Source organism: Paenibacillus sp. J22P165 (genome assembly GCF_059692015.1).
Genome location: NZ_JCAUAP010000016.1, coordinates 1 through 57,671, shown reverse-complemented (window position 1 = coordinate 57,671; position 57,671 = coordinate 1). Strand labels below are relative to the sequence as shown.

Sequence of the window (57,671 nt, the reverse complement as noted above, 5' to 3'; positions counted from 1 at the left end):
ACCAAATACCTTTTCATTGAATATAACTGGAAAATATGAATAATTGGAAGAAACACCTGGTTGTGGCTGAAGTAATGTCAACCCTTTAACACTTTTCAATCGATCTATATAACGCTCAAAGACAATTTTTCTATTTGCAATATTTCCATCGATATATCGAATATTACAAAGCCCCATCGCGGCTGAAAATTCATTCATTTTACCATTACTTCCCGCGAAGATTACACTTTCTGGAGATGCAATACCAAAATTTTTGATTTGATACAGTCTTTCTTTATACTTTTCTTCTGAAAATGTTAAGGCTCCACCCTCAATAGAATTAAAGACCTTAGTAGCATGAAAACTAAACATCGAAATATCGCCAAAGTTCCCAATACCCACACCATTAACCTTGACACCAAAAGCATGTGCGGCATCGTATATAACTTTTAAATTATGTATTCTGGCAATTCGATCGATCTCCTGAACGTTACAAACGTTCCCATAAACATGAACCGGGATAATGGCAGTTGTCTTCTCTGTAATTAAAGATTCAATCCTGTCGACATCCAATGTATAATCATCGGGTGAAATGTCGCAAAATACCGGCGTTAACCCGTGTCTTGTAATAGCATGAGTTGTTGAGGCAAAAGTAAAGGGAGTTGTAATGACTTCACCTGTCAATTCCAGCGCTTCTATAGCCATTTCAAGTGCTAAATGACCATTTGTAAAAAGAGAAACCAGCGGAACATCCATATAAGTTTCTAATGCTTTTTCTAACTGACTATGTTTCTCGCCCATATTGGTAAGCCATTTCGTTTCCCATATAGATCGTATCTCTTCTATATATTCTTCAAAAGGAGGCAATGAGGATCTAGTTACATTTATAGTCATAAGTCACCTCATTTAAGTAATTGAATTACCGCCCTTTTCACATACGAAGAAAATGCTAGAACATAAGTCAGGGTATTGTTGACCTAACTCATAACAGCCGTCTAAGTATTCTTTCGAGATAATATCGGTCTTAAGCAATTGATCCCACTGAAAATTAGCAAGTGCCTTAAAAAAAATTCCGGAACGATGTGTAATTTGGAGGCCTGATAGCTTAATATCTCTTTCTAGAGTATCTAACGAGTACGTAATTCTATGTCCATGGGCTGCTTCTGCATCGGTAACTGCACTGTTATGACTAATAAGCCCCATTTTAACAGCAATTTGCCTTGATGGCGCATTAGCGTTAGGACACACTATAAAGAACTTTCCTTGATCAGATAGCCATTCATCATTTACTTTTTTGAGCAAGGCAACAGGGTCATCGATATGCTCAAGTACATGAGTCAAAACAATGTTATCGTACTTGGTTGGTAATATAGCTTCTTCAAACAGTGCATTTACAAGCTTGACTTGATTACCAAATTGCTTTATCGCAAAGTTGCAAGCCTCGTCAGAAGCTTCTACACAAGTTATATCATCAAAATAATCAAAAAACCTTTTTGTGAACTGCCCTTTATGACTACCAAGTTCAAGTAAATTACCCTTCACAAAAAAAGGTGAGAATGATTTTAACATATAAGGATGCATCACATCTAAATCAAAACCATATGCATATTTATGATTATTTGTATCTTTCAATTCCTCATTGTAATCTCTTTTAATGTCCATCTTCTCTCTACCTTTCATTAATTCAAATATCTATAAAACTTATTCTTCCAGCTGAGCTAATCCAAACCCGAATTTCCCAAATTGGTTACCGTTATATAACATATACACTTTTCCATCACAGCTGAAAACATGAGGATAACAAAGCATATCGGAGTCCCACTCGCCTTCTGTAACATCAATTCCAACCTTCGTATCATCTCTCATCCAATTAATCATATCATCCGAATACGCATAACCAATTTTATAACCTCTATCTTTATTTTTCCTGAAATCAAATGATTCTCTGTAACAAAAAAACATGTGAAATTTATTATTGATCTCAATAATTGTGGGAAGCGCCTGACACTCATCCTCATATTTATCAGTAATGATCTGCCTTCCTTCTTTAACCCATGTGATACCATCTTTTGATGTAGCGTGACCTATTTTATAAGTTCGATCAGCAGGAACCCCTTCAGAAAAGGACTTCCATTTCACACCGTATATATACCACATATGAAAAACATCATTAAATACTCTTACAAAAGGATCCGCAACTAAAAAAGGTTCAAACAACGACGACGTCAGTACAGGGCCATCACCTAGCTTTTCAAAAGAAAGTCCATCATCATGACTAACAGCGTATCCAATGCCAGAATCCGCGGGAACGGATACTCTTCTTGTCCAACCACTTGTATAAGCCATAATTTTATCTTCATGCCTTACAACATTCATTGGAAATATGCCATGTTCATCAAAACAACCTAGTTTACCTAACTCAATTACTGTATCAGAAGATTTGTTGATTATTTTTTTAAACTCTTTATCTATATCAATAAACTGAATATAGCTTATATACTTGCCATCTTCCGTTTTTTTTCTTGTTGAAAAGTAGATCCTCACAAAATCATCGAAAACTAATGTTTGAGGAGATTGAGCAAATTCAACACAATCATTAGTTAATTTATAATTTGTTGGATCAAAAATTTTACCCAACTTTCTCCACTTCACTAATAGGCACCCTTTCTCGGTTAAATTAACTCTCCTTCTAGCTGCGCTAGACCGAAACCATATCTACCCACCTGGTTACCGAGATAAAACATGAGGATTTTACCATCCAATTCAAAAACATGAGGATAAGAAATCATCTCAGAATCCCAACCTGTTTCCGAGACATCAATCCCAGCTTTAGAGTCATCACGAATCCAATTAATCATATCTGTAGAATAGGCATACCCTATCCTGTAGCTTCTCTCTTTATTGTTTCTGAAATCCGTCGCTTGTTTATAACAAAAAAACATATGGTATTTACCATCCTTAAAAAATACATCCGGACTTGCTTGGGTTTCTTCTTCCCCTAACTTATCATCAATCATATTTTTGTTATGTTTTGTCCAATTGAGCCCATCGTTTGAATAAGCCATTCTAATTTTGTAAATGACTTCCGGTTTGCCCTCAGTTGATATCCATTTGGTTCCTGATATATACCATAAGTACCAGATGTCATTCATTTTTTTAATTTTAGGACCACTCAATACAAATGGCTCATCTGGTGAATAGGATAAAACAGGGCCATCACCTATTTTATCGAAAGTCTCTCCATTATTTCTACTAATAGCGACCCCAATTGCCGTGTTGAAGGGGACAGATTCACATCTTGTATGACCTGCATAGTAAGCATAAATATCGTCCCCGTTATCAATAACAGAAATGGGATAGGTTCCAAACTCATCGAACGTTCCTAGGTCACCCAACTTGAGTACAGGCTCTTCACTTATACTAATAATTTCAAATAAATCTGATCTATTTAAATCAACAAATGCTGAATAACTAACATACTGACCATTTACATCTGGCTTTGGACGGCAACTAAAGTAAACCCTTATAAAATCATCAAAAATTAAAACACTAGGGGCTTGAGCAAACTCATTGATCCAATATTTCTCTTCTACTTCTATTGGATTAAATACCCTACCAAGTTTATTCCATTTGAACATGGTTATCCTCCATCACAATTGCATAGATTACCTGTGTTTCTATGCTAACCTCTCTTCCTTGCTACAACAAAAAGGTTTGCACAATATTGTGGGATATCTTCTCCTAAAGCGTAAAAAGCATTAATTGCATCTAATCCAAGTTCCATCATTTGGGATTCAGCAAGAGGTTTTAAGAAAATCCCCTTCATAATATCAACTTCCAAATTAGCACTTTCAATGTGTTCTTTTAGCATTTCTACTGTGTATAGGCGTCTGTGTCCAAGCAAGTAATCTTTAGGTGCAAACTTATCATAGCTCTCCAGCAATCCCATCTCATATCCAGCTCGTCTATTTAAACTCATACAATTCGGGACAGAAATGAAAACTTGCCCCTCATCTGATAATAATGTTTCAATCTTCTTTAGAGACTCAATCGGATCAGCAACATGCTCCAATACATTCAAAAAGATAATATGATCAAACTTTTTACTTGAATGGAAATCCTCAAGCAATCCGTTGTACGAGTTAATTTCATTATTTAGCCTTGTTTTCATCAACGTTAGATTCTTTTGAGAAGGTTCAAGGACAGTCAAGTCATTAAATATGTTAATTAGCCGCTCTGTAGAATATCCATTACCACAACCGATTTCAATGGCACTACCAAAATTTCCGGAGCGCTCAATAATCTTCTTTATCAGAACTACCTCTCTTTCAACTAGTAGCTCGTCCATCAAATCTCCTTTTTTATAAAAATCACTAATATTTTCTAACATTTCAATTTCTTCATTCATAATTGTTCCTCCTTGATACCTATTTAGTAACCTAATTTTTTTGCTCCAGTCCGGAGACACCCATAGTAATAACCGTTAAAGCCTGCAAGGTCCATCAATTTACCTACTTTTTCAATATCATAACTAACTCTATGAAGATGGAAAGACTGGCCGTCCCAAGTTGCAAATGCTGCTCTAGGGTCACCGTCTCTAGGTTGACCAACTGAACCAGGATTGCAGTATATTTTATCGCCAAAAAATTTAATTTTTTGAACATGACTATGCCCGGAGACGAAGTATTTGCCTTCAATGTGATCAAAATAGTCTTCAGGCATTTCTTCTAAATATTCATCAATGGGGTTGCTCCATCCACCATGTACCATGCGAACATTATGAATATCCCTATATACTGGAAAGGAGGAAACCCATTCGAGGTTCTCATCACTTATCACTTTTCTTTGATATCTGAGACAGTCATTTACACTTTTCGACCGGAAACAGTGGCTTTTAGCAGCCATATACCAATCGTGATTTCCCATGACTGACTTAATATTCCTAGCACGAAGTTCATCACAGCACTCATTAACCTGCGAGTAATATCCAACAACATCCCCAAGACAGTAAATATTTTGGACATCCATATCATCCAAAACATTTAGCACTTCCTTTAATGCCTCATAATTTCCATGAATATCAGAAATTAGCCCGATCAAAAAAAACACACTCCTCTATATATCTAATCGCAACACCTGATTTTATAGAAGGCTGAGTAGGTAACTCTCCATTTAAAAAGTATTTAATACTCATTAACGATTCATTGTACCCGAATGCTGTCCTAATTGATGTAGATGATGATATTCTTGGATTTATCTCCAGTAGTTTAAGAGCACCATTCTGTTTTCTAAACTGAAAGTTTGTAGGTCCGATAGGCTTAAAAATACTAGCAAGACTTATAATGGCTTCCTCAGCGCCTTCAACATCTACAGCTTGAGCTTTTTCTGTGTATCCATCCTTAGCCAATTTCCTTCTCAAAGACATATAACAACATAAGTTGCTACATTTATCAAAAAATGCGGATATCGTATACTCTTCTTCGTCATCACCTATTATTGGCTGCGCCATAAGTTTATGACCAATATCTTGCTCGTGTTTCAAAAAAGTAGCATTTGAATCCACCCTAACTATACCTTTAGAAGCAAATCCCCTGCGAGGTTTTAATAAAAATGGCGTTCCAAACTCAGCTGACAGCCTTTTGAAATCACCAACAATCCTAGATTGAATGGCCAAATATGAATTGTTTTTCGTTAGAGTTTCATAAAAGCTCCATTTATCTCCACAAAGCTTAATAAGCTCAAGATTATTTAATAAAGGTATAGCGTTACTCTTACTTATCTCTTCATGCATTTCAGCCCATTTAAACATATCTACTTCTATGCTTGGGATAATCAAGTCAATATTATATTTTTTTATAATATCTAATAACCAATCTAAATAGTGACTGTCACTTGTCATTGGCGCTTTTTCAAAAATATTACAGAACGCCGGGGCGACTGAGTCCTCATATATGGAGGTACCAATAAGTCTATAATCCTTTCCGCATTCACGCAAAGATCGTAATATTCCGTACCCTACAATTCCGCTAGCTCCAGAAACAAGTATTGTTTTCATCGTGCATTCTTCTTTCTATGGCTGTGTATTTTCTCCATACCTTCGACAATATCAATAGTCGGATAAAACCTAATTTTCTCATACAATAACGTATCTTTTTTGAAAATATTATTAGGAATATCTTTTTTATCCTTTTGAAATATAACGCTGCCACCTTTTCTGAAGGCTGAAAACGCAGCTTGAGCAATATCCGACAATTTAACATCTTCTAGGTTTGAACAAGCAAACAACCCTAAACATTCTGTTTTAATAATACGATATATAATCTCAGTCAAATCATCTATATGGATATAGTTTCTTAAAGCATCATTAGTACCGTAAATATGAATATCTTTGCCAACCTCAGCGTGATCTGCCATGAGATATATCATTGGTTGATGTTTTCGAAACTCCCCATTGTCATCATATATTTGCGAAGGTCTGATGATAGTTAGTGGCAAACTTTTTATACCGGCATAGTAGGTTGCTAATTCCTCCGAGTGCTTCTTTGATAAGCTGTAAATATTGTAATATGGCGAACCTTCATCTAAAGTGGCATAAATGGAGGAAATAATAATTAGGTGCTTAACATTGGCCTTATGTGCTGCTACACACACTTTTAAAGTTCCAATTGCATTTACTTCTTCGGTCGTAACCATTTCTTGGTCTGTGCTACCATTAGAACTAGCCGCAACATGAATGACCACATGTGTATTATCTGGGAAATTAATCATTTCTTGATCATTAGATAAATCACAAAAAAGATTACAATTCTTCCTCCCCATTGTAACTACTTGATAATTTTCAGATAATTTAGGGATTAAGTGTTTTGCTAGTGATGCTGTACCACCTACTATAACGATCTTTTTCATCGTTTCCTCCTTGCAAAATGGAAGCTCCATTTAGGTTAGTATGTACTCTTCCATCATTGATCGAACTGTTTCAAGATCATTAAACATTATCATATCTATAATGGAAAGCCAGGGTACAAAATCATTATTAAACTGTTTATACAATATAGGTTTTGACTGTATAAAACGTAAATCAATACCATTTTCATGAAAAACCTCTTTTGAATAAAGTTCAACTCCACCAATGGTGTTTAAGTAGGTAGTAGCTTTAAGTTCGTTACATATGGCTACTACCTTGTCTTGTCCCTTTAGTGAATGATCGATATTAATTTCAGAGGAAACGACTATTTTGGTTAGAAGAGTAAATTTATACAAGATCTCCTCTAATGAATGAAAAATGTATTTAAATAAATTAATCTCATCGAATAGTATAGAATCCTCAACTAATTTAAAGTTCTGTGAAAAATAAGGTGCTTTTTGATAGGCACCTCGTAACTGATTAAGCAGTTTTTTCTTATTAAAATCTAATGCAATCTTTCGCTCCACAACATTTAAATAATCAGAATCATTTTTTAGCGGAATACTAAAATAGGAATCCGCACCATTTTGTAGAAAGCGATTGCGATTAAACCATCCTTTTTTCGTATATTGTATATTGTCATAAATAACAAAAGTATCAACTGCATTTATTAATTGAAAATATCCAATATAAGGCATAAAATATGGTTGCATAATGGCTATTTTCATACTTCCTCCGCTAATCAAGCCTTAACAACATATAATAAAGCATCAGAACCATATAAAACATGATGAGTATGGCTAATATCAACGTTAAGTAGTGCTGCCATCGACTTTACCATAGCAACTCTGGTTTCATTACTAACTGAACTAATACTAATTTTGTTAATTTCCCTATATCCTGATCCCGCGAGTAATTTTTCAATCGCTTCGTAAGATGCAAAGTTTTTGACTACTTGATTATTATCAAATATTGTATTATCTATGGATACTAAACTGATGATATTCGTTGCACTAAATGGATTACTCATTATAAAACGAAGCTCACCACCGTCAGATAGAAGCATTCTAATATTAGTAATCATTAATTCGGCCTTATCATAATCTTCGATTGGCTTACATACGAAAACATAGTCAAATGTCTTCTCACTATATACTTTAATGAGCTCTTCTGTATTTTCTGCTATGTGAATATTCTCAAATAATTTATTTGAAATTTCAATAAACTGTTTATCCGTGGAAAAATTATAAAGAGTTACATTGAGATTAGCCGTTTCTTGAAATTTGTTTTTGATGAGATAAGGCAGCATTCCAAAGCCAGGGTTAATACATAGCACATTGACCGTCTTATTTTCCATAAAGTCAAAATTAGCTAATAATTCTGTTTCATGATTTTGATAATCATTCCACGGATCTAGTTTATTCTTTTGCTTAAATATTTCTCTACTTATTTGAAGTGAATTACTTTCTTGTCTGGCTTCCCCTAAGGATATACTTCCAAAGTGGTGGCAAAATGTATCTTTTGCTAAGATTAACTTGTACCCGTTTACACGAAGTTGTAGTGAAATATCATCATCACAAAATTCACCATACTGATACAAACGATCATGGCATAGACCTTTTCCAAAAACCTCCATGCGAACTACATGTAAAAAAGGGCATAACCGCTCTCTTTCAAACCATTGATCTGGATTCGACACATTATAATCTATCGCGAATTCATGCATTTGTTGTATTGTTTTATATGTCACAGGAATTGCCTGATTGTTAGAAATAGCATTCGTTGTCGGTACTACCATTCCTATATTATCGTCAGAATCCACACATTTCAAAAGGTTATCCAGCCAATTTTCAGTTACAATTACATCATTAGAAACTGCTGCAAGAACCTGACCTTGGACTGCTCTTACCCCCATAAAATAAGCAAGCATCGCACCGGTATTTTTATGAAAATTAATTACTTTTTTATTCTCATGCTCAACACTCTCAAAATATGCTTTGGTGCCATCGCTTGAGCCATCATTAACTAATATAAGCTCATATTCAATGTTCTTAGTGTACTTTAAGATTGATTCAACACATTCGACTGTATATTCAAGCTTATTATATGCACATACCAATATGGATACAGGAACTTTATATTTCCCTGTCTCAAGAGACTTTTTTGCATAGAGATTGGCATTAGCAATAGTAAACTCATTCCTATAATACACATCCATCTTGTCTGTAGATGGATACACTAATCCAAAAAAGTATATCTCTTCTCTTAATTCTCTTATTAAAGAATACAATGTAAATTCAACTAGTATAGCTAGCTTCCCATCTGTATTCTGGTTATTTTCTTTAAAACAATCATCTATACATAACGATATATTCTCTATTAAATTTGCCATAAAACGTGATTGAACAATTGCTTTTAACTTTGCTATATTCCCAAGTAATACATTCATTGCATTTTGTACTTCCTCAAGTAAAGGGATACAAGTACTAAAATTACCTTCATTCGTACTTATAATTGAAGTTTCAACTTTGGATATCATGATATCCAAAAGTTGAACTATTCTTTCTAAATAGTTAACATCATTGAGGTCTGATATATCCTCGGAAATAGCATTTTGATGTAATTGTTTAACATGTTCTAGGTTGTTGATCGCAGCTTCATGATTAGGGTCTAACTCAAGGGCGTTAGAGAAACAAGATATTGAACTTTCAATCTCACTTGCATTAAAGCATAATGCACCCTTTAAATTCCAAAAATCTGCAGAATGCTCAAATTCCTTTTCATATGACAAAATTAATGAAAGAGCTTCTTCTAAATTATTTGAAGTAATATACTTTTCAATTTGAATTAAGACGCTATTACTCATTTGGATGTACCCTCTTTTCGCCGATATAAGTTCTATAATATATCCCACCATAATATCGACATTTGATTCTCAATTAATTAGAAAAAAAGACATAATTCTTATAATTCTGATATAATGTAAATAATTTCAACAATTTTCGCAGCTAGATTTAGCTTAATAAGTTATGTAAGACATAGGAGTGTTCTAATGCCTTTTTTAAGCTTGTGTATGATTGTTAAGAACGAGGAAAGCCATTTAGCTAGATGTTTAGAGAGTGTTACAGACATTGTTGATGAGATCATTATTATTGATACAGGTTCTACAGACGCTACTAAAGAGATTGCTTCTAAACATACTAACAAAATTATTGATTTTACGTGGGATAATGATTTTTCTAGTGCTCGTAATGCCTCTATCCAAACTGCTACAGGGACTTGGATTATATATCTAGATGCTGATGAATTTATTGATCCAACTTTAGCTCAGGAACTCAAGCTTTTCTTAAAAACCCAATCTACACACACTCCAACTGGAGTTATTGTTCCTGTTTATAATTATGTTGGCGAAAAAAATTCCGGTAAAATATCCGAATCTAAAGCTATGCGAATATTTACTAATAATCATAATATCCATTTTATTCGACCCATTCATGAGCAGCTTCACTGTTCAAAAACAGCTCTTCAAGTCAGGGAATACTCATTCCCAATTTATCATACAGGATATTTGCAAGAAATGATTGAGATCAAAGATAAATCATCAAGAAATTTAGCTATATTTGAGTCCATGTCTCAAAAAGGAAGTCTATCCTGCTACGACTGGTTCACTCTTGGCAATGAATATAACGCTCAGAACCAATCTCAGAAAGCTTTAGAATGTTACTTAAAAGCAAATGTTCCTTCCGAAAAACAAAAAAGTTGGATGCCGTTCTGTATTGGAAGTTTAATTAACTGTTACATTAACTTAGAAGAGTACTCAAAAGCTTATAACTATATCAAAACAGCGCAACAACAATGGCCAATTTCCTGTGATTTTCACTGGCTCGAAGGTTTTCTATTAGCTAAACTTGGCCTAGATTCTTTTGCAATTGACTCCATTAAAACTTGTCTTCATTTAGCTGATGATTCTAAATACCCTGAATCTGATAGAGTACTTATTAGTCCTAACCATGCAAGCTCACTACCTCTACAACAATTATCTGTTCTGTACATTCGTCACTTTGAGTTTAATGAAGCTATAGCTACATTATCCAAACTGATTTACGTAACTCCAAATAATAAAATGGTACTTAAACAATTTATTCAAATTTTGATTTCCTTTAATCAAATTGATGGTCTAGTACCACTCATACGCAACATCTATCCAACTCCTCAGCCATTTCAATTAATTATGATTTTTGAAGTATGTATTGAGCTAGGTCTGAAAGATATGTCAAAATCCTATTTGAAACTTATTAAAAATCAACTTATAGAATTACCTTTGAGATTGGAACTACTATATTCAATTCTTCATGAAGACAAAGCCCAATTTCATAAATGCTCTAATCTTCTATCGAAAAATCTACTTGATCCCGATATTAGTTATATGTCAGCTTTACTGTGGGAGGAAAATAATCACGCATTATTAATAAATTCGATGAATGAAGATGATCTTAGTCAAATTTATATGAGATTTTTCCATGCTCAACAATTTGAATGCTGTGACAAAATAGTTCAAGAGTCCAAAGATGAGTCCCTATTAAATAAGCTAGGAAATAATTTCTTTAGTAATCGCCAGTACGATTTAGCTATGGACTTTTATTCCACATTAATACATCAAGATGCTTTATTGTCTACTGGTTATGAAAATATAGGGCGTTTATACATTTCTCAAGGAGATTACGTGGAGGGGCTTGAATTTATTAATAAAGCTACTGAGCTAAGTCCTAGGAATGTTGCTATTCATACCTTTTTAATTAGCAATCTAACTGACAAAACACAACGGGAGCATACTTTACGTGCAATTCAGGAAAACTTTCCAGGACTGGACAATTTCCCGCTTCTATAGGGAGGACATATGGATAAATTGCTAACGCTTTGCATGATTGTAAGAGACGAAGAAAAAGTACTTAATAGATGTCTAAACAGTGTAAAAAGTTACGTAGATGAAATTGTTGTGGTAGATACTGGTTCTATAGATACTACTAAACAGATCGCACTTCAATATACAGATCAAGTATATGATTTCGAGTGGATTAATGACTTCGCGGCAGCTAAAAATGCAGCTATTCAAAGAGCTACCTCCAAATGGATTTTAGTCCTGGATGCTGATGAATACGTGGATTCTACACAAATGGACCGTTTACTTGACATGCTAAAACAAGCAGATCATACTAAGCCACTAGGTTATATACTTACCATTTACAACTATACAGGTTCTATAAGAGATGGAAAGATGGTTGAATCTACAGCCCTTCGACTATTTTCAAACCATCCTGATATTTATTTTGAGCGCGCTATTCACGAACAAGTTGTTTATCGTCATGGTGAGTTTGAACAAATTTATTACCGATTCTCTATTTTTCACACAGGATATACTCACGAAACGAAGCAAGAAAAGAATAAATCAAACCGTAATTTAGCAATTTTCGAGAAATTAAAAGAAACTCGTCAGTTTGATGAATATGACTATTTTACATTAGGTAACGAGTACTTCGCTATTGGTGACTTGAAGAAGGCACTCTATTATTATAAGAGAGCTACGACAAAAAAATCGGAAAATCAGGCTTTTATGCTCCATTGCCTAAATCAAACCGTTGTCGTATTAATTGAGACAGACCGTTTATCTGAAGCATTGGAAGTTGTTGAAGCTGGACTTACCCGGTTCCCTGCTTATTCAGATTACTACTGTTTTAAAGGCTTAATTCTAGAAAAAATTGGACTCACAGCTCTATCCATAAAGTGGTTCGAGGCTAGCTTAAAAATATCAAGCTCCCCACCTGGGAAAGATGGTCGCTATTGGCTTGTCTCTCCAAACTACGGAAGTATAGTTCCCTTGGTTCATCTTACAAATTTGTATTTATCAATGTCTGATATCCCTCAAACAGTAAGCGCTTTGACTAAACTAATTAATCTCAGCCCTGGCGACTTAATGGTACTTTATCAACTCTTAAACATATTATCCCAAAATGAGACCACTACCTCTATTATTGAATTTATGGAAAAGATCTTTATTACTCCCTTACCCGTTGATATTATGCAATTATTCCAAGTAAGCTTACTTTTAGGAAACAAATCATTGATAGATCATTATCAGCAGAGCTGCAACCACATAGATATTACTCTATCTTCACAGTACCTATTACTTGTAGCGTTAATTAATAATAGTCAGAAGGAATTTGCTGCAATTGCACAAGCAATGCAACAACAAGAACATAGCGAGCATAATAATAAAGTATTTACTTTAGCAAGTATCATCTGGAAACAACCTGGCTACGCAGAATATTTGTGTGAAGTAAATGAAGAAAATCCGCTCCAAAAAGAATTTCTTCTAAGAGTAGTTGAGATTGCTTTATCAAAATATGATAATGATCATATTCCTCAGTTGGATGGAGTCCAACTTGATTACATAGCAACTTTATTGATTGATTTATTTAAATTTGAATACTTCGATGCCTATGATCAATTTATTAAGAATTTAAAACCGTTTTACAATTTATTAGCCAACTCACTAGGTGATCATTTTTACGCTCAAAATCAAATTCAACTATCTCTGGACTACTATTCCCTTCTCATGCAGAAAAATGAACTTGGCGCTATTGGGTATACCAATATTGGTAAACTGTATATTAACCAAGGAGATGAAGAAGAAGGGCTAGAATTCATAACCAAGTCGCTCGATATTAATCCATTACAACCCTCCCTGTATTGCTTAATTTTATCGCATTGCACTGATGTTATTACATCTAAAAGTGTTCTGGATAGATATAAACAACACTTCCCTCATTATTATAAAATTTTCGCGAATAATTTTCAGTAAGCAAAAAGAAGACCGCATGGAAGCATTAAATGCTTCCATGCGGTCTTCTTTTTGCTAGTAGTTATTTTCTCTGGTCAACAAAGTAACCTTCTGACTGTAAAAAATTATTTTGATAACTATTTCTAAATTGATCAAAATGAGTAAATCTATCTCTTTGAACTTTGATATCTGCTTGAAACCTATTAAGTTTATTATTGAATAACTTCTCAAGCATCATGCATTCATTTACTAATTGTCTGATCTCATCACTTTTGGGGACAACTTGATATGTATTTAATTCTTGGCAAAGTTCAAGTTGTTTTAATTGCAAAGATTCCAAACTCACTAACTGATCTTCGTCCTCAATATTAAGTTCTAACAGCTCTTGCGTTGTTTGTTTTAGTTTTAGCAACAAGTCAAGTTCAAGGGATTCTTGTTCCATCATGATTGCACTTTGGCAACGCTATGAAGCTCCTTCATTGCCGTTACCCAGGTATCACGTAAATCTGAGATGAGGTCTATGCACTCCTGTAGTGCACTCTCGTCTTGTTTAAAATTTGCATGAAACAGGCGATTTTTCACATACTCATAAATTTTTTCTAGCTGACTAGATATCTCGTAATTATGATTTAACGTAATAGTTAGCTCATCAAGAATGTCAATAGCCTTCTTTATATACTCGTTTTTTGCGCTAATCATACGGTTTTTAATACTTACCACTGCTTGCTTCATAAATTTAATACAACCATTAAACAGCATTGTCGTAAGTTCCCAGGGAGCAGCAGTGTTGACTTGCATTCTAAGATATGTTTCCTGTGGTTGAAGATTCATGCAAGTACCTACCTTTTCTCGTCAATTGTCAGTCCATTTATTTCTTGAAACTTTGCAATTAGATCAATTACTTTCTCATTAGGTATTTCACGAATAATTTCATCTGTTTCCGAATTGATTACTTTAACCAAAATCTGCCCCGTCTTTTCATGCACACTATACTGAAACTTATGCTGTATACCATCCAGAGATTTGTTGGCTTTCTCAATTGCTTGAATTATTGCTTTATCCGAAATCGTCAGCTCATACTTTTGTTTATGCATCAACGGTTCAACTGATTCTCCACCTGAACTTATAGAACCAACAGAGTTAGTATTTGCAGTAGAGCCTGTGTATCCAGCATACTCGTTACTTCTTTTTACTCCATTCGACAAATTAATGTCCATTCATATACTCCCCCATTTTTCTACCCTAAGTATTGTGATAGTGAACTCATTACCGAATTGCTCTTGCCGATTGCTGTATCCATTGCTGCAAACATTTGATAATAGTAACTTTCTTTTTTAGATATTCTAGCATTTAGATCTGAGATGTCTCCATTTAAATCAGTAATCCGTTTCCCAATAATACTTGTCACATTATCCGTTGATGTACCAGAACCACCTGCTTTTTCAATAACTAAAGATATGGACTTAGATACTTGTTCATACATTTTCTGAGCGATTCCATCGGGTTGATTTGAAAATGTTTGTATAACTGCATCTGGATCACTACTTAGTGCTTTTCTTAGTTCATTTTCATCTAGAACTAACTTTCCAGCCTCAGTGTTTGATGAAGCATTATACATTTGTGTAGAAATACCTATTTTATAAAGAGCATTGTATGTCGTAGTTGGTGAGGAGTTTACAGAAGCACTTACAAGAGATCTCATACCGTTAAGTGCAGATTTTAATATATCATCATTACGAAGGAGTCCACTCTTTGCCTTCTCTTCCCACAACTTTATGTCTGCTTCTTTCATATCAGTTCTTTGATCATCGGTTAAAGGGGTGTAACTACGGTATTTGTCTTCTTTAACTCTTTTATTGAGTAAATCAATAGCATCATTATAAGTTGTAACAAAATTTTTTATTTTATTAACCGTACTATCAATATCTTGGCTAACTCCCACTGTAACAGGACTAGTCGTTACTTGATTGAGTGTATAGGTAACTCCACCTGAAGTGAAAGTGTTTGAACTTCTTGTTGAAGGTATCCCATCAATATCCACAATTGCGTCTTTTCCAGGATTGACATTAACCGAATTCAAACCCAAAGCGTTTAATAGCTTACCACTTGTACCAGACTCACTCATTGTTACTTGAGAGTTAGCGCCTGTATCCTTACTTGATACCGTTACCCTATCTGTAGCAGCGTCATAGGACATATTAACACCTGCTGATGATGCGTTAACTCTTGAAATAATTGTACTCAGACTTTCTGATGACGCATAAGTAATTTTTTGTCCATTAATTGTAAATGATAGATCACTCGATGCTAAATTTAATGCTGAAACAAATTGATTTTGATTATTTAAACCAACATTGAGGTCTAATCTATTCGTCTGATTATTTGTAAAGCCAATAGCACTCATCCCAGTATTCCCTGACACAGAATTCACTGTAATTTGCTGTGGTCCAGTAAAATTGATATTCCCCGCAGAATTAGTTACAGTAATTTTACCCGCTCCAAAACTATTGTTAATCTGAGTTTGGATTTCAGCGGCCAGTTGGTTCTCATTATAAGTTCCATCTTGCAAAGTAATCGTCCTCGAAATCCCACCATAATTAACTTTGAATGTATTATTAGTAGTAGCTGCACTAATAGCTGTTGATGCACCCACCGCACTACTTCCGGTCACTGAATTCTTAGTAATTGGTGAATTTGTATACGATGTTGCTGCTGATGCTAAAGTAGATACAGATACACTGTGTGAGACAGCATTAGCAGAACCATCCGATTTAACAGATACTGCTGTACTTGATGAAGTCGCAGTGAACTGTTTCCAATCTCCTGACAATCTCATCGTATCAAGGTTCTTCTGTAGTCCCGATAGTTTCGTATTTATTTCTCTATATAAATCTGATGTCCAACCTAATGTCGTTTTTTTCTGTTTTAATTTATCAACGGGAACATTTTCTGCTTTCATGAGCTTTGTTATTAAACTTTCAATATCCATACCTGAATTCATTCCGGTAACGCGATTAACCATTCTTATCACACTCCTGCTAATTATTCCTTACTATATTTATCGTATTTTTGTTAAGGATTATGAAGATTATTTTCTAGGTTCTTTAATCTAATCAATGCTTCGTTGTAACCATAACTTGCTGAATTATTGTAATAATAAATAGCCTTTTCTAAATTTCCTATAACTTCGTAAAAAACAGCCAAGTTATATGCAGCTTTAAAAGTTCCTACTCCCACAACCGAACTATACTTGTTAGTTTCTCCAATATTAATTGCTGTTTTAAAATTATTTTCGATAGCATTAATATTACCCGTATCCATTGCTAAAAGACCAAGTAGGAAAGATATATCTGGAAATTGCGGGTAGAGAGGTAGATACTTTTGCAGTACATTCACTGCATCTATAAATTTGCCTTGTTCTTTCAGAACGTACCCCAACATTACAATCATTACAGGAAAGTATAAAGCTGATGTTTCATTTATATGTAAACTAAGAAAGAGCTGTTGCTCCGCCTCAATATATTTTTCTATACCATAATATAATTTACCAAGTTGATATCTCATATATCCATCATTTGGTTTTTTTTCTAAATGAGTAATATACATAGCTAAATAACGGCTTGCTTTATTCTTTTCACTATATATCTCTTTACTATAACCATAATGAGAAATCGAAAGTTTCGTATCAGCAAACGCCGCTACTTTCTCATCACAATAAACTTGTTCGTGCACAGATCCCCTAAACTTAAACTCTTTGCGATTAGGATATAAACGTATCATCCTATGATGTTTTATTCCATCTTCCATTTCATTATTTATTACAACCGCGCCTGCTTTGTTTGGATATTTCCTAATAAATTGCTCAACTATAGCTGAGCAGTCAGAGGGTAATTCTTCGTCCGCATCAAGTGCTAGAATATATTCACTCGTTGCGTAAGAAGCGCACTGGTTTCTCGCATCTGAGAAGTCATCACGCCAAACATAAGTAAAAACCTGAGCTCCATAGAGCTTAGCAATTCCAATACTATTGTCGCTCGACCCTGTATCCAACACAATAATCTCGTAGTCCGTAGGAATACTAGCTAAAGATCTGGGTAATTGCTGCTCTTCATCTTTGACAATCATACAAACAGTGATTTTCATATGTCCCCCTTATTAAATAAGAAGCCCATTACAATGTAATGGGCTTCTCCAGAACAAACCACTAAATTTTAGCGTAGCAATTGAAGCACACCTTGAGTTCCTTGGTTTGCTTGTGCTAGCATCGATGTGGAAGCTTGTTGCAGGATGTTCAATTTCGTGTAGTTCATCATTTCTTTTGCCATGTCTGTATCACGGATACGGGACTCAGCTGCTTGTAAATTCTCAGTTGTTGATCCTAGGTTGTTGAAAGTGTGCTCCAATTGGTTTTGTGAAGCACCAAATGCAGAACGAGCGGAGTTAACTTTCAAGATATCCGTATCGATGTTAGCAAGAGCTGTACTTGCAGAAGCCATAGTTGCTAGGCTTCCAGCATTGATGCTCAATGAAGTCAATTGGATATTTTGCAAAGAAATTGTAACAATGTCTCCGCCTTTATCACCGATTTGAATCGTAACTGCAGTAGCACTGTTAAGTACTTTGATTCCGTTGAAATTAGTTTGCTTAGCAATATTATCGATTGCTGTGCTCAAAGATTTGAACTCGGAATCAATCGCGGAAAGGTCGGAAGCATTGTATGTACCGTTTGCCGCTTTAACTGCCAATTCTTTCATACGGGAAAGCATGTCGGAAACTTCGTTCATAGCGCCCTCAGCAGTTTGTACTAAGGAAACACCATCTTGTGCATTGGATTGAGCTTGGTTAAGCGCACGAATTTGTGTACGCATTTTTTCGGAGATCGAAAGACCAGCAGCATCGTCAGCAGCACGGTTAATTTTGAAACCGGAAGCCAATTTCTCACTGGATTTACCTTGAGAGATGTTGTTTGTTTGCAAGTTACGGTGTGCGTTCATTGCGTTAAGATTGTGATTGATAATCATTGGATAGTTCCTCCCTGAATTGTATAATTTCCACTTCCATGTGGAATAGGCTTATTGCCTTACTATATATATATCGGAATACAGTATTATAAATTTAATAGCTTTTCTAATTATTTTCTATTTTTTTTTTAAAATTCGACATGTTTTTTAATAGCGCAGGGTCTATCTTCCCTTGTGAGGCTTTAATATTACTAATTTGTATAGTTTCATATACCTCCTTCCTTAATATGTTTACTTCCTTAGGAGCTTGAATACCAATTTTGACCTGATCTCCATCTATACCGGAAATGATAATCTCTATATTATTTCCTATTAGTATTGACTGTCCCTTTTTCCTTGATAAAATTAGCATGATTTATTCACCACTTTCAGTCGAACCCGATGAGAAAAGAGGCTCATTTGTTTTATAAAGACTTTGGGGTGGAAGAACAAGTTGTCTGCCTAACATCGTTTTGGTGTTAATTACGATTGGGGCTAATAGATTGATTGTTGAATCGGCAAACGTTTCGTAAATGGTAATAATTGAAAGTACAGCAACTTCTTCCTCACTTTCTACTTGAAGTATCACTTTCACCCCTTCTTCTAGTTCAAAAGAATACTCCTCTTTAAATGAAAATGGAGAGGTTACAAGAAAAGAAATATTTTCATCTTCAATACTCTGCAAATAAGCAAATGTTTCATTCTCCTCAATTACTTGAAGATTAAAGTGGTTTAACTCTTCGAATCCAAGAATACTCCCTTGAAGTTGTACGTTTTGACCATGTAATATTTGTAGCATTTCCCTTATCCTCCTTGAAACACACAATGCTATAGCTCAATTAGCTATAGCATTTATATTTAGTGATAAAAATTATACTCACTGACTTGTATATTAATTGAGTTCATCTGTTTCATATAAATTTCAACAGATCCTGGATTATATTGAATATCCGGCTTTCTAGGTGTGTAATTAATATTTGCTTTTTGCGGCTGAATATCAATAATTGCAGCCTTCGCATTGTAATTCAATTTTACGTTGAGATTTGAAGCTTCTGTTACATATTCTAAGGGATTAGTAGCGTGGAGATTAGAGTAGGCTATCTCCGCAAACGCATTGCTGTGATTTGTAATCTGAGCCATCCGATTTCCTTCTTCCACTTTTTTTGCTATACCTTGAAGAACAATGCTCGATGACTGACTATATATGTTACTCATGAATTGTAAATGAGGACCCATTGCCAGTGCTTTTAATGCTTCTGTAGAGTCAATTTGCAATTCACCAGGCTGTTGTTCTATGCTCATTGCCGCCCTAGGTTGTTCAATTGATAAATCGCCTCGCGGTGATTCCATCGTCTGACTTGCATTATGTGTATTAATACCTATTTGTCCATTTACTTGGCTGATTGATAAGCGAAGAAAACTCACCTTAATACCTCCAACTAACTATCGAAGATAATCCATTAAACTAGGCTGAATAATTTTTGCACCAACTGACAGAGAGGCTTGATACACACTTTCATCTGATTTCAATTTAGTAATTGTCTCAGCAATGTCCGCATCTTCCGTTAAAGCGTCGAGACTATTCAAATTTAAATCAAGGTCTTTTATACGATTATTAATAAGATCAAGTCGGTTTGTTCTAGCTCCAACCTCAGATCTCACTTCAAGTACTTTGCCAACTCTTGCTGAAAGTTGATCATAAAGGGATGTTGCAGTTGTTTGATCACCTGCAGTAAAAGCAGCTTGCAACCCCTTCAAAACTGAAAAGAGATTATCTGAATCAGTTGGCTTTCCAAAGACCTCAGTTCCAGTTACATTCAAAGGAATGACTACTCCTGCGGCGAACTGCGAAATAATTTCTCCGGTATCTGTGGATTCAGTTGCTGCTGCAGCAGATGTATAAGGTTTAATGTCAGTTTTCTGACCATTAAATATATATTTACCATTTAGTTGATCATTTCCTAGCGTAACTGCTTGTTCATAAATCTGCCCCAATTCTTCGGCTATCGCGTTCAAAGCTGTTTGAGGATTTGTTCCATTTAATCCCTTAGTTACAAGTTCGTTTGCTCTTTGAACAAGGTCACCTACTTGACCAAGCACTGTATCCGTATGATCTACTTGTGATACAGCAGCATCTACATTTTTCTGATATTGATCATTAATTGATAGCTCACTGCGATACCTCAGTGCATAAGTAATACCTACAGGATCATCTGAAGGTTTATTGATTTTTTTACCAGTAGATAGAATGTTTTGATTCTGTTCCATTCTGACTAAATTATTATTCATACTTCTGAGCATCTGACTATGCATCATACCTTGCGTTACACGAACACTCATACTTAGTTACCTCCCCTTACATATTAACGACCTACAGTCCCAGTCCCATTAATAAGTTTCTCCAATAATTCATCGAATGTTGTCATAAATCTGGATGCTGCACCGTAAGCATGTTGGAATTTGATCATATTGGACATTTCTTCGTCTAAAGATACACCACTTATTGACTGTCTACGTGAATCCACTTGATCTACTAATGCCTGCTGATTAGTAGTTTGACGAGTTGCTTCTTGGCCTTGTACGCCAAGCTGTCCAATAACCGAACGCAAATAATCATCAATTGTACCTTCCGTAATTCCATTGGAAGCAGTCGTATATTGAAATTTATTATCTTTTAATTGGGCTACTAGAAGTGCTAAAGTATTATTTCCTTTAATCGCAACCTCACTCGCACCTGTTCCTTCTGTTCTTAAAGATGTAACAATCTTACTTGCGTCATTTGCAATTATAGGATTTAAAGTAATTGAACCCGCTGTAAAACTTCCACTTTTAGAAGTAAAAAAATCAGTTCCTACTGTAACGGGAGTACCAAATGTATACCCTAATTTATGAAGACCGTTTATTCCCGCAACGGTTACAGTAAGATCTGATGTTAAAGTTCTTGAAGGTCCAGAATATGTAACTCCATTGAGTATAGTGCCTTCCGGAATTACAGAACCCGATGGAATCTTAATCGTAACATCGCCATTTGCTATACTGTTGGCAATAGTGTCCAGCTGTGTCTGGTAATCAGATACATATTTATCTCGTGATACAATCATCCCAAACACCTGGCCACTCTTTAAATCTCCAGATCCATCTCCACTTCCAAAAGCGTCCTGCAGTCCAGCAACAGTTGTTTCTGTGAAAGAATTCCCTGTCACTAAATTTGCATTGCCCATGTTTATTGAGTAGCCTCTAGACGTATTTGTTACTGTAATATTTACTATCTTGGATAATTGATCTGTCAAAAGATCGCGTTGATCTCTTAAATCGTTAGCGTCGTCTCCTAATCCCTCAACACGATATATTTCATTGTTTAGACTAGATATTGAGCTAAGTTTAGTATTGATCTCACTTACTTTAACTCCGATATTGGCCGTTAAATCTGAGTTTAAATCGCTTAATTGTTTACTCATTTGATTTAGTGCATCGGTGAGTGCAATTGCATTCTCACGTACAATCTTACGGCCTGTTGCGTTTTCAGGATCTTTGCTAAGATCAGACCAAGAAGCCCAGAACTTATCCAATACCGTTCGAAGTCCTGTATCAGAAGGTTCACTCATAATTGTCTCTAGTTTTTTTAATGTATCCGCTTGAATTTCCCAATTTCCTAATGATTTGTTTTCATTACGGAATTGATCATCTAGGAATGACTCCCTGATCCTATTTATCGAACTAAACTCTACACCTGTGCCTAATTGCCCTGGAGCATTAGAACGAGTCAATCCTGGATATTCCATAGGTATGGAAGCATTCATATTTACTACCTGACGGGAATAGCCCTCAGTGTTAGCATTTGCGATGTTATGCCCCGTTGTATTTAAAGCTGCTGTTTGGGTAAACAAGCTTCTCTTGGCTGTTTCTATTGAATGAAAGGTTGATGTCATTTAATACACTCCTTTACGCTTTGGTGTCAAATAATCCCTTTCGAACTGCGTTCGTGCCTAAGTGACTTGGATGTTGGTAAAATGCATCTTGCTCTGGCGTCTTCACAAACAAGTCCAATGTAAAATCTATGAGGGCTAAGGATTGTTTAACTAGTTTTTGGTTAATTTCATTTTGTTTCTTCATATCTGTAATACTTTTAAATAACCTATTCTGGACGTCACTCAAAGCAATTTTTTCATCAGCTTTAAACAATATCTTGATTAGATCACTGATTCTTACTCTTGGATCTGGATTATAACCGCGTGATATTAAATACTCTCCTGTAAGCTGTACTCTCATTCGATCAAGCTCTTCTATTTGCTTAATAAGCTTATTTTCCTTCTGAATAATACTGTTAAGCACATCAACTTGATTGTTAATTAATACAGGTGTTTTTTGTCCGGCCAATTCTAGTAGTGCCTGATGCACCACAATTAAGTTTTCAAGAGTTTCCAGCAACTTAGCAATATTCACATACATTCACCTATTTCTTTAAAATCCTACTTATTTAAGATAAGGCAGCAATTTCTCTGCAATCTTCCCCGCATCTACATGATACGTGCCCGCTGCAACAGAAGATTTCAGTTGTTCAATTCGAACAGACTGCTCTTCTGTACGAATCCCTTGAGCTCCAAGAAGTTCCTTCGCTTCAGCGGAAATTTCCACTTGATCCTTGGCTTTACCTTTCTTGCCAACCGCTTGAGCGTAATTGGCATCCCCTGTTTTCTTATAAGAATTGACTGCTCCGATGCGCCCATTATCATTAATTTTCATACTATAACACTCCTATGTTCTCTGACCTAAAAAATAAAAAGCCGATAATCGTTAAACATATTATCGGCAATTCTTATATAAAACTTTAGATTTTCTATGTATCTTTATTTATGTCGATCTCGAAGGCGATCCTTGATGTTAAAACTCAACTGATTCTCCTTCTTTTCGTTAGCGACCCTGCGCATTTCATCTTCCGAATTATTGCGTACGTCCTTAACGAGCTTCATGCGGCAAGGTTCACAGATTGTATTTTCACGGATTAACGTTCCGCACACTTCACATGGGTAAGACATATTAGGCGCATTCACAATAGAAATACGACCTTCACGAATAAACTTGGTAATTTGTTTAACCGTTACACCTGTTGCTTCGCTTAAATCATTTATATTGACACCCTTAGACTCACGCAGGTATTTTACGCATTTCTCATATTGCTGTTCCAAATCCTTCATGCAGTTCGGACAAAACTCTGCGAAGCCTTTTACAAATATCTTCCCACAACGCGAACAATTCACCACATTCATACCCATCTTGTGCCCTCCTTTAGTATTCCCAGTTCCCACTTATTAATTCCAGTTTACCGCAATTCGACAGCTTTTGCCTAATACTATTTTCATAATAAACAATACCTTCCCGCATCACCTTGCCCAAGTAAGTCCATAAATTTCGACTGGAATCGACACAATCTCCCTTAACGCCATCGCGCATTGATTCATCGTACTTCCTGTTGTATATACATCGTCCACGATATATATAATTATGGTCGACTCACCCACTTCTCCAATTTCACGTTGACCTTTGACATCCAATTCAAAAACATCCGCTAGATCGTCAATCCTCTCACTGCGGTTCTTAAAGCTTTGCTTATCTGTGTGCTTAGAACGATTGAGCAAACTTATGACCGGGATACCTACTCTTCGCCCTAACTCACTAGCCATCTGTTCCGCCTGATTGAAGCCACGTTCTTGCATACGGCGATCACTAACGGGAACATAGGTAATGAACTCGCGCACCTGCCCAATCGCTCCCCTCTCCAGCTGGATCAACTGAAACGAATGGACCAACATCTGACCAAACACAGTCTTCAAGCGCTCATCTCCTCGATACTTATATCTAGCCAAAAGCTCTTTCATGATCTCATCATATCGAACAGCACTTCGGCTTCTAGTGAAATGGGTGTGAGGTTTTCGACGACAATCGGGACAGTATTCGCCCCTTCCACAAGCTGAACAAACAACCTTACGAATCCACGGAATTCGGGCGTAACAGACGTGACACAACCCTAACTCATCTCTTTCCAGATTGGTCTTCTGTTTGCATAATAGACACTCTTCCCGCTTAGGCCCTAATAGCGAAAATAACGCGTCCCCTATCTGTCTCCACCATGGGTTCATCCCTTGCCTCCTTGTAAAAAGCCCTGTTTGCGAGCAATGCGATTCATCGTTCGAATCTGCCTCACGGCTTCTTTCTGTGATTTGGTTATTTCGGCAGCAAACAAATACACCTTTCCATGTGGGTCATCCTTCGACCTTCCAGCCCGTCCTGCCATTTGAACAAGTGCTGCTTCATCAAATAACTTCGAGTCTGCATCTAAAATAAAAACATCCGACTGAGGCACGGTTACACCTCTTTCAAGAATGGTCGTAGTAACCAGTATACGAATCTCCCGATTGCGGAAAAGCTGCACTTTCTCGGTACGCGATATATCTTTGGAAGAGGTGCCCTCTACACGAACTGCCGCATCACCTTTTAACTTTGTTCTCAATAACGCTACCATCGGCTCAACGAGCTGGATATTCGGGACAAAAATAAAGACTTGCGCTCCACGTTCAATGGAAATTTTTAATCGAGATTGAATGGATAGTGGAATGGATTGTGCAGCGATGGACTTTCTTAGTGTAGGAGTCGTCGTTAATAGCGGAACTGGCAGGGGATGTTTATGAAAACGTACAGGCACCCGCACATGGGGTAGCCGGCCGCGTTCGGCGGCTTGCCGAACTCTTGTTGGGGGTGTCGCCGACAGCAGAATATTCGTCCCCCTAGGTTTACATACTTTGTCTGCAGCATAGCTAAGCATGGGGTTATTGTGGTACGGGAAAGCATCAATTTCATCGATGATAACGAGGTCAAAAGCTTGATGGAATCGCAACAACTGGTGCGTTGTTGCGATCGTGATTTGCCCTTGCTCCCAGCGCTGCTCGCTTCCTCCATACAGCGTGACCACGCTGTATGCAGCGAACGCCCGCTGGATGCGCGGTTCTAGCTCTAACACCACGTCTTTGCGTGGTGTAGCAATAAGGACACGCCCGCCACGTGCGGCGGTGTAATGTATGAACGGGAAGATCATTTCGGTCTTCCCGGCTCCCGTAACAGCCCAGATGAGGAACTTTCCTGGGCCATCAGGTTGCTTCCCTTGAATGTAGCTCAGTCCCTCAAGGGAAGCATGAGTTTGGGCATCGCTGAGTCCCCAAGGCGTTATGTAGGCTTGTAGATCTTGCTCAGCCTTTGCAAAAGAAGCAGCATCACCTGAGCCTCCTAGAACAAGCAAAGAACAGGAACGGACCCTGCCCATCGTGAGACACTCCTCACAATAGGGACAGTCTTGTCCACAATCCAAGCAAGGTGACCAGAACATCCTTGCTTCCCCGCTACCGCAGCGTTTACATGCGTAATGCGAAGCTTTCTTAAACCACCTTCGCCAATTACGTTTTTCATGAAGAAGTAAGCCATCTGTGAGCGTCACATCCCCATTGAGATAAGCTAGTTGCATATAGGTTGGCCACGAATTCTCTAGCCCCATTAATTCAGCATCAGAAGCCTCAATTAACTGCTGAACTTCATCTACTAACAAAGAACGCCCTCTGCAGGCTTCAACGAGTCTAACATATACGCCTGGTAGCAACTTAACTTTAGGAACACGTGCGTCACGCCATGACGCGTAGTCAATCATTTCCGAAGAGTAATCCTGTGTCACCATGCCGAGCGTCGCAGCTTCCCGCCTAACCATTGCAAGTAACTGACTCTCATTAGGAGGCTTAGAAGCGATTTCAATTGACTTCTTTCGCAACTCCTTGAGCAGTCGAATCCCTTGCCCTAATGAAATAAAAGGTTCGAACAATACGATGCCGGCGTCGGCTGCGTAATGCTCGAACCAATATTGGATATCTGTTTGGGCGTGTATTGTAAATTGCCATTCCCATACATTTCTCTTGCGAACGGCATAGATTTGAACCTTCATACCTCACCGTACTCTCTTCTTAACTTCCTCATTTGAAAGCGTTTACCATCAGATTACAGGGATTTTAACGAGATCCTCCCTATTGCTAAGATGAACGAGTACTACCGGATCTTCGTCATGCTGACTTAGAAAACGATCAACAGCATCATACTCAGACTGAAAACGCAGCTCTAACGCATAAGTCTGGGATAAACGCTCAATGATCTCTCTCGTATCATCCGACGAACCCTCATCAATAATCGTTGCCTTGACGTGGTTGCCCTTTACACGCGAAAAGAAAAATAACGAGCGAATTACCCACTCAATCTGATTTTGATTATTTTTGGTAACAAGTAAAATAGTGGCCGGTTTCTTCTTCGTCCCTTTACGGGTACCCATTAAGAGATGAAGCACAACAATACTGAAGCCATAGCAACCGAAGATACAAAGCAATCCAATCCACATAGCGGGTCCCTCCCTTACCTGCAGTGTATGCGGCAGAGCAAAGGGGGGTTCCTTTAGGCACAGAAATGAAACAGTCGGGAAATTACAGTGTTACCCAACCATTTTTGATAGCAATAATTACCGCTTGTGTACGGTCATCAACTTCCATTTTCTGAAGAATACTACTTACGTGGTTTTTCACCGTTTTCTCACTAATGTACAAAAATTCGCCAATCAATTTATTGCTTTTACCTTCGGCCATTAGACGAAGCACTTCTGCTTCCCTTTTGGTTAATGGGCTATTCGTATTATGTATGTATTTCAGTGCGGAATCCTTAACTCCAGTGCCTGTCCCAACCACACCAGCGTCATCCAAGTATGTCATACGTCGAAGTTGATTAATAAGCTTACCTGTTACCTTTGGATGAATGTAGGCATGTCCTGCAACAACCGAACGAATCGCGTTGATTAGCGACTCCGCTTCCATATCCTTCAGTAAGTAACCTGAAGCCCCTTTACGCAGCGTTTCAAACACATAGCTCTCATCATCATGAATAGAGAGAATGATGACCTTAATATCAGGAAAGATCAGTTTCAAGCGTTCTGTCGCGATAACACCGTTCTCAAGGGGCATATTAATGTCCATCAGAACAATATCTGGCGTGATTTGATTACATAGTTCAATGACTTGGATCCCATCGCCACACTCACCGATAACTTCCATATCATCTTCCATATTTATGATTCTTTTAACACCTTCACGAAATAGCTGATGATCGTCTGCAATGACAATATGCACATTGCGTTTATGACTCCCCGTGTTGTCCATTCTGATTATCCTCCTTGTTCTCTCCAACGCCGCCGATAGGGATGAGCATCGTAATTTTTGTTCCTGAATCTTTCTCAGACTCAAGTACCATCGTGCCTTCTAGTAGCTCTACACGCTCTCGCATTCCCAGTAACCCGAAGTTATTTCCCTTGGCTATTCTTATTTCTGTTAGCTTCACATCAAAACCAATTCCGTTATCTACAACGTAGATTTGTACTTGATCATGTTCTAACGTGAGTTCTACAGACAAGAAGGTTGCTTTGGCATGTTTGTATACATTTGATAAAGCTTCCTGCACCAATCGGAAAATAGCAACTTCTAACCCTGATGGTATACGTGCCTCTTTCCCAACCAAGTTGAATTGTGTGTGGATTCGATATTTATCTTCGAAGTCCTGCACATATTTCCGTAATGTAGGTACAATCCCTAAATCATCGAGCGCCATTGGCCGGAGGTTGAAGATAATCTTCCGAACCTCCTCAAGGCCATTTCTGACTTGCCCCTTTAAATCGACTAACTCATCCTTAACTGCCGAAATATCCTCCTTCAAGAGCATGCGATGGGCAATTTCGGTCCTAAGCACGACGTTCGCCAACGTTTGGGCCATGCCATCATGAATTTCTCGTGCGATTCGTTTGCGTTCTTCCTCCTGAGCCAAAATAATCTTCAGCCCAAGTAGTTGTCGATTCTTAGCAGACTCAATTATTCGTGTTAACTGATTGAGATCTCCTGATAAATATTCCAATGCCACATTCATCTGTGAGACGATCGTCTCAGCACGTTCTACTTGCTTGTCCACATTTTTCATGCGAACCTGCAGGTCATTGCGTCGGTCTTTAAGATTATTCTCTTTTTCCCGTGCAACAGTTAACTGTAATTGAAAAGCGATAGCGGCCTCATAAGCAATCTTGATATCTTCTTCTCGATACTTGTTGAAATCACGGCTAACTTCCGTGAGCCGGATCCGCGACCTCTTGTATTCTTTTTCTAACATATCCACGAGATCAATCGTGACACCCGTCTCATGCTTAATGTCATTCAGCTCACGAGCAAGCGACTCTTTCTCTAAGCGTGATGACTCAGCAATTTCAAATAATTGATACTTGCTGCTTTCCATGACGTTAATGGCGTTGGTTATGACCTGGTCTATAGCGTCTGGTTGCACATGAAACGAGCTCCTTTTAAAAAACTATATAGTAGTAAGTTGTCTACCCCATATTGTAGCATAGTTTTTCCTATTTGCCGTGTACTTCTAGTACTATTTATTCAATAGAAATTCCATAATTCTGGGGATCCCAGCCTACTTTGAAGCCTAATCGCTCCGAAATCAGTCGTAATGGGACCATAGTCACATTATTCATGATCGCCGGTGCCACCTCAGCCGTGATTCGACCGCCATTGACAATAAGATCAGCTTGATCAATCCATAGGTCAATTAGTTTATCTCCACGTATGACGGTTACCTTACGTTCTTTGTCATCCCACTTCACTGTACCACCCAGTGCCTCAGTAACGAAGCGAAGCGGAACCAAGGTATTATCTTTTACAATTGTCGGTGCTTGCTCTAATGTCATTGGTTTACTATTCAGCGTTGCTTGCTTTTTGTTTACTGTAAGTTTAATTGCATTCTTCGGAAGAGCTGGTAGTTGTCCTTTATAAATAAAAGAAATATCGTCAATATTAATTTTCCCTTTAGTAGCTCTTTCATCCTGTCCGTTGGCCGGATTTGCGACATAGATACTTTTGACTAAAAGGGGAGCTTTCAGATCTGATACATCTGCTGTCACCTTACGCCAGCCTGTCCAGTTCATATTCTCCGTAAAACTCACATAGTTCAATTTACCGTCAGCATCTATGACTTCAGCACGAACCCAATTGAAGCTGCCATCACCCAGGACTTTCGCCGTAATAAATTCTGGTTGACCCTCAATAGGCGCACCATTTCCGTTATTAAACTTCGCATATGCTGCTTTTGTGCCTTGTCCCTTTGAGAAATCATAGGCGATTTCCAAGTTCTTGTTCCCGTTGTTTTGTGTAATATTTACCGTAGAAACAACCTCTGCCGGATATTTATCACCTGTCGTCATTACCGCGAACTTATCAAGATCATACCAAACCTTCTCCTGCCCGACTGGCAAAGTAACCATTGTACTATACCCATCGTATTTCGCGATAACTTGAGCCGTTTGTGCCCCAGCCGTACTATCTACATGCAAAATGCCGTTGGTAATCGTCCCCTTGACTCCGCTAAGCTCCCAAGTAGCTGATGCCGCGGGTAGGTCTCGTGTTGCTCCACTTCGTGTTGTAACGGTTATCGGAAGCTTGAAATCGCCCCCCTCCGTCAAGGAGAATGACCCTGAGCTGAAGGCCATTGATGTGATCTGATCACGCCCGACAACCTCGACATCCATGGTCGCTGATCCTTTACCCGATTTAGCAACAATTTGCGTTTTCCCTGGTACCGTTGGTGTATAGACATTATCTTTAAAAGAACCATTTGCAACCGTACTGCTCCACTGTGGAACAATACCTGTAACTGCTATTGGATTATAGTAATCATCATAAGCTTTAAATTGATAAGTGCTGGATTCATTCATAAATAATAAAGATTGTCCTTGTAAAATAAGACCTTTCAACTCACCTTTCGGTGCTGTCGTATACACACCTAATCCATTCGCTACGGCACGTTGATTGCCATTTTGCGTTTTGTTCACTAGCTTCGGATCCACATCGCCTAACGGCCTAGATACCATCTGTGTTGAACCTCCGCCGTCAAGCACCATACCCCTCCAAACACCTGCATCAATCATGAATTGCTGCAATTCTGGAAGTGTCATTCCCGCACTATTACCGCTACGATCCGCTGTTATTATATAAGCCTTCTTCAAATCCTTTGAGTAACCCACAGCTGTACGTGAAACTGGACTATATCCGTTAAAATCATTAATATTCCGCGTAAAATAACTCGGCTTCGCCTCATCTACTAGCAATGTGCTGCCGCCGATGAGCATTTTAAAGTTTTTCCAATCATATGTCTTGGAAGCATCGTGTGGAACCATGTCATATTTCGTCGTAACTTTGTCTCCAACCTTGAGATGTTTCACAATAAATTCTCTAGCCAATCCAGAGCCTCTTAGGATATAACCATCTGCAGGAGCAACCATTTTTACATTCGTATCAATTTGAATCTCCTTGACGATATCATTCTGGATAAGTGCCTCCGTAGGTACATGTGTACCGTCCACAGCACGCTGTGTCATCGCCCAAGCGCTTGTATAAAGGAATAGGCCATCTGCAATCAAGGGAACATCGTTATCATCCCAGTAGAACGTCTTATTCACGCCACCAAGCTCGAAGGATGTACCATCCTTAGCCGTAACCGTACCTTGAAAATCAAAAATATCAATAATCGGCTGATTCGTCTTCGTAATAGCAAAAGAATAAAGTCCCGAAATCTTAGCTGGCGTCGCCATCACTTGTCCATTTGTGATCTGCGCTCCCTCAGGTACTCCCTCTGCCTGCGTATTGTAGAAATCACCATTTACCCCAGCTACTGCTCCCGTATCCTTTACCATGCCAAGGACGCTCTGATTCTTAGTGAACTGGTTCTTTGTTCCTGCCATTGCGTCTATCTTTACGTTCGGGTTCGTCAAATCAACCTCGATCACATTAGCATTCACCGATACTTCTTTATTACTTCGTGTTGTTGTCCATACATAGTTCTTCATAATTGCGCCTGATGTAATCGTCTCCTGCGAGCTCAACGTCAGCTTCGTGCCCGCCGCGTTCACCGTAGTTCCCGAAACCAGCTGCCACACCATAGCGCAAGCCAATGCAGCTATTCCTACTTGCCTCTGTACCTTCACGTTGCCATTCCACTCCTCTTTGATCTAATTCTTCCATGTCTATCATTTAGACGATAACTATATAGACTCTTAAACTATGGAAAAAGTTACGATATTCTCCATGTTGTATTCATATGTCAGGAAACGCACTCAAATAAGCCAATAAAAGGAAAAATAAACTAAAAAAGAGCACTACCCATCGGGTCTGCTCTCTGCTTGAGATGCTATACAATGATTTTATATAATCTTTTTAAGCTTGGCCTCTTGTTCAATCGAACGCGCTGAGAGTAGCTCAATAATTCTATGTTGTTGTTCTTGAACATTTTCCAATCGTTTCACGATCTCATTCGTTTCTAGGACAGCTTGTTTAATTTGGGACTGTTCGAATTCAAGTTTATCAAGACGAGTGTCAATTCCATCTAGCCTCACAAGAACTGGTGATAATTCTGCCCTAAGTATAGCGGTAAGTGCGTCTTTCAAATCGTTATCCAACATATCGCTCTCCCTTCCTCTCATAAAACAGAACATATCTAGTAGTTATCATAACATAATTCCCTATGAATTAGCATCAGATGACATATACATATAATACCATAAAAATTACATTTGTAAAGTAAATATTCACATTTGTAAATTTAAAAATAAATAAAAAACCGCCCCGAAGGACGGCTTCTCTATATTAATGCTTAAGCTCTAACGCTTGTGCTTTCAAAGTCTCTGCTTTATCTGTACGCTCCCAAGGAACATCTAGATCATTACGACCGAAGTGACCGTAAGCCGCTGTTTGACGGTAGATAGGACGACGAAGATCAAGTTCTTTAATGATTCCCGCTGGGCGAAGGTCAAAGTTAGAGTGAATCAGCTCAACAAGCTTCTCTTCACTAACTTTAGCTGTACCGAACGTATCCACCGCGATGGAAACCGGACGAGCAACACCAATGGCGTAAGCCAATTGAACTTCACATTTCTCAGCAAGGCCAGCAGCTACGATGTTTTTCGCAACATAACGCGCCGCGTAAGCACCGGAACGGTCAACTTTCGTTGGATCTTTACCGGAGAATGCGCCGCCGCCATGACGAGCATAACCGCCGTACGTATCAACGATAATTTTACGACCAGTCAAACCAGCATCCCCTTGAGGTCCACCGATAACGAAACGGCCTGTTGGGTTAATGAAGTAGTTTGTATTCTCATCCAACAAGTGTGCTGGAACGATTGGAGCAATAACATGCTCTTTAATATCTTTTTGGATTTGCTCCAAAGTCGTGTTCTCATCATGCTGAGTGGAAACAACAATCGCATCTACACGAACTGGTTTATCATCAATGTATTCAACAGTTACTTGCGTTTTACCATCCGGACGAAGGTATGGAAGAGTGCCATTCTTACGAACTTCTGTTAAACGACGAGCCAATTGGTGAGAAATTGAGATCGGAAGAGGCATAAGCTCAGGTGTCTCATTAACTGCGAAACCGAACATCAAGCCTTGGTCACCAGCACCAATTGCTTCAATTTCTTCGTCAGACATGGAACCTTCTCTTGCTTCAAGGGCTCTGTCTACACCTTGTGCAATATCAGGAGATTGCTCGTTCAAAGAAACGAGAACCGCACATGTTTGGGAATCGAAACCGTATTTCGCGCGTGTGTAACCAATGTCTTTAATTGTTTGTCTAGCAATCGCTTGAATATCTACATATTCAGACTTTGAAGTGATTTCACCAATTACCAAAACCAAACCAGTTGCTACAGAAACCTCACATGCTACACGAGCATTCGGATCATTAGCAAGAAATGCATCCAAAACCGAGTCAGAAATTTGGTCACAAATTTTATCTGGATGACCTTCTGTTACGGATTCGGATGTAAATAAACGACGTCCACGAACTTGAGCCATATTATTCATCCTCCTACAGTACATTTAGTATGTTTGAAAAGCTTCTACTCGATGCCTCTATAATAAAAAATCGGGCCCGGCTTTAGCGGCAGCTTTTCACGCCAAACGGAATCCCTCTTTTGCGCTCATGCGCTGTAAAGATAATTGAATTCCGCAAAAAAAATGAACCTTTTCCGATTGGAAAAGGTTAAATGAAAGATTGACCTTCAATAAATTATCTTACTTCATTTGTCGTCTAGTGTCAATTCATCACAGCAATCTTTATAAAGGAAATAAATGCGTATTTCTTAGAGACTGAAGAGCGTTTCTTCGGCTCGTTGAATCAGACGCTGTGTAATACGTCCGCCAACGGCTCCGTTATCTCGGGATGTGATATGCCCCCAGGATTCTTTTCTCATGGGAGTTGCTTGTATAGAGCCTAATTCTGACGCAAACTCCGTATCCGCATTGAGCGCTGACATATGCTTGCCTACTGGCAAGCCTAATTCTGCTGCAATCTCATACTTTAGAATATCCAATGCCTTTTTCGATTCAGGTACCACTTTACTTCTAGCCATAACCAAACGCCTCCTCAGAGTTTAAGTGTGATCATGCACGCGGTAAGTAGTTGCTTTTCTCTACTGAGTACAATGATTAGTATGGCTAGAATCCCAAAGCCAACACGCATAAGAAGTTGTCAGTTTGGGTAAAATTATGGAGTAGACATTTATTGCGTCACCTTACTACCATCTGCATTCAAAATCAAATAGCTTCCGCGCACCATGACAAAAATGTCCGCCGTATTCTTCGGCGATGACTTTATACCTCGGCCCTCTGTCGGGAAAATCAAAAGATGATTCAGCGCGACTTCCGTCCCCGCTGCCAAATCCTTGCCTCCCGTTACATCCGGGATGCCGTTCTCATCGTTGCTCACGGCCAGCACCCTGCCGGTTCGCACGATAAACTCCGTGCCAGCGCCTGCGTACAAGGTTTGTCCATTTTCCAATTGGACAACCTTCATGCTCGCTGCTGCCGCCGGGGTAGTGCCACCGCCTCCGTTGCTCCCGCCAGCATTCGCTGCGATCGCGGAGGCCACGATCTCCTTCACCTTGGCTTCGCTTAAGGTGTTTTGTTCGAAGTAGCTTTGGGTGATTAGAGGGTCGGTTGTGCCTGGTGATGGGGCTTCGGCTTGGGAGGTGGGTACAATCATTATAACTAAAACCAAAATAGCGATTAAGCAGTGTAATAATTTATTTTTCAAAAAATAACCTCCAGTTTGTATTCTAATATGAATCAAAAACAGACCCTTTCGGGTCAATTTTTTAGATTTCTTGTTTGGTTATGCTTTCTATAAAAAAAGACCCCAGAAGGGGTCTTTCACTAGTAATTATTACTTAACAGCAGTTGTTACAGATTTGCCACTTGCAGAAGTTGCAGTTAGATCAAAGCTTGTAGCCGTACCACTGAAGTTACCAAATTGGTCGATAGAAACTGTTTGACCAGCAGGTACTCCGGATACGCTGAATGTTACACCCAACAGGTAGTTATACATTTTCGCATCATTCTTATCAGTACCATTGTTCTCATAAGTGATTCCATAGTTATCAGTAACTTTTAGCTTCATGATGTTAAAAGCATTCAAACCAGTAAGTGCACCAGTCAAATCATAAGATTTCTCAGCTTTGATTCCTGAAACAGAGATAGCATCACCTTTAACATTCACATTTACCGTAGCTACTTTTTGAACGTTTTTGTTATCCAAATAAGTAACATTTAGAGAAGCTGTACCAACCTTGTTACCAATTACATATCCTTTGTTGCTAACAACAGCAACTTGAGCAAATGCTGGGTTAGTTGTCGTTACGGATTGAATTGATGCAGGAATTGCTACTTTATTGCCGGCTGCATCAGTAGCAGCAATTTTGATTTCTCTTGCAAATTTACTTGTGTTAGCAACTTCTTGACCAGTCGTCGCAGCTGGAGCTATACCAACTCCAAGAGTTCCGTCTCCATAAGTTGCAGCAAGTACTGATGCATTATCAATTGCATTGAAAAGATCTACAACAGGGTTTACAGAGTAAGTCAAATCTGCAGTGTTACTGATTGCTTCAATTTTACGTGTAATAGAGCTGATTTCCGACTCTTTTACTCCAGTAGTTTTAATGATTTTTGCAGTAAATTCTGCGAAAGCACCATCAGCAGTTTTTGTAGCATATGTGAAGCTATGCTCATCATCAAACGCAGTAACAACATTAGTTCCATTTGGCAATCCGCTGATAAGAGCTCCACCAAGTGTATTAGAAGTTACTTCTACTCTATATGAACTACCAGCTGGATCAACAGAACCATTTTGATTTACAGTCTTGAATGCCTCAAGTTTTTTGCCATATTGATCAAATACACTGATTTCGAATGCACTTGTAGCACCAAGTACAATTTTCTTAGCAGAATCAGTTACTACATTAAAACGCTCTGGTACACGTGCATCAGAAACAGTATAAGTTTTTGTAGCGTTGCTGCTAACATTTGGTTCAGCAATATACGCTGTTACAGAAACTACTGTTCTAGCAGTATTAGGAATGTTTGCAATATAGACTTTACCTTTATTTTCCCCAGATTCAACGATGTTTGCAGTACCAGTGGATGAACTCACATGGACGCGACCAAGGTTTTGAGCACTAACCACATCATCTGCGCTAAGTGCAACGCCATTAGCATCATAAACATTTAATGGAATATATGCATCTGTATCACCAGCTGCAATAACGTTATCCAAATCACCAATCTCTACTTTTGTTGCAACTTTAGCAGACTTCACATTTACTTTACCAGTTGATGAACCAGCTTGATTATATACTGTGAAAGTATATTCTCCTGCTTTATCAACATTTTTCAACATTACAATCTTAACTTCAGTGATATCATCGTTGTTGAAGTCACCTACTTCATAATCAAGACTTGGCTCATAACTGTTGAAGATCAAGCGAATATTTGTTTTGTTATCAACAGCTGGGTCATAACCAAGAATGTTGCCGTATTGATCGTAATTAATAACGTCATACGTAACTACTTCTCCAGTCCCATTTATAGAAGTAGAGCCATTGGAGTATTTAGCTGCGCCAAGTTCCATCTTAGTGATAAAAGGAATAGTCCCTACTTTGAAATTCTTGGAAGCAGATACACCAGAATCAGTTTGAACGATGTTCACCGGAACAACATCAATGTTTGTTTGGTAACCAGTGGACAAATCAAGAGTTAATAACAACTCACCAGCATCATTCTTTTTAAGCGTACCTTCGCTACCTGTTTTACCAGCATATAATGTATAAGAGCCAGATGAGAACGAAGCATTTTCACCGTATTGGTTAGTTGCTTTGATTCTAACAATGGATTTGTCGCTCATTGCTAATGTGTCATTAACATTTACAAATTCGATTTTAGCTACTTTTTCATTAACAGCTGAGAAGTCTGTGGATGCTTTCTCAATTGCAGCTGCATCAAGACCACCAAGAGTCACTGTGTAAGTACCTTCAGAAACTTTAACATCCGTCAAAGTTAGTACTGCAGATTTCTTATCATCAGCAAATTTTGCAGTTGTAGCAACAGCAATACTTCCTTTTTTAACCGAAAGTGTTGCTTTAGCTGTGTCAACCACTTTGTTGAACTTAACTTCTACTGTCTTAACGCCAGTAGCTTTAGCTTCAGTCAAGGATACTTTACCTTGTGCACTAAATGCTACGTCAGCAGCGTATGAACCTACAACAAGATCAGCACGAGTTGCAGCTTTAGCACCATCAGTACCTAAGTCAACTCCGTTAGCTTTAGCAACATCTAGGTAACCTTGGTACCAAGGAGTAGTTGTTTTAACGTCTGCACCTTTTTTGAAGCCTTTAACAAGCAATGTAGCAAGTTGACCCAATGTTACGTTGTCTTTTGGAGCAAATGTAGTGTCAGTCATTCCATCGATAATGCCAGCTTTTTTAGCTGCTTCGATGAAAGGAATTGCCCATGCTTGGGAAGCATCAGTTCCATCAACATCTTTGAAAGAAGAAGTTGTTTCAGTACCAACTGTTAGACCGAAGATTTTTGCAACAAGCTTAGCTGCTTCTGCACGAGTCATGTTACCTTCGATGTCGAATGCAGTTTCGGATTTACCATCCATGAAACCTTTCGCAAGCAATGCATCGATTTTAGCAAGCAACGCTGCATCTTTACCTTCAAGATCTTTAAAGTCTTTGGAAGTTTTAACTGTTGCTTGTGTAGTTACAGCCGTTGGAGTTGTTTCAGCAGCCATTGCTACCGATGCAAACATGGAGAATGCTAGTGTTGCTGTTGCGATTACTTTTAAACTTTTTTTCATAACCTTTTTTTCTCCTCCTTGAATATCGTGAGTTTTATTTTTTAAGTTTGTTTGTTCTTTATTCCAGCTCGATTTACTCATCTTATTGTTCACCCCCTCTCCAGAGTTAGAGCATAATATAACTAAGGTTCGCTTGCAGCTCTCAGGCCACATTTGAAACTAGTAAACTGTAATGAAATAAATAGGAACCTAGACCAATTTACATTATACATTGATCACTCTGGATCGTAAAGAACTATTTTCGATGAATTATCCAATGTATAACTTTTCTTTCATTGGGTGTTTCAAAGTATTAAACGCAGCAGTTTCAAAAAAGTTGCGATATACTTTTAAAAAAATTTAAATTCATCATTTTTCTTTTTCACTTTTACAACAATGATTCCTCCTAGTTCAAAGTATTCTGTTGTAAAAACCATTTAAGACTTATAATCTCTTCATCTCTTGTGTAGCTTCGCGTCTATCACCTCGGCTACAAACTTAGTATACGATACTCTATACAACATTTCATTGTTAAGTATTTTCCAGATGTATGACTAGCTCTGCATCTTACTTGTTGTAGGTGTATCTACCAAGTTTAATTTATATTTGTAAAAGAGATATGTACTGAAACAAATTTGAAACTTAAGATCAGCTTAAAGGTTGCTGAATTTCAACTATAGAAGCTCCTTGAATATAGAAAAAGAGACTCATTGCCTTTTCGGCGCTAAGTCTCTTTTTCATTAATTTGAGCATCAACCCTGAGAATTAAGAGCATAACGAAGCTACTTATTAAGGAACCATCTTCTGCTGCTTCATTACACGGTATCCGATTATGGAAGCTTGTGCACGTGTAAGCAACTCAGTTGGATCGAAACGTACTGTTTCTTTCTTCTCTCCAGGAAGCAAAGCATTCGGGATACCTTCGATCAGTCCCGCTTTAGACACAGCTTCAACAGCAGGTCTGGAATAGGACTCAATTCTGTCGCCATCCGTAAATGCTTTTTGCAGTGTAAGTAGGGATTTATTAAGATCAGTGCTCATTTTCATTTCAGCCGCCCTAGCGATCATGACAGCAGCGTCTTGACGCGTAATAGATCCGCCTGGGTTAAATCGGTTGCTGGCTTGTCCACGAATGATACCCGCTCTCGCGGCTGTCTCTACATACTTATAGTCGTACAGCATACCTATCGCGTTATCAATTTTGAGAACATCCGAGAATGTAGAGCTACCCGCGTAGTTCAATGGAAGTTTAAAGATCTTAACCAATACTTGAGCAAACTCTCCACGTGTAATGTAATCATTTGGGCCAAAGGAGAACGTAGTCTTCGCTCTCATTAAACCTTTGGAATACAGTGTCTCCAGCTCATTTCTTGCAAATGAGTGCCCAGTCATATCATCAAAGCTGCGATCCATATACATAACTTGATAGTAGCCGAACTTACGGAATGGCACTGTGATCGTGTTGTTTTTGGTATCAACGACGCCTCCTAGATTCCTCCAGCCATAGTCAGTCGTATTGGAGTAATTCGCATAAATATCATAGAAGAATACAGTGATGTACTTTCCAGCATCTTGACGAATAGATGGATCAAACGCCAGTGTTAATTCCCCATCTTGTGTAGGTACAACGAGCTCATCATTTAGACGGTTAAAATAAGCTCTTCCTGAGTTCGTAGTGTCATACGGATCTACACCAGTGCCGTTAAGACCCTTAGTTAAATCATCAGGTGTTGTTGTAGTTGTATTCGGAGCTGGAATGAAACCTGCATCCATATAGTAGAGATTACTTGCTGGATGGAAGGTATCTTCTACAACTTTGACACTGATTTTGGATTTATAATAACCATTCGGTACAGGAAACAATGCTTTATCTACTCGTCCATCATCTGTATCTGCAATACCAAACAAGATCTTCCGACCTGTTGTAATATACTGATTGTTGTTGCTATCTGGTACATTTCTCATTAACTTAGTGTCTTTAGGGAAAGATAGCTCTAGTCCACTATTAAAGAGTTTAAACTTACTACTCATATTTTGAAGCGTAGCTGCACCCTGAACATTGGTATTGGTATTGAAGAGAATGAAACTACCATTTACTTTAGTGCCATTACGATTAATAGTAAATTTAATTTGATTTGCGCCAGGCTTCAAATTAGTTACTTGATATAAATATTGATCCACGGAATTCACTGTACGTTTGGTTGCTACATTTTTATCGAAGAGAACACTATCTGCATTCTCAGCTTCAATAATGATGTTATAAAAATCACTATTGATGTTAGATTGTAACTCCCCTTTAGGGTTCTTGATCAATAGAGGTTGAACAACTGTGTAAGGAACGTTCTGCCTTGTAATCGTAATAGACTTCGTTGCTGTAATATTGGAATTATTAGTGATTCTAAACTCAAATACAACATCTGAGTCATCTAGCAATTTAAAAGCTGTTGTTTTAAAATTTGTATCGCTAATTGATGTGAAATAATTGATGCCAGCTGAAGTCACTATTTTTGAGTTTAACGTTTCGTCAATTACAGCAATTGAGCTGGAACTACCAATCGTTTGCTGATGAACTAACGCATCTCCTTTGGCATCTTTCGTATGCACAACCAAGGTTAAAGCTTTAATTGGAGATGCTAATCCATTAGCATTTAAACTAGAATATAAACCGTCAAATGATACAGTACGCTGTGTAGTTGTGTAAGTATCAGGATCGCTGTTCGCAATAAATTGAGTGCCTGATGTACCATTTTCCACTGGTTTAATAGTTGTAAATTGAGGAGCATCTGTTGAGAATAAATAGATGTCATACGACTGTTCCGTAATAAATACGTTATTGACGTAAATTTTGAACTTTAACGTATTTTTGCCTTCAACCATAACCTTTGTCAGATCAGCATTAAATAAATTTAAAGGTAACGTGAAGGTGTTTAATGTCCCTGGAACCGCTGGAGTTGTAGGAGTTTCTGGTACTGGAGGCACTTTACCGAATATAGCCTCTGCTGTTCCAGAATCAAGAGTATATACAGTTTCATTCATAGACACTTCCACTTTATTAACTTTTGCTGGATCTTGATAGAAATTAACAAGTCTACCTGAAATACATGCTTGTGTACCTCCGCATGTTAAATTGGTAATGCTCTTAATCGTCATGCTGTTAGAAATATTATTAACTAGCACATAGGGAGCGTTGCTTATGTTTAACTTATAATCAACTGTGCTATACCTCGTTAATCCACCAGCGTCACTATAGAGTTCAATGCTTAATTTCTTGTTGCCATCAGTTATACCTTGAAGTTTAAGATCATACTTGATTAACTGGGTTGCGGCGTCCAATGTCCCTACAATTGGATTTGAATTAGGGTAATAAACGCCGTCAACCAAAGCCTTGATTGAAAGTGTTTTGTTATTTGCGTATACATGAATGTCTGCAGGAAGCTCGTTTACTAGTGTTGCATCGGTTAGGCTAAGTTCATTTTCAATTGTACCATTACTTATGGTTGATCTATCAATGTATGGATGATTCGGATCTACATATTTAAATTTATATTCAGTGATAGCTGGGTTTAGGCTGTTGGTAACATCCCTAAATTTAAATGTTAGAAGTTGCTCATTTGCGGCAACAGAAGTAATTGTAGGTATTTGAATTTTTAAATCTTTCACCAAATATTCATTGCTACGAGTCAATGAATTGTTAGTAGCTGCAGAGTAGGTAACTCCTGATACTGTTGTCGTTGGTACGTCAGCTCCGCCTAAATCAAATGTTACAATTGTAGAGCCATTAAGTAGGACATCTACAAAGGGGTATCGTAATGACGTTGCTGTTTCCAAATCGCTTTTCACACTAGCTGTAAAAGTCAATGCACTAGTTTGGAATGTTGGAATCGTAATTAAGTCTTTTTGAGGTAATGTCGCTGCTGTATCCTGTATTTTCCCATTAAAAGCAAACGGCTGACCGTTATCGTACCAAAGTTTCTTAACAGCTTGATATTTATTCGTATCGTTACTTGCGATAAAGCTAATGATGTTGTCACCTGGATTCAAACAGAAGCTGGTAACAGATGCACACGTTGAAGACGATCTATTCTTGTCATCCCCAGTGAAATAGAAATAACCATCATTACTTTTGAAGCCTTGTTTAGGCAGACTATCGCCTGTTAATGTAGCTTGAACAGCACTAGCGTTGGAAGCTTTTGTTTTAATTTGAATACCGGTTGTCCCTGCTTTCAGAGGACCACGATCAATCGGATAAATCTTTCCTTCTTCCAGTTGAGCGTTATTGACCGTGATATCGGATAAATTGGTCGTTGGCGCATAATATAACCAACCTGGTGCAGAAGCAATTGCATTAGAATCGCCCAGATAAACGACAACTTTATTTAAGCCTTCTGCTAACTGGATATTATCGAATTTCACAAGATTCGTTCCAGTAATAACTGCTTTATTATTCTTTTCTGTTGTCACAGCACCTGAGTTAATATTCGTAATTTCGAAATAGATGGATGGAATCTGTGAATCAGTCACATTTGTTGTTTCTACATTTAATGTAAAAGGTAGTTGCGTGATACGTGTAACCAAGTTGTTATCCTTTGGCTTGGCTAATGATGTGCCGGCATTATCCGTCTCGGTGTAAAGATTTTTAATAACAAGCGTCGAAGCTGCGCTCGCAGTCATCGCAGGCATTAAACTAATCATTAAAGTCATGATTAATACGATACTTGCCCATTTCGTATGAATTTTTTTCAAAACAAGTTCCTCCTTATGTTATAAAAATGTTGTTATCATCAGTTAGGCTTATCCTTATAACTCTATGTACTTCTAACTTTCGACAATCCCTCCCATATTCTTCTATCATTCCACAAAATTAGACGCGGCTGACCGACAAAAGTTACTGTACATTACTTATCGGTAGATTTAGCCCAAATGTTTAGAGAAAGAATAACAACTGATAAATTTTTCCTGAAAAACAAGAAAAACCCAGCCGCAAGGGCTGGGTCAAATGAATTAAATAATATTATTTACCTACACGATCACTCTGCACTTGTTTACCAACTAACTTTTGCAAGAAGTTGATCACAGGCTTACGGCTTTTGCTAATAATACCAATCGCTTCTGCTCCGACAAGCATCACGAGGAACAGTGCTACAATGATCATGATAAGTCCCCACGTAGAATCTTGGGAAATGAATACCGAGCACACAACCGCGCTACCACCGAATATAGCAGCAATTCCATAGATGATCAGAACGCTTGTACGATGGCTGAAGCCCATTTGCAATAAGCAGTGATGCAAGTGGCTTTTGTCTGGCGCCGAGATGGGCAGTTTATTCACATAACGACGAAGCATGGCGAAGAACGTATCAGATAAGGGCACACCTAGAATCATAATCGGAATTAAGAGTGAAACGACGGCCGCTTGCTTAAAGCCGAGAATCGAAAGTGTTGCAAGGGCGAAGCCCAGGAACAAGGCGCCGGAGTCGCCCATAAAAATTTTAGCCGGATGGAAGTTAAAGAACATGAAGCCTGAAATACTTCCTAGCAAAATCACACAAAGAAGAATTACAGTCACATTACCCATCATTAGGGCAAGAATGAGAATCGTTGTTGTGGCGATACCGGAAACACCTGCTGATAAGCCATCAAGACCATCGATCAAGTTAATCGCGTTCGATACACCGACAATCCATAATATTGTAATCGGGATACTCAACCAGCCGATAGGCAAATTCGTTTCTCCGAAAGGGATGTTAACCAAATCTATCTTAAGACCAAAGGAAACAACGATACAGGCAGCAATAAGCTGTCCTAAAAGCTTCCATTTCGGTGATAGTTGAAAGCGATCATCGAGAGCACCTGTGACAACAATCACAAAGCCTCCGAGCAGAAGTCCAAAAGCAGCATCCGAATTCACGGCATCAAGTGCTGGAGAGACGACGAAATAAGCTCCGACGAACGCAAGGAATATCGCTAATCCTCCTAGACGCGGCATAATTCGCGTATGAACCTTCCGATGGTTGGGGGCATCAACAGCTCCTACCCAGAAGGCAAATTTTTTGACCAGGGGTGTCAGCAACAACGCCATAACGCACGCAGCAATAAACCCTATCGCATATAATCCATACATGTCTTCTTCACAGCTCCTCTTGTCATGGGTGGCAGGCTAGGGACCGCCGAAATGAATTATACTCCCATTCCGTCACAAATACTACTGCTAAATTCATCTGAAATGACCGTTTTCAGCCAATTTCCAAAGATATTTTCATCATTTTGTGACGTTCTCTTTGTCGCGCATCACTTTCACTGCGAATTTCGGGAGTAGAAGCATTCTCTTATAGCGCCAAGGCTCCTGAAGCAGGCGGTAGAACCATTCTAAACGTAATTTTTGAAAAATTACGGGTGCTCGTTTTAGCTTGCCCGAAAGCACATCGAAACTTCCGCCGACTCCCATCATCACCGGCACACCCAGTTGTTGTTTGTATTTTCCGATCCAAGGCTCTTGATTAGCTGCAGCCCTACCAACCAGAAGCAGATCTGGCGCAGCCTCTTTAATAGCTTGAATCACTTGAGCATCCTCAGCATCACCGAAGTACCCATCACGAACGCCAACAAGCTTGACCTTCGGGTATGTGGAGCGAATTTTGTCCGCCGCAGCTTGAATCACTTCATTAGAAGCACCAAGAAGGTAAACCTTCCAATCTTTCTTTTCCCCAACCTTCATAAGTTCATGAATTAGATCGTAGCCGGGCACTCTTTCTGCGACTGGTTGGCCGACGCGAGCGGCAGCCCACACGACACCCGTTCCATCAGGAACGATTAGCTCTGCTTGCTGCATCATCTTCAGATAGGAAGGGTCATCCTGCGCGGCCATAACCATAATAGGATTAGCGGTAATGACCTGATGCGGCTGCTTTACCTCTATAACCTTCGATAAGTAATCTACGGTTTGTTTCATGCTCATTTTGGAAATAGGCACACCGTAGATTCGCACTTTCGGTACGGCCTGTAGTGAAGCCAGCGCTGCTGGCTGATTTGTAACAGAAGTCGAGCTCATGATATCTCTTCCTTATTATTGACGTTATAGGTTGCAATTTGGTTGCTAGTTGGTGGAATGTGGCTAGAAAACGGAAAATGCCCATTATAGCAAAAGCAGCAAACTTCCATTCCGCTACGTATGTAGGAAGCTACCTATTTCCTTTTGTAAAAGGAAATGATCCGCTGTGCGGGCAGCTGCGCTTGCGCCTTCAGCTGCTCAATGGCGGCGCGGCTTGACGCCGCCCACTGCTCGCGAGCATCGAGGAGGCCTAGCGCCTCCTCCGTAAACCCCTGTGCATCGAAGCGAGTTGTCGATGCGGCAGCTTTCATACCAAGCCTATGGAGGAACTGGTCGATCTTCGGATCGTACGAGATTCCCACCATAGGCACGAACTGCGAGGCTGCATAAATCAAAGAATGCAGCCTCATCCCGATCAGCAGGTCGCACGCCGCGACCTGCGCAAGCATATCCTGCGGATGCGTGATGCCACGCACCATCTCCGCACGACCACCGTGATCGCCCAAGCGATCGATCACGAACTGCGACGCCACCTCATCCGAGGGGAGGTGGAAGGGCAAGAACCGCAGCTGCACATCCGTGCGTGCTGCGAGCAGCTCTTGCAGGGACCGCGCGAGAGCTTCCAGCTCCGAGCGGTCCTCGTTCCAGAAGCGGACGGACACGCCGATCGTCCGCACCGCACTAGCACCACCGGGCACGCCACCACTAGGCGCGTCTGCACCACCATCCCGGAGGGGCAAGCCCATCACCGGGTCGGGCACAACCGTGATGCCCTCCCGCGGGAGGCGCATCCGCCCCAACAGATCCGCAGACTCCGTGTCGCGGACTGTCACCAACGCGCAGCGCTTAAACACGCTGCGGATCCAGCCAAAGAACATCGGCCGGCTCACCGGCCCGATGCCTTGCGAATAAACAAACGTTGGCTTCCCGAGCCATTGCGCTATTTTCAATACTGCTAAATAATACGGAATCGTCTTCGAGCTTGTTGCATCCTGCAAGAGACTACCGCCCCCGCTGATTAAGCCGTCCGATTCGCGCAGCGCCTTCAACAATGAGCCTGGCTTCATTCGATGGTACGCCTTTACTCCGTACATTTGCGAGGTTTTCTCTGGATTAGCCGAAAGCACGATAGGCTCAATCTGAATGCCCTGCGCCTGACCTTGCTCCTGCAAAGCGAACAAGATTGACTGCAGCACAGCCTCATCCCCGCTATTATCGAAACCGTAGTAGCCGGATAACGCTATTTTGACAATTGGGGCTGTGCCCATCGTTTCCACATCCTTGATAGAATTTCCCAAGCTGCAATGAGAACTAGCCCGATGATTGCACCTAGCACAAGTCCGTAAAAGATACGGATCAAGGAAATGTGCAGCGGTGTGTGCAAGTGAGCAAAGGTATCCACCAAGGAAAGCTGACCAACGACACCGATGAAGAGTAAGTACACCGCATGACGATAACGAACGGACAAGTAAGCACCCAATACGAAGATCGGATGAGCCACTAAGAATTCTTTCGTCCGTGGGCGTACGCCTAATGTATTTTCCAAGAAAGAACGGAATAACTTCTCGATAGAAGAAGCTTGTCCTTCATTCCCCGTACGAGATAGGTAATAGAAAACAGCAGCAAGACCTACGCCTGCAATAACAATCCACAATACACTTATATAGGAAGAAAGTAATTTTCGAATATTCGCGACCTTTTCCTTATACGTATTATTCTCACTAAAGAATAAGAGATACAGACCAACTATGGCAATTGGTAGCAAATGCAGCATCCCTACCCCTCTGAACTGCTGCAGCACCAAGGAGTATGTTACATGATTAAGCAATGCTACAACATAAACAATACCGATACAGGAAACGAGCGAAGTTCGCAGCAGTTGCCATAACCCGTAGGCTAATCCTGATTTCCACTTTGCAGCAGCGCCCGATCGTACAGATCGTATAGCTAGCATGACCGCAACACTAGGCGCGCTAATCGATGTCGCCAATGCAAGTCCTTGCGCGTACATATTCGCTGAAAGTGTATGTAATGCCACAAGGCCAAGCAAACCAAGAACGAAGAAAACAATCGTCAATTCAGGTAAAAAGAATGAAATCATCCATACAATCAAGCTTAGTCCACCTATCAGCAAGAAGAAACGAGCAATTTTCTGCCAACCTGTTGTATGTACATCGAATGCCTCAGCTTGTCCTAAAGTAAAACCTACCTCTTGGATACGAGGGATCGCGCCATCTGGCCCCTGCAAAGCTGCATAATAAGACGAAAGCGGGTCAACTAGCTTCCCTTTATCTAAACTTTTCACTGGCTTGGCATTCAGAAACACCATGCGGATATTTCGGTCTTTTACAGCCAAAACAAGTCGATCTGAAACCCCTTGCACACGATCCGCAAGCTCAGATTTTTTCAATGGTTCTGTCAGTTTCTCGCCATCCTTCTCAGTAAAAGAGTGTAGGCGCACAACATTATAATTCGTTTGTTTTGCTAGCGTACTGAAACCTTTTTGCGGCTCCTTCAACAACTCAATCGCTGCAAGTCCAATCCCGTTCTTATTGAGCAAATCCGCCATTTTATTCAGATTTACTTCCGTATTCTCTTCCGTGTATCCGGGGACTTCATTCCCGTCCACGATGATTCGCTTCACACCAAGATCATGGAACTTCTTCAACATGACATCCATTTCATTCGTGTTGAATGGTCTACGATTCGCTAACCGCACGACGACTTGGAAACCTTGATCCTTCAGCATTTGCAGCGTGATCGGGTCTGGATCCATCGCCTTGATGGAGGCATCATCTAAACTCATTTGAATGATGAGACCATTACGGTTTTTGAAGCTCCACGGCTTTACACCCACCTTAAGGTCTGCGAATGTTTTTTGGATTAGCGGCTCTAGCTTCTGCTGCGTCTGGCTATCCGCGAATAACACATACGTGTAGTTCTCACTAGGATCGCCTAGTGTTTGAGTCAGCATGGCCGCGTCACGGGAGCTGTACATCTCAATGCGACGGCTCTCCTTGAACTCACCTAATGTACTTTCATAAACAGCCATCGAGCTTATGCCCGCGGCTTTCATGTTCTTCAACTCCGTGTTCACAAAGTTCTGTGGGTTCGTCTGCACATCGGAGATATCCAATAAATCACGATAGTCAAAAACAAATTCCACTTGATTCGCCGACGTTTCCGTTTGGTGACGTGTATAAGCTAGCGGCAAAGAACACAGCATCCCCAAAATCACGATCCACCACAAAATATTTCTTAACGGGTTATTCCAGGTTTGATACAAGTTCACCAGTTCGTCCACTCCTTAGAGCATGTACTTTTTTAGTTACTTTCCAATGCCGTATACATTCGAAAACCTCTCCGCCCCCAAGCACGGGAAAACCGCCCAATACATGGTAGAATTCACATCCAGCCATCCATTAGACGATCTATCCCTCATTTAGGTTCTGAAGAGGTTTTGTACACCTATTGCACTATCCGTCTACACGATTAAGTACGTATTGAATAATACCGTCTAGCTGCTGCGCAGCCTCAGGCCCTGTTGCCGCTTGAACTGCGAAATAGAATTTAATCTTCGGCTCTGTACCGGACGGACGCAAACAGAACCACGAACCATCTTCTAGTTTGAACTTCAGCACATTCTCACGAGGTAAGCCTTGAATCCCTTGTGCATAGTCCTCTACGGCAATGACACGTGTGCCACTAATCTCAGACGGCGGATTGGTTCTCCAAGCTTCCACCATGCGGCCAATTTGTTCCACGCCGTCTTTGCCTTTGAGTGTTCTTGATTCCAGTTTTTCCAAAAAGAAACCAAAGGATTCGTATAGCTCCTGCAGCACCTCATAAAGGGTCTTGCCTTGCTTCTTATAATAAGCCGCTGCTTCCGCGATTAACATGGCTGCAATGACCGCATCCTTGTCTCTTGCGTAGCTGCCAGCCAGGTAGCCGTAGCTCTCTTCATAGCCGAACAGATACGTATACTCACCCGTTTGTTCGAATTGCGACATTTTTTCGCCAATATATTTAAAGCCGGTTAAGGTATTCAGTGTTGGAATGCCGTAATGGTTCGCTATAACCGCACCCATTTCGCTAGTTACAATCGTCTTGATCACAACGCCGTTCGCAGGGAGTGTTCCACGCTCTTTCATGCTCCCTAATAAATAATTCACAATAATGGCGCCGGATTGATTACCCGTTAACACGACATAATCACCGTTCGTATCCTTCACAACAGCGCCCATACGGTCAGCATCCGGATCGGTTCCGATGATAATATCGGCATTCCAATCCTTCGCTTGTGCAATCGCTAGCATGAATGCTTCGCGCTCTTCTGGATTCGGCGATTTTACCGTGGAGAACTGTGCATCCGGTAGTTCTTGCTCAGCAACAACACGCACCTGCTCGAACCCTACAGCTTTCAAAACCTCACGAACAGGTACATTTCCTGCTCCGTGCAATGGCGTGAAAATCACACGGAAATCATCGCTGATCTCTTTAATGACGTCTGGATTTTGACTAACAGCCGTTACAGCTTGGATGTAAGCTTGATCAACTTCTTCACCTAACCAAGCTAGCAACCCTTGCGCTTCCGCTTCTTGTTGAGACAGCTTCTTTACTTTATCGAAGGAATCAATGCTCTGTACGTGAGCAATAACTTGCTCTGCAAACTCAGGAACCAACTGCCCGCCGTCTGCACCGTATACTTTATACCCATTGTATTCAGGCGGATTGTGACTCGCTGTGACCACAACGCCCGCTGTTGCACCTAAGTATCTGACAGCAAAAGATAGCTGCGGTGTCGCGTGCAACGTCTGGAACAAATAAGCCTTGATCCCGTTACCTGCAAAAACTAGCGCAGATTCCAGAGCAAACTCAGGTGACATATGGCGGGAATCATACGCTAGAACGATAGCCGGATTAGCCGCGCCTGTTCCGTTTACATATTGCGCCAAGCCTTGGCTAGCACGACCCACGGTGTATACATTGATACGATTGGTACCCGCGCCAATGACCCCACGCAGACCGCCTGTCCCAAATTCAAGATCTTTATAAAAGCGATCCTCAATTTCTCTCTCATCATCTTGGATAGCTTGAAGTTCTTTCTTCGTTTGCTCATCAACAGCAGGGTCTTGGAGCCATAATTGATACTCTGTTTGTACACGCGTCATCGTCGTAGGTTCATCTCCTTTATATGTATGGGCTATTTATTAGCAAGGGCGAACATAAGCTCACCTTCGACTACCACTTTGTCACCAACTTTAGCCACAGCTTGACCTTTGACAATGGTTCCTTTTACTCGTGTGATTGTCATTTCTAATGTTAGTGTATCGCCTGGGACAACCTGTTGACGCCAACGAATCCCGTCTGCACCTGCGAACAGGCCGATTTTGCCTTTATATTCAGGCATGGACAATACGGCTACAGCACCAACTTGTGCTAAAGCTTCAACAATCAAAACCCCCGGCATCACCGGATAACCAGGAAAGTGTCCTGCGAAGAAAGGTTCATTGATCGTCACATTTTTGATACCTACAGCTCTAACTCCTTCTTCTACTTCCAAAATACGGTCAACCAGTAGAAAAGGCGGGCGGTGGGGTATGATCTCTTGAATTTGATTAATATCTAGCATCTTGCGTTCGTGCTCCTTTCGAATACTTGTATAAAATACAAGGGAATTACTTACAATAGGGAGGTCCCTTCATGTCCTGCAGAAGTGAAGGTTCATATAAGGGGAGCTTATGTAACGGTCTGTATAACAGACCCCTACATAGGCTCTTTTTTCGTTTCGTTATTTCGCTCGTTCTCCTCGATTTAATAGGAGGAACTGGAAAATGTAGATAAAGGATGTTAAGAAGGAGACCCCAATGACATACCATAAATACGTGATGGCGAAGGTGAATTCAAACACAATAAAGAGGATGGCGAAATAGTAGAGCACCGTCGTCAGCTTCCCCATAACGTTCGCTGGAACGGTCAGTTTGCCTCGAAAATGAAAGAAGGCGGAGCCAATAATCATGCCTGCGTCACGGATGAACATGGCCACTGCTGCCTGCCAAGGAATCATCTCTGAAATGAGGAGAGAGAGGATGACCGCAATCATCATGCATTTATCTGCTAGCGGGTCTAGCATGACACCCATGGGAGTGATCATCTTGCGCGTTCTAGCGATATAGCCATCTAAAATATCCGTCAATCCGGCTACAAGCAAAATGATGAAGGAGGTTCGGATGTGGCCATTTAAAAAAAGCAAGAGATACACGGGGATTAGTACAAACCTGCTAATCGTGAGCATGTTCGGTATATTCAAGGTACTCCTCCTGCGCTAAGTATCCGATCCGAAATTTCAATATTTGGTAGATCAAGTCTGATGAAGTCTGTACTCATTATAACGCTGCTCGCACACAAAATAAACCATTAACCGCCCTTCTTGGACGGATGGGTTTATTTCAACATAATACGCACTTATTAAATGGATCTATACCTGTATTAGTGAAAAGAAAACTCCCAAGCGGGAGTTCAATTAATTAGCAAAAACGAGATCGTATAAATGCCGCCAAGTGCTGATATGTAAAATTTCTGATGAAGGTTGTTGTCCCAGCTTCGTGTAGCCCACCCATAAACCAATATAGATCGCTAGAAGAGCTAGAACGGGAACGCGAATGATTTTGAAAATAAGCCATAGGATCTTCTGCCATTTCGGCCTTGGCTTCTTCTTAACTGGAGCAGGCTTATCTGTCATCGAGCCTATCCCTTCCTTTCTACGATCAAGCGCGTAAATTGTTAGCCATGTTCATCATCTGATCAGAGGATGTGATGGCCCGGGAATTCAGCTGCAACGCGCGTTGTACGACAACCAAGTCCGTCATTTCATCCGAGAGTGTCACATTGGATTGCTCTAGGAAGCCCTGCAATAAGCTAACACGAGTCGCCTGGGTTGCCGCCACGCCATTCACATCTTGCAGGATATTAGCCTTCTCAGCCGCCGTAATCCCTGTTGGAAGCGTGTAAAGATTATCTCCTACATCTTGAAGGAGCTGTGGTCTCACGACCCGTACAAGCTTGATTTGACCTATTGTCACAGGTGCTGCTGTTGGATCCTGTTCATTATAGCCTTGAATTGTGCCATCTTTCTCAACGACTGGTCGTATACCTGATGGGACATTAATCGGGCTGCCATTGATATCTGCAACATAATGGCCCTCTTTCGTCGTAAGGACCGTCCCGCCCTGCCCATCTGGCGTTAAGCTGAATGCCCCGTTACGTGTCCAAGCCGGTTGGAACACTTGATTGCCGTTCTCGTCCACTTTACTGACAGCAACTTCAAACAAGCCATCGCCTTGAATGGCGAAATCCGTTGGAAGACCCGTCGACTGGATCGGCCCTTGTGCCAAATTCGTCTGAATTTGCACGAGCCTTGATCCCCATCCTTGGTTAAAACCAAGGGGTGAGAAGCGGCCTTGTTGGCGGAACCCCTCAGGCTGTGCTTGAACGTTCGTCAACACATCCTCAAAGGAAGCTTCTTTCTTCTTAAAGCCATTCGTATTTATATTAGCTATGTTATTGGAGAGAATATCCAGCTTTTGTTGTAAGCTATGCATGGATACCGATGAGTTGATCATGGAATTGTTCATGGTTGGCCCCTTCTCAAGCTAGATTTAGACGCGTCCTACTTCATTTGCTGCTTTGTCCATACTTTTATCATAGGATTGAATGACCTTCTGATTGGCTTCATAGGCACGCAATGCAGACATCATATCGACCATCGATTGTGCGGAATCCACGTTCGAACGCTCGACAAAGCCTTGGCGCACTTCAACTTGGTCGCCCGGCGCTACTTGCGTGATCGTCGCTTCATCCCCCGGATTAATACGTAGCAACCCGTTCCCCTCGCGGAGCAAGAGATTCGGATTCTCTGCACGTGAAAGCATTAAACCAACCGGTGCCCCAGCGGCATCCAGTATGGGACGACCGTCGCTGTCCAAGAACTCACCCTTAGCCGTTACTTTAAAATTGACAATCGGTTGCCCAGTTCCATCCAACAAGACCAAGGGTTGTCCATCTCTGCCCAGCACTTGTTCACCATTGCCGTTAACAAGTTGACCTGCTGTATCGACAGTGAACTTCCCGTTTAACGAGTAACGCTGTTCACCATTCCCGTTCAGCACCGTAAATAAGGCTTGAGGTTGAAACGTACGCTCCCCATCCTCATTCACGTACTTCCCTGTGGCATCAAAGGTCACTCCAGGCAATTGAATGTTCGACACAAGCGCAAAGTCGTATGGATTGCGTGTTTCCTGTAGATCACCTTGCGTATGAACGGAGATACTCTCCTCAGAAAACACGCCTAAACTCATCTTCCCAAGCGGCGCTGGAGAGGCACCTTGTCCACCGCGAATCGTAGAAATAAGCATTTCTGGAAACGAACGCGACAAGGCATTCCCCTGCTTAAAGCCTGGGGAATTCAAGTTCGCAATATTATTCGTTATGGTATCGTGTCTGCGTTGTTCAGAAATCATTCCTGCCGCCGCGGTATAAAGTCCTCTTAACATTTAGTCACCTCTTGGATAGTGTAATTGATTAAAATTTTCGTTTGGTTACTTTATCTAAATTATCGAGCATAATCCCCGTGCCTTTAACAACACAAGACATTGGATCTTCTGCGATAAGTACAGGCACTTTCAATTCATCAGCAAGCAATTGATCAAGTCCATGCAACAAGGCACCGCCACCTGTCAGAATAACGCCACGATCAATAATATCGGCAGATAACTCTGGCGGTGTCCGCTCAAGAACGCTCTTCGCTGCTGTAACGATCGAGGAAACCGGATCCCATAGTGCTTCCTGTACCTCGCTGGAGTGGATCGTAATCGTCAATGGAAGTCCAGAAACCATATCTCTTCCGCGAATATCCATCTCTTGATCTCGCCCATGTGGATATACCGTTCCAATTTTCAGCTTAATGTCTTCGCTTGTCCGTTCACCGATCAACAGCTTGTACTTATTTTTGATATACTTCATGATCGCTATATCGAACTTGTCCCCAGCGATCTTGATGGAAGAGGAGGTGACGATGTCGCCCATGGATAATACGGCAACATCCGTCGTCCCTCCGCCAATATCTACAACCATGTTACCGCTAGGCTGGAAGATGTCCATGCCGGCACCAATTGCTGCTGCCTTCGGTTCTTCTTCCATGAATACCTCTCGGGCACCGCTGCGCTCAGCCGCTTCACGAATTGCTTTCTGCTCAACCGAGGTAATGTTGGTAGGGGCGCAGATCAGTATTCTCGGATGAGAATACCAATTCTTGCCCCCGATTTTTGCAATAAAGTGCTTCAACATCATTTCCGTAATATCAAAATCCGCGATAACACCATCCTTAAGAGGACGAATCGCAATAATGTTACCAGGTGTTCTACCTACCATGCGGAAGGCTTCTTCTCCAACAGCCAACACGCGTTTCGTATCGCTTTCAATCGCAACTACGGATGGCTCATCAAGCACAACTCCGCGACCTTTTACATGAATAAGCACATTTGCCGTGCCGAGATCTATTCCAATATCCTTGCTGAACATTTCTAATTAATCCTCCCTAAACCTACCGTCCATCCCGTGAAGAATCGGCGCTCTGATATACAGTTCTAATTATAAGCTAAATTCGCTATAAATGCATGTTTTCCTCTTTTTCCGTGAAATTTCGACACGCCCAGTTAAAGGAAACACAGGAAACATCTCGGGATGAAGGGTATCTTAGGACTTAACCGTAACAAGGACTTCGGAAAGTTTAGGATTACGGGTCTTCCGATATTTGATTTTCGTCGCTTCTCCTCCCCTAAGGTGCCGGATGGACTTGTGATACTCCAAGATGTGTTTCACCTGATTGGCCAGGTCTGGGTTGATTTCCGGTAATCTTTCCGTCAAATCCTTATGCACCGTGCTTTTGGAAACGCCGAATTCCTTAGCAATGGTGCGAACCGTATTCTTGGTCTCGACGATACAGGTACCAATCTTAATGGTTCGCTCTTTGATGTAATCGTGCACTCCCCTCGCCTCCCTACTCGAGATAGTTTGGTAAAGTATATGAGGGGCATGACTAGATATTCTACGTAACCAAGCCTGACAAGCTCATTTCCCATATTTATTTTCAAAATAATTAAAGAAAATCAGCTTTAGGTGCCCAAACTGGCCAAATGTGCAAAAAAAATATGAAAAAGCAGCAGGAATTTCCCGCTGCCTTTCACTTATGTAGGCCTTAGCCTCTGTATCGATATGCTTGAAGTTCGGCTTACTGTTTCACATTCAAGAGGGTTTCTGGGTTAACGGCTGCATTGTCGCTAACTTGACGCACTTCAAAGTGTAAGTGTACGCCATCTTCCTTCTCGAAGTCGTTGCTGCCAGCTTTGGCGATGACATCGCCTTTTTTCACTTCTGCACCCTTCGTTACCTTCACATCAGATAAGCTTTGGTAAATACTGATCAAACCATTGCTGTGTGTGATTTCAACCAGCTTACCCACAACAGGGCTTTGCTCAACAGCCGTAACTTTACCACCAAGTGCCGCTAGCACATCAAATGCTGCGCCATCTTTAGCTTTCAAGTCAATTGCCGTGTGCGGTGTAAGTTGATCGAGGTATTCGATCATAGCTGCTGTCTTCACTTCATTGGATGCATTCGTGTCGTAGTAAGGAATTGCTACTTCGACAGCTGCTCTGTCTTTTACAGGCCATTGCATCGCTTCAGTAGTCCCGTTAACCGCGACAGCCCCATCATGTGGTGCTTTCGGATTATCGGTTTGTTCATTGCTGCTAACCTCAATACCCAGTTCATCTTGGCTGACTGTTTTCGTTCCTGCTCCCTGGTACACCCACATTAAGGTTAAGATAATTGCTGCTGCTGCCACATACGTCGCTGGGAATACCCATTTTTTAGCAAGCAATTTCTTCCATGCAGATGTTGAACCTTGTGCTCCTTGAACAGTTTTAGGAGCTTCTTCTTTCTGAAAACCTTTGTTATTATCACTCATGGTTATCACCTCATCAACCATTCTTGACACATTCCAAGGTTTTATACTTCCAGAAAGATATTTTTATAGAAACGATAAAAGTTTAAGATTTATGGAGAATCGTAGCCGCATTTTCGATAGAGATGCCCGTATAATAGTAGGTTACGATCTCTTCCGCGGTCTTCCCTTCCTTCGCCATCCCGTTGGCCCCCCACTGACTGAGGCCTACACCGTGGCCATATCCGTACGTGGTGAAGGTGATTTGAGAGCCTGCCCATTTCCAAGCAAATTGAGAGGATGCTAGGCCTAGCTTCTCTCTCACCTCGCGTCCTGTGAAAACCTTGCCGCCTATCGTTATACTTTTTATCCGATGACCAGTAGACCAAGCTAGCACCTTCATACCCTTCGCGCTCGCATCTGTGGTGGAAATACTAGGCACACCTAACTTCTGAAGCATAGTCTTGTAGTTAATCGTAACACTCTCTTTATAGCGTGAAGAGAGATTGATATCCCATGGGCTAGGCACACTGCGTAGATAGGGGGTTTTGAAAGGCCAATATTCCTCCGAATTCTCGGTATATCCATTACTTGTTGAGAAAAACGTCGCGTTGATGGGTTCATGTCCATACGTAAGTATTTTATCCTTCGTTTCGCTGACTGCTCTATCGATTTTGGCTATATTCGCTTCATACTTAGACTTGTCCCACTTCTCTCGAAGCTCTTGATCTGTCAGATAGGCTTGATGGGCAACCGTATCTGTCACAAGTGCATCATCGACTGGCATATTGCTATAGTCCTTCTCTATGACTCTGCGCACGACATAGGTTCTCGCTGCCATCGCTTGCGCCTTGAGTGCCTCCAGCTCGAAATCAACTGGCATTTCGGCCGCTAGCACCCCTCTTACATATTGCTCTAGTGGGACGGTTTGTACGGTCGCCTGTTTCGTTAAATACACAGGAATCATCAACCCTTGATCAGCGTTTGTTACTTGCGTTTCTGTGCCTCCGATAGGGGCAGGGGGCCAAACTTCACCATTCGGAATCTTCTTGACTAGCAATCCAGGCACGATGATAGTGACACACAACATAGAAGATAAGCAAACAGCCATCCACAGGATGACTCCTTTTTTGATCACGCGTTTCTTTTTGAACATATGTCTGAACAGCCTCCATAAGCGCGTTTACTAGCAGCAAGTTTAGTATGTCTTAGTTTATGAGAGGGGTTGCTAGAATAGAACTCGAAAGAGACTGTGGAGAATTGGATTTAGAGTTGAGATATAGGAGAAGTGGATAAACGCGTGCAGAATCTACTACGCCTGAGCCTATATCAGCGCACGCTAGAACGTGCAAATACATGTGCCCCTTAGTTTCTAATTAACTGGAAAACATCCATCTATTATCGCCAAATATGCCTAGAAACGCTGATTAGCTGGAAAAACTACAGTTACATTTACTTAAATCGGCCATATCAACGAAAACTCGTGAAATTAGCTGTAGAATGCTCTTCTGTCAATAAAGTGGACGTCACTAAGTTAAGCCACCTGCTGGTAGTATAGCTGCTCAAATTGAGCGGGAGATATGTAACCAATTGTGCTATTCGACCTTGTT

The 57,671-nt window shown here is 40.2% G+C and carries 52 protein-coding genes (1 of these 52 running past the window's edge); 2 read left to right on the top strand and 50 right to left on the bottom strand.

Annotated elements, in window-relative coordinates; translation table 11 throughout:
- The 10 genes in view from AC58QM_RS30590 to AC58QM_RS30545 are tightly spaced (at most 44 nt apart) and all read right to left on the bottom strand, a layout consistent with a single transcriptional unit that may run on beyond the window.
- On the bottom strand, window positions 1–873 hold the 5' portion of the coding sequence (locus AC58QM_RS30590) for a DegT/DnrJ/EryC1/StrS family aminotransferase (protein ID WP_497288541.1). The gene continues 228 nt to the left of window position 1, outside the view; the window shows 873 of its 1,101 coding nt (coding positions 1–873); it begins with the start codon at window positions 871–873; its stop codon lies off the left edge, out of view.
- Between the two features lie 12 nt (window positions 874–885).
- A complete protein-coding gene (locus AC58QM_RS30585; RefSeq protein ID WP_497288540.1) occupies window positions 886–1,641 on the bottom strand; it encodes a class I SAM-dependent methyltransferase in 756 nt (251 codons plus the stop codon).
- A gap of 39 nt (window positions 1,642–1,680) precedes the next feature.
- Complete coding sequence (locus AC58QM_RS30580; RefSeq protein WP_497288539.1) at window positions 1,681–2,631, bottom strand: glycoside hydrolase family protein; 951 nt, start codon at window positions 2,629–2,631, stop codon at window positions 1,681–1,683.
- Between the two features lie 20 nt (window positions 2,632–2,651).
- Window positions 2,652–3,617, bottom strand: coding sequence for a glycoside hydrolase family protein (locus AC58QM_RS30575; RefSeq protein ID WP_497288538.1), 966 nt, complete (start codon window positions 3,615–3,617; stop codon window positions 2,652–2,654).
- A 44-nt stretch (window positions 3,618–3,661) separates the two neighbouring features.
- Window positions 3,662–4,387 (bottom strand): class I SAM-dependent methyltransferase, encoded by a 726-nt coding sequence (locus AC58QM_RS30570; protein WP_497288537.1) that lies wholly within the window; start codon window positions 4,385–4,387, stop codon window positions 3,662–3,664.
- Window positions 4,388–4,410: 23 nt separating this feature from the next.
- Window positions 4,411–5,079 carry a metallophosphoesterase family protein gene (locus AC58QM_RS30565; RefSeq protein WP_497288536.1) on the bottom strand — a complete coding sequence of 223 codons (669 nt, stop codon included), beginning with the start codon at window positions 5,077–5,079 and terminating at the stop codon, window positions 4,411–4,413.
- Window positions 5,060–6,034: an ATP-grasp domain-containing protein gene (locus AC58QM_RS30560; RefSeq protein ID WP_497288535.1), complete on the bottom strand. Its 975-nt coding sequence runs from the start codon at window positions 6,032–6,034 to the stop codon at window positions 5,060–5,062. Before AC58QM_RS30560 ends, AC58QM_RS30565 begins: the two co-directional genes overlap by 20 nt.
- Window positions 6,031–6,885, bottom strand: coding sequence for an NAD-dependent epimerase/dehydratase family protein (locus tag AC58QM_RS30555; protein WP_497288534.1), 855 nt, complete (start codon window positions 6,883–6,885; stop codon window positions 6,031–6,033). The genes AC58QM_RS30560 and AC58QM_RS30555 overlap by 4 nt, the downstream gene beginning before the upstream one ends.
- 30 nt (window positions 6,886–6,915) lie before the next feature.
- Window positions 6,916–7,611: a WbqC family protein gene (locus AC58QM_RS30550; RefSeq protein WP_497288533.1), complete on the bottom strand. Its 696-nt coding sequence runs from the start codon at window positions 7,609–7,611 to the stop codon at window positions 6,916–6,918.
- A gap of 14 nt (window positions 7,612–7,625) precedes the next feature.
- On the bottom strand, window positions 7,626–9,749 hold the full coding sequence (locus AC58QM_RS30545) for a glycosyltransferase family 2 protein (RefSeq protein WP_497288532.1): 2,124 nt from the start codon (window positions 9,747–9,749) through the stop codon (window positions 7,626–7,628).
- Window positions 9,750–9,935: 186 nt separating this feature from the next.
- Between AC58QM_RS30545 and AC58QM_RS30540 the strand changes: the two genes are divergently transcribed.
- On the top strand, window positions 9,936–11,771 hold the full coding sequence (locus tag AC58QM_RS30540; RefSeq protein ID WP_497288531.1) for a glycosyltransferase: 1,836 nt from the start codon (window positions 9,936–9,938) through the stop codon (window positions 11,769–11,771).
- Window positions 11,772–11,780: 9 nt separating this feature from the next.
- Window positions 11,781–13,742, top strand: a complete 1,962-nt coding sequence (locus AC58QM_RS30535; RefSeq protein WP_497288530.1) for a tetratricopeptide repeat-containing glycosyltransferase family 2 protein — start codon at window positions 11,781–11,783, stop codon at window positions 13,740–13,742.
- A 61-nt stretch (window positions 13,743–13,803) separates the two neighbouring features.
- On the opposite strand, the gene AC58QM_RS30530 is transcribed toward AC58QM_RS30535, so the two are convergent.
- The 40 genes from AC58QM_RS30530 to spoIID all read right to left on the bottom strand — a co-directional run bounded on the left by AC58QM_RS30530 (window position 13,804) and on the right by spoIID (window position 57,217).
- A complete protein-coding gene (locus tag AC58QM_RS30530) occupies window positions 13,804–14,166 on the bottom strand; it encodes a hypothetical protein (RefSeq protein WP_497288529.1) in 363 nt (120 codons plus the stop codon).
- Window positions 14,163–14,552, bottom strand: coding sequence for a flagellar export chaperone FliS (fliS, locus tag AC58QM_RS30525; RefSeq protein WP_497288528.1), 390 nt, complete (start codon window positions 14,550–14,552; stop codon window positions 14,163–14,165). Before fliS ends, AC58QM_RS30530 begins: the two co-directional genes overlap by 4 nt.
- Before the next feature lie 8 nt (window positions 14,553–14,560).
- The gene (locus AC58QM_RS30520; RefSeq protein WP_497288527.1) at window positions 14,561–14,938 is read right to left on the bottom strand and encodes a flagellar protein FlaG; all 378 of its coding nucleotides are present in this window, start codon (window positions 14,936–14,938) and stop codon (window positions 14,561–14,563) included.
- A 20-nt stretch (window positions 14,939–14,958) separates the two neighbouring features.
- Window positions 14,959–16,743 carry a flagellar filament capping protein FliD gene (fliD, locus tag AC58QM_RS30515; protein ID WP_497288526.1) on the bottom strand — a complete coding sequence of 595 codons (1,785 nt, stop codon included), beginning with the start codon at window positions 16,741–16,743 and terminating at the stop codon, window positions 14,959–14,961.
- A gap of 50 nt (window positions 16,744–16,793) precedes the next feature.
- On the bottom strand, window positions 16,794–17,864 hold the full coding sequence (locus tag AC58QM_RS30510; protein ID WP_497288525.1) for a tetratricopeptide repeat-containing glycosyltransferase family 2 protein: 1,071 nt from the start codon (window positions 17,862–17,864) through the stop codon (window positions 16,794–16,796).
- Between the two features lie 68 nt (window positions 17,865–17,932).
- Entirely contained in the window at window positions 17,933–18,742 is an 810-nt protein-coding gene (locus AC58QM_RS30505; RefSeq protein WP_497288524.1) for a flagellin N-terminal helical domain-containing protein, read from the bottom strand.
- A 106-nt stretch (window positions 18,743–18,848) separates the two neighbouring features.
- A complete protein-coding gene (csrA, locus tag AC58QM_RS30500; RefSeq protein ID WP_497288523.1) occupies window positions 18,849–19,094 on the bottom strand; it encodes a carbon storage regulator CsrA in 246 nt (81 codons plus the stop codon).
- A 3-nt stretch (window positions 19,095–19,097) separates the two neighbouring features.
- The gene (gene fliW / locus AC58QM_RS30495) at window positions 19,098–19,520 is read right to left on the bottom strand and encodes a flagellar assembly protein FliW (protein WP_497288522.1); all 423 of its coding nucleotides are present in this window, start codon (window positions 19,518–19,520) and stop codon (window positions 19,098–19,100) included.
- Between the two features lie 59 nt (window positions 19,521–19,579).
- Window positions 19,580–20,146 (bottom strand): DUF6470 family protein, encoded by a 567-nt coding sequence (locus AC58QM_RS30490; protein WP_497288521.1) that lies wholly within the window; start codon window positions 20,144–20,146, stop codon window positions 19,580–19,582.
- Window positions 20,147–20,164: 18 nt separating this feature from the next.
- Window positions 20,165–21,061, bottom strand: coding sequence for a flagellar hook-associated protein FlgL (flgL, locus tag AC58QM_RS30485; protein WP_497288520.1), 897 nt, complete (start codon window positions 21,059–21,061; stop codon window positions 20,165–20,167).
- Between the two features lie 23 nt (window positions 21,062–21,084).
- A complete protein-coding gene (flgK, locus tag AC58QM_RS30480) occupies window positions 21,085–22,650 on the bottom strand; it encodes a flagellar hook-associated protein FlgK (protein WP_497288519.1) in 1,566 nt (521 codons plus the stop codon).
- A 13-nt stretch (window positions 22,651–22,663) separates the two neighbouring features.
- Entirely contained in the window at window positions 22,664–23,164 is a 501-nt protein-coding gene (locus AC58QM_RS30475; protein ID WP_497288518.1) for a flagellar protein FlgN, read from the bottom strand.
- Between the two features lie 30 nt (window positions 23,165–23,194).
- Window positions 23,195–23,464 (bottom strand): flagellar biosynthesis anti-sigma factor FlgM, encoded by a 270-nt coding sequence (gene flgM, locus AC58QM_RS30470; RefSeq protein WP_497288517.1) that lies wholly within the window; start codon window positions 23,462–23,464, stop codon window positions 23,195–23,197.
- A gap of 104 nt (window positions 23,465–23,568) precedes the next feature.
- Window positions 23,569–23,994, bottom strand: a complete 426-nt coding sequence (locus tag AC58QM_RS30465) for a flagellar protein (RefSeq protein ID WP_497288516.1) — start codon at window positions 23,992–23,994, stop codon at window positions 23,569–23,571.
- Between the two features lie 108 nt (window positions 23,995–24,102).
- Complete coding sequence (locus AC58QM_RS30460; RefSeq protein ID WP_497288515.1) at window positions 24,103–24,552, bottom strand: ComF family protein; 450 nt, start codon at window positions 24,550–24,552, stop codon at window positions 24,103–24,105.
- Window positions 24,553–24,854: 302 nt separating this feature from the next.
- Window positions 24,855–26,702, bottom strand: a complete 1,848-nt coding sequence (locus tag AC58QM_RS30455; protein WP_497288514.1) for an ATP-dependent helicase ComFA — start codon at window positions 26,700–26,702, stop codon at window positions 24,855–24,857.
- Window positions 26,703–26,750: 48 nt separating this feature from the next.
- A complete protein-coding gene (locus tag AC58QM_RS30450; protein WP_497288513.1) occupies window positions 26,751–27,146 on the bottom strand; it encodes a hypothetical protein in 396 nt (131 codons plus the stop codon).
- A gap of 82 nt (window positions 27,147–27,228) precedes the next feature.
- A complete protein-coding gene (locus AC58QM_RS30445) occupies window positions 27,229–27,954 on the bottom strand; it encodes a response regulator (protein ID WP_310501079.1) in 726 nt (241 codons plus the stop codon).
- Window positions 27,932–29,119: a sensor histidine kinase gene (locus AC58QM_RS30440; protein WP_497288512.1), complete on the bottom strand. Its 1,188-nt coding sequence runs from the start codon at window positions 29,117–29,119 to the stop codon at window positions 27,932–27,934. The genes AC58QM_RS30445 and AC58QM_RS30440 overlap by 23 nt, the downstream gene beginning before the upstream one ends.
- A gap of 97 nt (window positions 29,120–29,216) precedes the next feature.
- Window positions 29,217–31,820 carry a stalk domain-containing protein gene (locus tag AC58QM_RS30435; protein WP_497288511.1) on the bottom strand — a complete coding sequence of 868 codons (2,604 nt, stop codon included), beginning with the start codon at window positions 31,818–31,820 and terminating at the stop codon, window positions 29,217–29,219.
- Between the two features lie 216 nt (window positions 31,821–32,036).
- Window positions 32,037–32,294, bottom strand: a complete 258-nt coding sequence (locus AC58QM_RS30430; RefSeq protein ID WP_497288510.1) for a hypothetical protein — start codon at window positions 32,292–32,294, stop codon at window positions 32,037–32,039.
- A gap of 184 nt (window positions 32,295–32,478) precedes the next feature.
- On the bottom strand, window positions 32,479–33,693 hold the full coding sequence (metK, locus tag AC58QM_RS30425; protein WP_497288509.1) for a methionine adenosyltransferase: 1,215 nt from the start codon (window positions 33,691–33,693) through the stop codon (window positions 32,479–32,481).
- A 287-nt stretch (window positions 33,694–33,980) separates the two neighbouring features.
- Window positions 33,981–34,250 carry an alpha/beta-type small acid-soluble spore protein gene (locus tag AC58QM_RS30420; protein WP_497288508.1) on the bottom strand — a complete coding sequence of 90 codons (270 nt, stop codon included), beginning with the start codon at window positions 34,248–34,250 and terminating at the stop codon, window positions 33,981–33,983.
- Window positions 34,251–34,399: 149 nt separating this feature from the next.
- Entirely contained in the window at window positions 34,400–34,933 is a 534-nt protein-coding gene (locus AC58QM_RS30415; protein ID WP_497288507.1) for a hypothetical protein, read from the bottom strand.
- A gap of 129 nt (window positions 34,934–35,062) precedes the next feature.
- The gene (locus AC58QM_RS30410) at window positions 35,063–38,113 is read right to left on the bottom strand and encodes an S-layer homology domain-containing protein (RefSeq protein ID WP_497288506.1); all 3,051 of its coding nucleotides are present in this window, start codon (window positions 38,111–38,113) and stop codon (window positions 35,063–35,065) included.
- A gap of 687 nt (window positions 38,114–38,800) precedes the next feature.
- Window positions 38,801–42,754, bottom strand: a complete 3,954-nt coding sequence (locus AC58QM_RS30405) for an S-layer homology domain-containing protein (protein ID WP_497288505.1) — start codon at window positions 42,752–42,754, stop codon at window positions 38,801–38,803.
- A gap of 268 nt (window positions 42,755–43,022) precedes the next feature.
- The gene (locus AC58QM_RS30400) at window positions 43,023–44,132 is read right to left on the bottom strand and encodes a glycosyltransferase family 4 protein (protein WP_173117249.1); all 1,110 of its coding nucleotides are present in this window, start codon (window positions 44,130–44,132) and stop codon (window positions 43,023–43,025) included.
- 138 nt (window positions 44,133–44,270) lie between these two features.
- Window positions 44,271–45,059, bottom strand: coding sequence for a WecB/TagA/CpsF family glycosyltransferase (locus tag AC58QM_RS30395; protein WP_310501089.1), 789 nt, complete (start codon window positions 45,057–45,059; stop codon window positions 44,271–44,273).
- Window positions 45,060–45,193: 134 nt separating this feature from the next.
- Window positions 45,194–46,327, bottom strand: a complete 1,134-nt coding sequence (gene csaB / locus AC58QM_RS30390; RefSeq protein WP_497288504.1) for a polysaccharide pyruvyl transferase CsaB — start codon at window positions 46,325–46,327, stop codon at window positions 45,194–45,196.
- The gene (locus AC58QM_RS30385; protein WP_497288503.1) at window positions 46,300–48,351 is read right to left on the bottom strand and encodes a DUF5693 family protein; all 2,052 of its coding nucleotides are present in this window, start codon (window positions 48,349–48,351) and stop codon (window positions 46,300–46,302) included. The genes csaB and AC58QM_RS30385 overlap by 28 nt, the downstream gene beginning before the upstream one ends.
- 184 nt (window positions 48,352–48,535) lie before the next feature.
- Complete coding sequence (locus tag AC58QM_RS30380) at window positions 48,536–50,230, bottom strand: phospho-sugar mutase (protein WP_497288502.1); 1,695 nt, start codon at window positions 50,228–50,230, stop codon at window positions 48,536–48,538.
- 32 nt (window positions 50,231–50,262) lie between these two features.
- On the bottom strand, window positions 50,263–50,691 hold the full coding sequence (gene fabZ / locus AC58QM_RS30375; RefSeq protein WP_029195635.1) for a 3-hydroxyacyl-ACP dehydratase FabZ: 429 nt from the start codon (window positions 50,689–50,691) through the stop codon (window positions 50,263–50,265).
- A gap of 159 nt (window positions 50,692–50,850) precedes the next feature.
- Complete coding sequence (locus tag AC58QM_RS30370) at window positions 50,851–51,369, bottom strand: CDP-alcohol phosphatidyltransferase family protein (protein ID WP_497288501.1); 519 nt, start codon at window positions 51,367–51,369, stop codon at window positions 50,851–50,853.
- A 213-nt stretch (window positions 51,370–51,582) separates the two neighbouring features.
- On the bottom strand, window positions 51,583–51,801 hold the full coding sequence (locus AC58QM_RS30365; RefSeq protein WP_310501094.1) for a DNA-directed RNA polymerase subunit beta: 219 nt from the start codon (window positions 51,799–51,801) through the stop codon (window positions 51,583–51,585).
- A 25-nt stretch (window positions 51,802–51,826) separates the two neighbouring features.
- Complete coding sequence (locus AC58QM_RS30360) at window positions 51,827–52,693, bottom strand: flagellar hook-basal body protein (protein WP_497288500.1); 867 nt, start codon at window positions 52,691–52,693, stop codon at window positions 51,827–51,829.
- A gap of 24 nt (window positions 52,694–52,717) precedes the next feature.
- Window positions 52,718–53,611, bottom strand: coding sequence for a flagellar hook-basal body protein (locus AC58QM_RS30355; RefSeq protein ID WP_497288499.1), 894 nt, complete (start codon window positions 53,609–53,611; stop codon window positions 52,718–52,720).
- A gap of 28 nt (window positions 53,612–53,639) precedes the next feature.
- On the bottom strand, window positions 53,640–54,638 hold the full coding sequence (locus tag AC58QM_RS30350; RefSeq protein ID WP_310501097.1) for a rod shape-determining protein: 999 nt from the start codon (window positions 54,636–54,638) through the stop codon (window positions 53,640–53,642).
- A gap of 174 nt (window positions 54,639–54,812) precedes the next feature.
- Window positions 54,813–55,103 carry a sporulation transcriptional regulator SpoIIID gene (gene spoIIID / locus AC58QM_RS30345; RefSeq protein ID WP_057313422.1) on the bottom strand — a complete coding sequence of 97 codons (291 nt, stop codon included), beginning with the start codon at window positions 55,101–55,103 and terminating at the stop codon, window positions 54,813–54,815.
- 244 nt (window positions 55,104–55,347) lie between these two features.
- Entirely contained in the window at window positions 55,348–56,085 is a 738-nt protein-coding gene (locus AC58QM_RS30340; protein ID WP_497288498.1) for a peptidoglycan DD-metalloendopeptidase family protein, read from the bottom strand.
- An 82-nt stretch (window positions 56,086–56,167) separates the two neighbouring features.
- Complete coding sequence (gene spoIID, locus AC58QM_RS30335; RefSeq protein ID WP_497288497.1) at window positions 56,168–57,217, bottom strand: stage II sporulation protein D; 1,050 nt, start codon at window positions 57,215–57,217, stop codon at window positions 56,168–56,170.
- Window positions 57,218–57,671 lie beyond the last annotated feature (454 nt).

Coding starts and splice junctions, on each gene's coding strand:
- AC58QM_RS30535 (WP_497288530.1), top strand. CDS start 11,781: ATGGATAAATTGCTAACGCTTTGCATGATTGTAAGAGACGAAGAAAAA.
- AC58QM_RS30465 (WP_497288516.1), bottom strand. CDS start 23,994: ATGGGTATGAATGTGGTGAATTGTTCGCGTTGTGGGAAGATATTTGTA.
- AC58QM_RS30395 (WP_310501089.1), bottom strand. CDS start 45,059: ATGAGCTCGACTTCTGTTACAAATCAGCCAGCAGCGCTGGCTTCACTA.
- spoIID (WP_497288497.1), bottom strand. CDS start 57,217: ATGTTCAAAAAGAAACGCGTGATCAAAAAAGGAGTCATCCTGTGGATG.
- AC58QM_RS30505 (WP_497288524.1), bottom strand. CDS start 18,742: ATGATTATCAATCACAATCTTAACGCAATGAACGCACACCGTAACTTG.
- AC58QM_RS30400 (WP_173117249.1), bottom strand. CDS start 44,132: ATGTATGGATTATATGCGATAGGGTTTATTGCTGCGTGCGTTATGGCG.
- fliW (WP_497288522.1), bottom strand. CDS start 19,520: ATGCTACAAATATTACATGGTCAAAACGTACAACTTCAAGGGAGTATT.
- metK (WP_497288509.1), bottom strand. CDS start 33,693: ATGGCTCAAGTTCGTGGACGTCGTTTATTTACATCCGAATCCGTAACA.
- csrA (WP_497288523.1), bottom strand. CDS start 19,094: ATGCTAATTTTATCAAGGAAAAAGGGACAGTCAATACTAATAGGAAAT.
- AC58QM_RS30410 (WP_497288506.1), bottom strand. CDS start 38,113: ATGAGTAAATCGAGCTGGAATAAAGAACAAACAAACTTAAAAAATAAA.
- AC58QM_RS30350 (WP_310501097.1), bottom strand. CDS start 54,638: ATGTTCAGCAAGGATATTGGAATAGATCTCGGCACGGCAAATGTGCTT.
- fabZ (WP_029195635.1), bottom strand. CDS start 50,691: ATGCTAGATATTAATCAAATTCAAGAGATCATACCCCACCGCCCGCCT.
- AC58QM_RS30545 (WP_497288532.1), bottom strand. CDS start 9,749: ATGAGTAATAGCGTCTTAATTCAAATTGAAAAGTATATTACTTCAAAT.
- AC58QM_RS30380 (WP_497288502.1), bottom strand. CDS start 50,230: ATGACGCGTGTACAAACAGAGTATCAATTATGGCTCCAAGACCCTGCT.
- AC58QM_RS30455 (WP_497288514.1), bottom strand. CDS start 26,702: ATGAAGGTTCAAATCTATGCCGTTCGCAAGAGAAATGTATGGGAATGG.
- AC58QM_RS30430 (WP_497288510.1), bottom strand. CDS start 32,294: ATGTTGGATAACGATTTGAAAGACGCACTTACCGCTATACTTAGGGCA.
- AC58QM_RS30575 (WP_497288538.1), bottom strand. CDS start 3,617: ATGTTCAAATGGAATAAACTTGGTAGGGTATTTAATCCAATAGAAGTA.
- AC58QM_RS30445 (WP_310501079.1), bottom strand. CDS start 27,954: ATGGACAACACGGGGAGTCATAAACGCAATGTGCATATTGTCATTGCA.
- AC58QM_RS30550 (WP_497288533.1), bottom strand. CDS start 7,611: ATGAAAATAGCCATTATGCAACCATATTTTATGCCTTATATTGGATAT.
- flgK (WP_497288519.1), bottom strand. CDS start 22,650: ATGACATCAACCTTTCATTCAATAGAAACAGCCAAGAGAAGCTTGTTT.
- AC58QM_RS30555 (WP_497288534.1), bottom strand. CDS start 6,885: ATGAAAAAGATCGTTATAGTAGGTGGTACAGCATCACTAGCAAAACAC.
- AC58QM_RS30585 (WP_497288540.1), bottom strand. CDS start 1,641: ATGGACATTAAAAGAGATTACAATGAGGAATTGAAAGATACAAATAAT.
- AC58QM_RS30365 (WP_310501094.1), bottom strand. CDS start 51,801: ATGACAGATAAGCCTGCTCCAGTTAAGAAGAAGCCAAGGCCGAAATGG.
- AC58QM_RS30540 (WP_497288531.1), top strand. CDS start 9,936: ATGCCTTTTTTAAGCTTGTGTATGATTGTTAAGAACGAGGAAAGCCAT.
- fliD (WP_497288526.1), bottom strand. CDS start 16,743: ATGGTTAATCGCGTTACCGGAATGAATTCAGGTATGGATATTGAAAGT.
- AC58QM_RS30355 (WP_497288499.1), bottom strand. CDS start 53,611: ATGTTAAGAGGACTTTATACCGCGGCGGCAGGAATGATTTCTGAACAA.
- csaB (WP_497288504.1), bottom strand. CDS start 46,327: ATGGGCACAGCCCCAATTGTCAAAATAGCGTTATCCGGCTACTACGGT.
- AC58QM_RS30530 (WP_497288529.1), bottom strand. CDS start 14,166: ATGATGGAACAAGAATCCCTTGAACTTGACTTGTTGCTAAAACTAAAA.
- AC58QM_RS30420 (WP_497288508.1), bottom strand. CDS start 34,250: ATGGCTAGAAGTAAAGTGGTACCTGAATCGAAAAAGGCATTGGATATT.
- AC58QM_RS30340 (WP_497288498.1), bottom strand. CDS start 56,085: ATGAGTGATAATAACAAAGGTTTTCAGAAAGAAGAAGCTCCTAAAACT.
- AC58QM_RS30450 (WP_497288513.1), bottom strand. CDS start 27,146: ATGTGGATTGGATTGCTTTGTATCTTCGGTTGCTATGGCTTCAGTATT.
- fliS (WP_497288528.1), bottom strand. CDS start 14,552: ATGAATCTTCAACCACAGGAAACATATCTTAGAATGCAAGTCAACACT.
- AC58QM_RS30360 (WP_497288500.1), bottom strand. CDS start 52,693: ATGAACAATTCCATGATCAACTCATCGGTATCCATGCATAGCTTACAA.
- AC58QM_RS30570 (WP_497288537.1), bottom strand. CDS start 4,387: ATGAATGAAGAAATTGAAATGTTAGAAAATATTAGTGATTTTTATAAA.
- flgL (WP_497288520.1), bottom strand. CDS start 21,061: ATGAGTGTTCGTGTAACGCAAGGTATGATGCATAGTCAGATGCTCAGA.
- flgM (WP_497288517.1), bottom strand. CDS start 23,464: ATGAAAATTAATGATAATGGGCGCATCGGAGCAGTCAATTCTTATAAG.
- AC58QM_RS30520 (WP_497288527.1), bottom strand. CDS start 14,938: ATGGACATTAATTTGTCGAATGGAGTAAAAAGAAGTAACGAGTATGCT.
- AC58QM_RS30560 (WP_497288535.1), bottom strand. CDS start 6,034: ATGAAAACAATACTTGTTTCTGGAGCTAGCGGAATTGTAGGGTACGGA.
- AC58QM_RS30510 (WP_497288525.1), bottom strand. CDS start 17,864: ATGAAAATCACTGTTTGTATGATTGTCAAAGATGAAGAGCAGCAATTA.